This is a genomic window from Pseudomonas sp. BN606 (assembly GCF_029873115.1).
Classification (GTDB): Bacteria; Pseudomonadota; Gammaproteobacteria; order Pseudomonadales; family Pseudomonadaceae; genus Metapseudomonas.
Genome location: NZ_SSOF01000042.1, coordinates 109,363 through 165,553 on the forward strand (window position 1 = coordinate 109,363; position 56,191 = coordinate 165,553).

The 56,191-nt window shown below is 63.7% G+C and carries 55 protein-coding genes (2 of these 55 running past the window's edge); 27 read left to right on the forward strand and 28 right to left on the reverse strand.

Translation table 11 applies throughout. The features are described from left to right. A protein-coding gene (locus E8E75_RS05965) for a DUF3509 domain-containing protein (protein WP_120654700.1) crosses the window boundary here: on the reverse strand, positions 1-215 show its 5' portion. The gene continues 97 nt to the left of window position 1, outside the view; only the first 215 of its 312 coding nucleotides appear in the window; its start codon is at positions 213-215; its stop codon lies off the left edge, out of view. 248 nt (positions 216-463) lie between these two features. On the opposite strand from E8E75_RS05965, the gene E8E75_RS05970 reads away from it, so the two are divergent. From E8E75_RS05970 to E8E75_RS05985, 4 genes are all read left to right on the forward strand, one after another. Continuing rightward, positions 464-760, forward strand: a complete 297-nt coding sequence (locus E8E75_RS05970) for a DUF3649 domain-containing protein (protein WP_174235593.1) — start codon at positions 464-466, stop codon at positions 758-760. Continuing rightward, the gene (locus E8E75_RS05975; protein WP_153918559.1) at positions 757-2,280 is read left to right on the forward strand and encodes a PepSY-associated TM helix domain-containing protein; all 1,524 of its coding nucleotides are present in this window, start codon (positions 757-759) and stop codon (positions 2,278-2,280) included. The genes E8E75_RS05970 and E8E75_RS05975 overlap by 4 nt, the downstream gene beginning before the upstream one ends. Beyond that, positions 2,280-2,603 (forward strand): DUF3325 domain-containing protein, encoded by a 324-nt coding sequence (locus E8E75_RS05980; RefSeq protein WP_153918561.1) that lies wholly within the window; start codon positions 2,280-2,282, stop codon positions 2,601-2,603. Before E8E75_RS05975 ends, E8E75_RS05980 begins: the two co-directional genes overlap by 1 nt. Before the next feature lie 87 nt (positions 2,604-2,690). Beyond that, on the forward strand, positions 2,691-3,200 hold the full coding sequence (locus E8E75_RS05985; protein WP_153918563.1) for a DUF3016 domain-containing protein: 510 nt from the start codon (positions 2,691-2,693) through the stop codon (positions 3,198-3,200). Between the two features lie 121 nt (positions 3,201-3,321). On the opposite strand, the gene E8E75_RS05990 is transcribed toward E8E75_RS05985, so the two are convergent. The 3 genes from E8E75_RS05990 to E8E75_RS06000 all read right to left on the reverse strand — a co-directional run bounded on the left by E8E75_RS05990 (position 3,322) and on the right by E8E75_RS06000 (position 7,549). Beyond that, entirely contained in the window at positions 3,322-5,868 is a 2,547-nt protein-coding gene (locus E8E75_RS05990; protein ID WP_153918566.1) for a TonB-dependent receptor, read from the reverse strand. Positions 5,869-6,063: 195 nt separating this feature from the next. Next, positions 6,064-7,026 carry a FecR family protein gene (locus E8E75_RS05995; protein WP_153918569.1) on the reverse strand — a complete coding sequence of 321 codons (963 nt, stop codon included), beginning with the start codon at positions 7,024-7,026 and terminating at the stop codon, positions 6,064-6,066. 1 nt (position 7,027) lies between these two features. Beyond that, complete coding sequence (locus E8E75_RS06000; protein ID WP_256660920.1) at positions 7,028-7,549, reverse strand: sigma-70 family RNA polymerase sigma factor; 522 nt, start codon at positions 7,547-7,549, stop codon at positions 7,028-7,030. A 165-nt stretch (positions 7,550-7,714) separates the two neighbouring features. Between E8E75_RS06000 and E8E75_RS06005 the strand changes: the two genes are divergently transcribed. After that, on the forward strand, positions 7,715-8,122 hold the full coding sequence (locus E8E75_RS06005; RefSeq protein ID WP_120654707.1) for a PA2779 family protein: 408 nt from the start codon (positions 7,715-7,717) through the stop codon (positions 8,120-8,122). Beyond that, positions 8,122-9,087 carry a PA2778 family cysteine peptidase gene (locus E8E75_RS06010; protein WP_120654708.1) on the forward strand — a complete coding sequence of 322 codons (966 nt, stop codon included), beginning with the start codon at positions 8,122-8,124 and terminating at the stop codon, positions 9,085-9,087. Before E8E75_RS06005 ends, E8E75_RS06010 begins: the two co-directional genes overlap by 1 nt. A 148-nt stretch (positions 9,088-9,235) precedes the next feature. Here E8E75_RS06010 and E8E75_RS06015 read toward each other — a convergent pair whose 3' ends face one another. Further along, positions 9,236-9,994, reverse strand: a complete 759-nt coding sequence (locus E8E75_RS06015) for an SDR family oxidoreductase (RefSeq protein ID WP_120654709.1) — start codon at positions 9,992-9,994, stop codon at positions 9,236-9,238. Between the two features lie 104 nt (positions 9,995-10,098). Here E8E75_RS06015 and E8E75_RS06020 point away from each other — a divergent pair, with 104 nt between their 5' ends. From E8E75_RS06020 to E8E75_RS06060, 9 genes are all read left to right on the forward strand, one after another. After that, positions 10,099-10,830, forward strand: a complete 732-nt coding sequence (locus E8E75_RS06020) for a HugZ family protein (RefSeq protein ID WP_120654710.1) — start codon at positions 10,099-10,101, stop codon at positions 10,828-10,830. Between the two features lie 66 nt (positions 10,831-10,896). Further along, positions 10,897-11,349 (forward strand): FxsA family protein, encoded by a 453-nt coding sequence (locus E8E75_RS06025; protein ID WP_120654711.1) that lies wholly within the window; start codon positions 10,897-10,899, stop codon positions 11,347-11,349. Between the two features lie 194 nt (positions 11,350-11,543). Beyond that, positions 11,544-11,837 carry a co-chaperone GroES gene (locus E8E75_RS06030; protein ID WP_028628402.1) on the forward strand — a complete coding sequence of 98 codons (294 nt, stop codon included), beginning with the start codon at positions 11,544-11,546 and terminating at the stop codon, positions 11,835-11,837. Between the two features lie 48 nt (positions 11,838-11,885). After that, a complete protein-coding gene (groL, locus tag E8E75_RS06035) occupies positions 11,886-13,526 on the forward strand; it encodes a chaperonin GroEL (RefSeq protein WP_120654712.1) in 1,641 nt (546 codons plus the stop codon). A 189-nt stretch (positions 13,527-13,715) separates the two neighbouring features. After that, on the forward strand, positions 13,716-14,399 hold the full coding sequence (locus E8E75_RS06040) for a response regulator transcription factor (protein WP_120654713.1): 684 nt from the start codon (positions 13,716-13,718) through the stop codon (positions 14,397-14,399). Beyond that, on the forward strand, positions 14,389-15,678 hold the full coding sequence (locus E8E75_RS06045) for a HAMP domain-containing sensor histidine kinase (RefSeq protein ID WP_120654714.1): 1,290 nt from the start codon (positions 14,389-14,391) through the stop codon (positions 15,676-15,678). Before E8E75_RS06040 ends, E8E75_RS06045 begins: the two co-directional genes overlap by 11 nt. Before the next feature lie 80 nt (positions 15,679-15,758). Beyond that, on the forward strand, positions 15,759-16,454 hold the full coding sequence (locus E8E75_RS06050; protein ID WP_120654715.1) for a class I SAM-dependent methyltransferase: 696 nt from the start codon (positions 15,759-15,761) through the stop codon (positions 16,452-16,454). Next, positions 16,444-17,145 carry a lipopolysaccharide kinase InaA family protein gene (locus E8E75_RS06055; RefSeq protein ID WP_120654716.1) on the forward strand — a complete coding sequence of 234 codons (702 nt, stop codon included), beginning with the start codon at positions 16,444-16,446 and terminating at the stop codon, positions 17,143-17,145. Before E8E75_RS06050 ends, E8E75_RS06055 begins: the two co-directional genes overlap by 11 nt. Then, complete coding sequence (locus E8E75_RS06060; protein WP_120654717.1) at positions 17,142-17,366, forward strand: hypothetical protein; 225 nt, start codon at positions 17,142-17,144, stop codon at positions 17,364-17,366. Before E8E75_RS06055 ends, E8E75_RS06060 begins: the two co-directional genes overlap by 4 nt. Positions 17,367-17,554: 188 nt before the next feature. On the opposite strand, the gene E8E75_RS06065 is transcribed toward E8E75_RS06060, so the two are convergent. From E8E75_RS06065 to E8E75_RS06095, 7 genes are all read right to left on the reverse strand, one after another. Then, positions 17,555-20,608, reverse strand: a complete 3,054-nt coding sequence (locus E8E75_RS06065) for a multidrug efflux RND transporter permease subunit (protein ID WP_120654718.1) — start codon at positions 20,606-20,608, stop codon at positions 17,555-17,557. A gap of 26 nt (positions 20,609-20,634) precedes the next feature. Then, positions 20,635-21,786, reverse strand: coding sequence for an efflux RND transporter periplasmic adaptor subunit (locus E8E75_RS06070; protein WP_120654719.1), 1,152 nt, complete (start codon positions 21,784-21,786; stop codon positions 20,635-20,637). A gap of 240 nt (positions 21,787-22,026) precedes the next feature. After that, positions 22,027-23,658, reverse strand: coding sequence for a methyl-accepting chemotaxis protein (locus E8E75_RS06075; protein ID WP_120654720.1), 1,632 nt, complete (start codon positions 23,656-23,658; stop codon positions 22,027-22,029). 289 nt (positions 23,659-23,947) lie between these two features. Next, positions 23,948-25,045 carry a DUF1513 domain-containing protein gene (locus E8E75_RS06080; protein ID WP_120654721.1) on the reverse strand — a complete coding sequence of 366 codons (1,098 nt, stop codon included), beginning with the start codon at positions 25,043-25,045 and terminating at the stop codon, positions 23,948-23,950. Between the two features lies 1 nt (position 25,046). Next, positions 25,047-26,111: an imelysin family protein gene (locus E8E75_RS06085; RefSeq protein ID WP_120654722.1), complete on the reverse strand. Its 1,065-nt coding sequence runs from the start codon at positions 26,109-26,111 to the stop codon at positions 25,047-25,049. A gap of 10 nt (positions 26,112-26,121) precedes the next feature. Next, positions 26,122-27,549, reverse strand: coding sequence for a di-heme oxidoredictase family protein (locus E8E75_RS06090; RefSeq protein ID WP_153918573.1), 1,428 nt, complete (start codon positions 27,547-27,549; stop codon positions 26,122-26,124). Positions 27,550-27,839: 290 nt separating this feature from the next. Continuing rightward, the gene (locus E8E75_RS06095) at positions 27,840-29,177 is read right to left on the reverse strand and encodes an imelysin family protein (RefSeq protein ID WP_153918575.1); all 1,338 of its coding nucleotides are present in this window, start codon (positions 29,175-29,177) and stop codon (positions 27,840-27,842) included. 202 nt (positions 29,178-29,379) lie between these two features. Between E8E75_RS06095 and E8E75_RS06100 the strand changes: the two genes are divergently transcribed. Both E8E75_RS06100 and E8E75_RS06105 read left to right on the forward strand, forming a co-directional pair. Then, complete coding sequence (locus E8E75_RS06100; RefSeq protein ID WP_120654726.1) at positions 29,380-29,952, forward strand: LemA family protein; 573 nt, start codon at positions 29,380-29,382, stop codon at positions 29,950-29,952. A 1-nt stretch (position 29,953) separates the two neighbouring features. Further along, positions 29,954-30,859, forward strand: a complete 906-nt coding sequence (locus E8E75_RS06105; protein WP_153918577.1) for a GIDE domain-containing protein — start codon at positions 29,954-29,956, stop codon at positions 30,857-30,859. A gap of 173 nt (positions 30,860-31,032) precedes the next feature. On the opposite strand, the gene E8E75_RS06110 is transcribed toward E8E75_RS06105, so the two are convergent. From E8E75_RS06110 to E8E75_RS06125, 4 genes are all read right to left on the reverse strand, one after another. Further along, complete coding sequence (locus E8E75_RS06110) at positions 31,033-33,099, reverse strand: GGDEF domain-containing phosphodiesterase (protein WP_120654728.1); 2,067 nt, start codon at positions 33,097-33,099, stop codon at positions 31,033-31,035. 287 nt (positions 33,100-33,386) lie between these two features. After that, a complete protein-coding gene (gene sodB, locus E8E75_RS06115) occupies positions 33,387-33,968 on the reverse strand; it encodes a superoxide dismutase [Fe] (RefSeq protein ID WP_120654729.1) in 582 nt (193 codons plus the stop codon). Between the two features lie 209 nt (positions 33,969-34,177). Continuing rightward, entirely contained in the window at positions 34,178-34,780 is a 603-nt protein-coding gene (locus E8E75_RS06120; protein ID WP_153918579.1) for a LysE/ArgO family amino acid transporter, read from the reverse strand. Between the two features lie 5 nt (positions 34,781-34,785). Continuing rightward, complete coding sequence (locus E8E75_RS06125; RefSeq protein WP_120654731.1) at positions 34,786-35,193, reverse strand: ACT domain-containing protein; 408 nt, start codon at positions 35,191-35,193, stop codon at positions 34,786-34,788. Between the two features lie 100 nt (positions 35,194-35,293). Here E8E75_RS06125 and E8E75_RS06130 point away from each other — a divergent pair, with 100 nt between their 5' ends. Then, entirely contained in the window at positions 35,294-36,184 is an 891-nt protein-coding gene (locus E8E75_RS06130; RefSeq protein WP_153918581.1) for a LysR family transcriptional regulator ArgP, read from the forward strand. Positions 36,185-36,316: 132 nt separating this feature from the next. After that, positions 36,317-37,306, forward strand: coding sequence for an NAD-dependent epimerase/dehydratase family protein (locus E8E75_RS06135; RefSeq protein WP_120654733.1), 990 nt, complete (start codon positions 36,317-36,319; stop codon positions 37,304-37,306). Here the strand turns inward: E8E75_RS06135 and E8E75_RS06140 are convergent. Beyond that, positions 37,303-37,581 (reverse strand): hypothetical protein, encoded by a 279-nt coding sequence (locus tag E8E75_RS06140; RefSeq protein WP_153918583.1) that lies wholly within the window; start codon positions 37,579-37,581, stop codon positions 37,303-37,305. The genes E8E75_RS06135 and E8E75_RS06140 overlap by 4 nt on opposite strands. Positions 37,582-37,871: 290 nt before the next feature. Between E8E75_RS06140 and E8E75_RS06145 the strand changes: the two genes are divergently transcribed. Beyond that, positions 37,872-38,720 carry an ATPase gene (locus E8E75_RS06145; protein ID WP_280358306.1) on the forward strand — a complete coding sequence of 283 codons (849 nt, stop codon included), beginning with the start codon at positions 37,872-37,874 and terminating at the stop codon, positions 38,718-38,720. Positions 38,721-39,206: 486 nt separating this feature from the next. Here the strand turns inward: E8E75_RS06145 and E8E75_RS06150 are convergent, their stop codons facing one another. From E8E75_RS06150 to E8E75_RS06190, 9 genes are all read right to left on the reverse strand, one after another. Beyond that, positions 39,207-40,514 (reverse strand): OprD family outer membrane porin, encoded by a 1,308-nt coding sequence (locus E8E75_RS06150; protein WP_153918586.1) that lies wholly within the window; start codon positions 40,512-40,514, stop codon positions 39,207-39,209. 187 nt (positions 40,515-40,701) lie between these two features. After that, positions 40,702-41,481, reverse strand: a complete 780-nt coding sequence (locus tag E8E75_RS06155; protein WP_280358308.1) for an IclR family transcriptional regulator — start codon at positions 41,479-41,481, stop codon at positions 40,702-40,704. A 79-nt stretch (positions 41,482-41,560) separates the two neighbouring features. Then, positions 41,561-43,042 carry an amidase gene (locus E8E75_RS06160; RefSeq protein WP_120654737.1) on the reverse strand — a complete coding sequence of 494 codons (1,482 nt, stop codon included), beginning with the start codon at positions 43,040-43,042 and terminating at the stop codon, positions 41,561-41,563. Then, a complete protein-coding gene (locus E8E75_RS06165) occupies positions 43,043-44,368 on the reverse strand; it encodes a citrate-proton symporter (RefSeq protein ID WP_120654738.1) in 1,326 nt (441 codons plus the stop codon). Between the two features lie 27 nt (positions 44,369-44,395). Beyond that, positions 44,396-45,607: a M20 aminoacylase family protein gene (locus E8E75_RS06170; RefSeq protein WP_120654739.1), complete on the reverse strand. Its 1,212-nt coding sequence runs from the start codon at positions 45,605-45,607 to the stop codon at positions 44,396-44,398. 228 nt (positions 45,608-45,835) lie between these two features. Then, the gene (locus E8E75_RS06175) at positions 45,836-46,168 is read right to left on the reverse strand and encodes an amidase (RefSeq protein ID WP_120654740.1); all 333 of its coding nucleotides are present in this window, start codon (positions 46,166-46,168) and stop codon (positions 45,836-45,838) included. Then, positions 46,165-47,277 carry a serine hydrolase gene (locus tag E8E75_RS06180; protein ID WP_120654741.1) on the reverse strand — a complete coding sequence of 371 codons (1,113 nt, stop codon included), beginning with the start codon at positions 47,275-47,277 and terminating at the stop codon, positions 46,165-46,167. Before E8E75_RS06180 ends, E8E75_RS06175 begins: the two co-directional genes overlap by 4 nt. A 106-nt stretch (positions 47,278-47,383) precedes the next feature. After that, complete coding sequence (locus E8E75_RS06185; RefSeq protein ID WP_120654742.1) at positions 47,384-48,169, reverse strand: MBL fold metallo-hydrolase; 786 nt, start codon at positions 48,167-48,169, stop codon at positions 47,384-47,386. Between the two features lie 244 nt (positions 48,170-48,413). After that, positions 48,414-49,298 (reverse strand): acyl-CoA dehydrogenase family protein, encoded by an 885-nt coding sequence (locus E8E75_RS06190; protein WP_120654743.1) that lies wholly within the window; start codon positions 49,296-49,298, stop codon positions 48,414-48,416. Positions 49,299-49,434: 136 nt separating this feature from the next. Between E8E75_RS06190 and olsB the strand changes: the two genes are divergently transcribed. Further along, on the forward strand, positions 49,435-50,205 hold the full coding sequence (gene olsB / locus E8E75_RS06195) for an L-ornithine N(alpha)-acyltransferase (protein ID WP_028628694.1): 771 nt from the start codon (positions 49,435-49,437) through the stop codon (positions 50,203-50,205). 8 nt (positions 50,206-50,213) lie between these two features. Continuing rightward, positions 50,214-50,987, forward strand: coding sequence for a lysophospholipid acyltransferase family protein (locus tag E8E75_RS06200; protein ID WP_178123467.1), 774 nt, complete (start codon positions 50,214-50,216; stop codon positions 50,985-50,987). Between the two features lie 7 nt (positions 50,988-50,994). Here the strand turns inward: E8E75_RS06200 and E8E75_RS06205 are convergent, their stop codons facing one another. After that, complete coding sequence (locus E8E75_RS06205) at positions 50,995-51,876, reverse strand: universal stress protein (protein ID WP_153918588.1); 882 nt, start codon at positions 51,874-51,876, stop codon at positions 50,995-50,997. 69 nt (positions 51,877-51,945) lie between these two features. Further along, entirely contained in the window at positions 51,946-52,527 is a 582-nt protein-coding gene (locus E8E75_RS06210; RefSeq protein WP_153918590.1) for an ACP phosphodiesterase, read from the reverse strand. A gap of 123 nt (positions 52,528-52,650) precedes the next feature. Between E8E75_RS06210 and E8E75_RS06215 the strand changes: the two genes are divergently transcribed. From E8E75_RS06215 to E8E75_RS06235, 5 genes are all read left to right on the forward strand, one after another. Continuing rightward, a complete protein-coding gene (locus E8E75_RS06215; RefSeq protein WP_120654746.1) occupies positions 52,651-52,959 on the forward strand; it encodes a helix-turn-helix transcriptional regulator in 309 nt (102 codons plus the stop codon). A 45-nt stretch (positions 52,960-53,004) separates the two neighbouring features. Continuing rightward, a complete protein-coding gene (locus tag E8E75_RS06220) occupies positions 53,005-54,168 on the forward strand; it encodes an MFS transporter (RefSeq protein ID WP_120654747.1) in 1,164 nt (387 codons plus the stop codon). A gap of 15 nt (positions 54,169-54,183) precedes the next feature. After that, complete coding sequence (locus E8E75_RS06225) at positions 54,184-55,233, forward strand: alkene reductase (RefSeq protein WP_120654748.1); 1,050 nt, start codon at positions 54,184-54,186, stop codon at positions 55,231-55,233. A gap of 276 nt (positions 55,234-55,509) precedes the next feature. Then, the gene (locus E8E75_RS06230; protein ID WP_120654749.1) at positions 55,510-56,091 is read left to right on the forward strand and encodes a YceI family protein; all 582 of its coding nucleotides are present in this window, start codon (positions 55,510-55,512) and stop codon (positions 56,089-56,091) included. Then, positions 56,091-56,191, forward strand: the 5' end (the start) of a protein-coding gene (locus E8E75_RS06235; RefSeq protein WP_120654750.1) for a phosphatidylserine/phosphatidylglycerophosphate/cardiolipin synthase family protein. 1,054 nt of this gene lie beyond the right edge of the window; the window shows 101 of its 1,155 coding nt (coding positions 1-101); the start codon lies at positions 56,091-56,093; the stop codon falls past the right edge of the window. Before E8E75_RS06230 ends, E8E75_RS06235 begins: the two co-directional genes overlap by 1 nt.

Consider the following 56,191-nt stretch of genomic DNA (forward strand, 5'->3'; position numbering starts at 1 on the left):
CCGCTCTCGATGGCTATCCCCAGGCGAATGCTTTCGATCACGCGATTGAGGCGTACCACGTCATTACGCTGTGCCGCACTGATCAAACGCCGCGCCACCACGCCGCGTTCATTGGTGAGGGTCAGCATGATGCTGCCGTCCGGGCTCACGAGGCTGAGGTTGACCCGGTATTCGGCCTGGAATGCGTCGGTGAGGATCTGGAAGGGGTTGTACATGGCCTGTCACCTGGTTGATGGAGCGATGTGTCGATGGACGCCAGGAGAACTGCAAAGTTCGAACCGCAATGACCGACGGACCGACCAGCTGTCGCGTATAGCCTGATCCGGGTCGCTCCTTGATGGATGATAGTGTTTCTCTGTTGCAAATATGATGCGTATGTAAATAATTCGCAGTATATTTCTGAAGATGCCTCTTGCCCTGCTGGAACAATCCCGCCGGGAGCGTCCTTGATCAAGGAACTAACGTGAGCAAAGCCAAGACCTCCACGCGCTGGGACGTGACCGCAAGGATGCTGGCGGCGATTCTCGGTGGCTACGCGGCGGCCTATGCGGCCACGGCGTTCCTGTCCGTTTATCTACCGCTGGTGCGCAGCGACCGGGTGGTGTTCGCCAGTCTGTCCTGCTTCGCCGTCTACACCTTCGCCATCATCTACGCCTTTGCCGCGCGTTCGGCCGTGCGCGCCTGGTTCATGCTGGTCGGAGCGACCGTCCTGATGGCGCTGGCCGCCTACCTGCCCAGCGATTTCGGAGTACGTCCATGAGCCTGCGCCAATCCATGGCGGGACTGCACACCTGGGGCGGACTGCTACCGTCTTGGCTGCTGTTCGTCATCTTCTTCGCCGGCAGCATCGCTTGCTTCGACAAGGAACTGGAGCGCTGGATGCGCCCGGCCCTGCATGAGCCATCCAGCCACAGCATGACCGTGGACCAGGTGCGTGAAGCGATGCTCGCCAAGGCGCCGGATGCCCATGCCATCTGGATTCGCCCGCCGAGCGAGCGCGAGCCCTTCTACTGGGCCGGTTACGAGCCGGCCGACGAAAGCGAGTTCGTGCGTTTCGCCCTCGACCCGGCCACCGGCGAGGCGATGCCGGAAACCGTCGGTGGGCTGTTCTTCTTCACGCTGCACTACGACCTCAACGCCGGCATGATCGGTATGTACATCGTGGCCATCGCCGCCATGTTCATGCTGGTGGCATTGATCAGCGGCATCATCATCCACCGGCGCATCTTCAAGGATTTCTTCACGTTGCGTCCGGACGCCAACGGCCAACGGGCCTGGCTGGACGCGCACAACCTGTTCGGCGTGGTGGGGCTGCCGTTCCACCTGCTCATTGCCTACACGGGCCTGGCCATCTTCGTGACCTTCTACATGCCCGCCGGCATCCAGCTGGCGTACAAGGGCAATGCCGAAGAGTTCTTCAACGACACCATGGGCGCGTACCACCGCGAGGATGTGAAGCGCCCGGCGCTTGCGCCCAAGTCCCTCGATGCGTTGCTGGCCGATGCGCATCGTCGCTGGGGTGGCACCGAGACCGGCTGGATCAGCGTGCATCATCCGGGAGACGAAGCTGCAGTAGTGGATATCCGCCGCTACGATCGTTCCGGCATTGTCGACTTCCAGTGGACCCTGTCCTACGACGCGGCAAGCGGTGAGCTGCTCCACGAACAGAAGCCCTACAGCCCCGGCTACCAGAGCTATGCCTGGCTGACCAACCTGCACATGGCGCAGTTCGGTGGGCAGATTGTCCGTGCCCTCTATCTGCTGCTCGGCCTGATGGGCTGCGCGATGCTGGTGGCTGGCCTGCAGGTCTGGCTGCGCAAGCGCGAGGCGCGTGGCGGCTACGGCATCGGTCTGGTGCGGGCGCTGAATGGCGCAGTGGTCGGCGGCCTGCCGATCGCCAGCCTGGGCTTGCTCTATGGCAATCGCCTTTTGCCGGCCGGTCTGGCCGAGCGCGCCAGTGTGGAAACCTGGGTCTTCGTCGGTGTCTGGCTGCTGGTGGCAGTCTGGGCCGTACTGCGCCGCGATAGCGGCAAGGTCGCCCGCGACGCGCTGGTCGCCGTGGCAGCGCTGGCCCTCGGCTTGCCGCTGCTTAACGCGCTTGTCACTCCTCAGGGCAGCCTGTTGGCGACTCTGGCGCGCGGTGATTGGGACATGGCGGGCATCGACCTGGTGCTGATTGCGGCTGGTACCCTTTGCGGCTTCCTGGCCTGGCGCCGTTCGCAACCGCAGACGGCGAAGGCCCCGCGCGTCCGCCGCCGCCTGGTAGAGGAAAGCGCCTGATGCTGCTCCTGAGTTTCGCCTTCTGCTACCTGGCCATGACCGGATTGGCCCTGGCCATGTCCCGACAACACAAGCTGCTCTTCAGTGTCGCCCTGAGTGAATTCCGTACCCGACTGCTGCGGGTCGGCGCGGCGCTCGCCATGCTGGTTGGCCTGTCCCTGGCCATCGTCGAACTGGGTGGCGAAATCGGCATCGTGATCTGGCTCTGCCAACTGATGCTGTCCGGCCTGTTGCTGGTTGCGCTGCTGGCCTGGCAGGCCCGCTGGGTCCTGCCGCTAGTGGCCCTGCTGCCGTTGGGCGCTGGCCTGCTGCGCCTGTTCTGAACCGTCCGACTGGAGCCGCATCCCGTTCGCAATTGCGGACGTAAACTGGTCCTTGCGGTGCCTCGCTTCGCCGTCAGGAGGTGTTCCATGCGACCCACGCTGCCCCCCGTCGTGCTGGCCCTGGTGATCCTTTCCCCGACCGTGCTCGCCTCCACCACCGAGGTCAGCTTCAGCCAGCCCGACAAGTACAGTGATGCGCGCCTGAACCGGGATTACGGTCGGGGTGCGGATGACTTCGTGCTGAAGGATCTCAAGGCGCATATCGAGAAGCTCGGCAAGCGCTACCTGCAATCTGGCCAGACCCTCAAGATGGATATCCGCGATATCGACCTCGCCGGCCAGTTCGAGCCCTGGCGGGTCAATTTCCAGGACGTGCGCTTCATGCGCGAAGTGACCTGGCCCAGGATCAAGCTGCACTACAGACTGGAACAGGACGGCAAGACCCTGGTTAGTCGCGATGTCACGGTGATCGACCAGTCCTACCTGCAACACGGCAACTACTACTTCAGCAACGACCGCCTGCGCTACGAGAAGACCATGCTGGATGACTGGTTCCGCTGGAACATCGCGCCTAAGGACAAGACAGTGTCGTACTGAACGGCCATTGGGGCGGACCTGTGGCCCGCTTGGCAAATGAATTCGCCCCTACAGGATTGCGCTGAAGGTGAGCCGGGAGTCACCCCTCTCCCTCTGGGAGAGGGGCTGGGGGTGAGGGCTGTCAGTACTCCACGCTGTAGCTCAGGCTGTAGGTACGACCACGGCCGTGGTAGTCGAACAGGTCGGCCGGGATGTTGGCGCTGTAGAACACCTGCGCGCGCTGGCCCCAGACGGTGGTGTAGTCCTTGTCCAGCAGGTTCTGGATGCCGAAGTTGAGCGTACCCACCGGCAGGACCTGGCTGCCCAGCAGGTCGAAGGTCGCGTAGCCGTCGATCTTGTGGTCGTTGCCGTCGAACTGGCCATTGGCGAGGACATTACCGTCGTCGGAGAGGTTGAAGGTGCGCACACCTTGCAGGCGCAGGCTGGTGTCGTCGTCACGCCAGCCGACGAAAGCGGTCAGTTTGGAGGGACTGGCCGCGGTCACGTCCTGCTTTTGCCAGCGGTCGTCGATCTTCTGCTGGGAACGGATCGCGAGGGCGCTGGTGCCGATCTGCCAGTTATCGTTCAGCCAGTAGTTGGCCTGGCCTTCCAGGCCAAAGTTGCGCTTCTTGTTGTCCAGCTGCTCCACCAGCAGGGTGGTGCGGTTATAGGTGATGCTCTTGTCGGACCACGCATAGAAGGCCGCCAACTGGGCGTCCAAGCTACCGTCGTAGTGGCGCCAGCCGAGTTCCACCTGCTTGGTCTTGATGCCGTCGAGGGCAGAGTCCTTCACGTTCACGCCCTTCTGCAGCACCCAGCGGCCGTTGACCGGCGCGGCGGAGTAGGTGCCCTGGCCGTAGTACTTGGCCGGGTCGGGCAGTTCGAAGCCTTCGGAGTAGTTGGTCCAGACTTGCTGCGCCTTGTTCAGCTTGTACACGGCTCCGAAGTTGTAGAGGTCGACCTGGTAGTCCTTCTCGCCGCCGGGAATGGCGTCGGCACTGGTGCCGTTGCCCTTGCTGATCTGGATCTGCTGGGCCGCTGCAACGAAGTCGCCGACGTCGTTGTTGGTGCGCTGGCGACGCACACCACCGGACAGGGTCAGGGCGTCGGTCGCGCGCCAGCTGCCCTGGGCGAATAGCGAATTGCTGTCTGTATCGATCCCCGGGTAGCGGCCGACCTTGGCGTATTCGTCAGCTACCAGGCCGCCGGTCTGGGCAGCTGTGCTGAGGTCGAACAGAGCCTGGTCGGAGTCGAAGCTTTCGCGCTCGACATCGGCGCCGTAAGTCAGGGTGAAGCGGTCCCACTCTTTCACCAGCACGGCCTTAAGCCCGTAGTAGTTGGTGTCCTGTTGGGAGGCGGAGTAGTAGGAGCGGGACGGGTTGATCGCGCCAGTGCCGGTGAAGGTGATGCTCGGATAGGGCTGGAAGGCCATCTCTTCGCTGCGGTAGTAGGCCTGCAGGTAGAGATCGTGGCCCAGCACTTCGGGGGCATGGTAGGTGGCGTTGAACTGGGTGCGTTCGGTGCGCGGCTCGCGGTCGAAGTTGGCGCCGCCTTCGATCTCGAAGGGCTCCAGTCCACGCAGGCCACGGAAGTTGCGACCGAGGTCTACGCCCTTGTCGCCGTCGTAGCCGGAGTCGTACCACTGGGCACCCAGGCTCAGGCTATGCCCATTGGCAAAGGCAAAGTCGAGGCTGCCCATGACATCCACCGACTGGTTGTACTGCAGGTCGGTCTGGGTGATGTCGAGCATCACCTGGTCGCCGTTGCCGTCATAGGCGGCGCCGTTCTTCTGGTACGCCACCGCGGCGCGGCCCTTGATCTGTTCGCTGCCGCCGCTGACGGACTGGGCCACACGCCAATCGTGTTCCTGGCTGGTTTCGAAGCCGCTGCGCAGGCCCACTTCACTGTTGAATCGGGCTGCGCCAGCGTCACCTTTCTTGGTGACGATGTTGATGATGCCGCCGGTGGCGCCGCCACCGTACACAGCACTGGCACCGGAAAGGACCTCGATGCGTTCGATGTTGAACGGATCGATGGAGTCGAATTGGCGGCTGATGCCACGGGAGCTGTTCAGGGAAACGCCGTCGATCATCACCAGGGCGCTACGGCCGCGCATGTTCTGGCCGTAATTGGTGCGGCCCTGTGGACCTATGTCGAGGCCAGGGATCAACTGACCGAGGGCTTCCTTGAAGGGCACGCCGGCCTTGGTCTGCTCCTGTAGCTGCGGCGCGTCGATGATCCAGACGGTGCCTGGCAGTTCGCTGATGCTGGTGGGCGCGCGGGAGCCGACCACCACCTGGCGATCCACTTCGATGGCCGCGCCGGACGATTGCAGGCTGTAGCCACCGTCCTGGGCCACGGCGTGCAGGCCGCTGCCGGCCAACAACTGGTTCAGGCCTTCTTCGACGCCGTACTGGCCGCGCAGACCCTGGGTCTGGCGGCCAGCGGTCAGCTCGGGGCTGAACGACAGCAGCACGCCGGCTTCACGGCCGAACTGGTTGAGTGCCGCCTCTAGCGGGCCGGCTGGAATGTCGAAGGCTCGGCGCTGGCTTTCGGCGCCAATTTCCAGGGCGGCAGCAATGACCTTGGCGGGCAGGGCAGCGGTCAGGCATAGGCTGAGCAGCAGGGGTTGCATGGCGCGGACCAGCGGTTTTCGGGCGAAGTGGCGAAGGCGGGGCGGGCACTGCATGGGGGCGTCTCGTTCGTGAATTGGGAAGGTCTCTGCCTGCCTTGTCACGCGAGGTCGGAAAAAAGGCTCAGCTTTCGCAAAAAATCTGGCTATCGATGGAGGCCGTAGGTTGGGCTGAGGTACGAAGCCCAACGTCAGAGTCGTGCCGTAGGCTGGGCCTCGCTTCGCACTGTGCCAACCTACGGATACTCCCCTTCAACCGGTGGCGCGCGGATGCACCTTGACCCAGTAGCGGGTCAGGCTATGCACCTCCACTGGCAGCGCCTTGGGCAGCATGGCGAGGATGCGCTCGGTGTTATCCAGCGGATAGCTGCCGGAAATCAGCAGCCCGGCCACTTGCGGGGCGCAGCTGAGGTGGCCATGGCGGTAGCGGCCGAGTTCGGCGAGAAAATCGTCCAGGCGCATATGACTCGCCACCAGCATGCCCCGGGTCCAGGCCAGGCTGTCCTCGCTGACGCTGTCGGGTGTGTCGATGCGGGTGGGGCTGAGATTCGTCTGCTGACCGGGCAGCAGCGACTGGCGCTGGCCGTCGGCGAGCAGGTCGGCGCTTCCGGCGAACAGGCTGACCCGGCTACTGCGATCGAGGACGCGCACATTGAAGCGACCGCCACGGCTCTCTATCAGGCCTTGCGGGGTATGGATACGCAGGGGGCGGGAATCGGCGACACCTTCGACGAGGATTTCCCCTTGGCGCATCTCGATCAGTCGTTGCCCGGCATCAAAGCGGATATCCACAGCGCTTGCGGTGTTCAGTTCCAGGCGCGAACCGTCGGCCAGGCGCAGCGCACGACGCTCGCCGACGCTGGTGGATTCGTCGCTGCGCAGGACCAGCAGCGGCTCGCTGTTACGCAGGCTGATGGCGCCGCCACCGACCATGGCGCAGAGCATCAGCAGTTTCAGGGCCTCGCGGCGGCTACGGTGGGCCGGAGCGCCGAGGGCTGCCAGCGCCGCGGGGGATTCCAGGCCGCGCAGGCCCACGTTGACCGCCTCGATGCGTTGCCAGGCACGCTCGTGCTCGGCATTGGCGCTGCGCCAATCCTGCCAGGCCTGGCGACGTTGTTCGCTGACCTCGCCACCCTGCAATTCCACCAGCCATTCCACCGCCTGCTCGGCGATGGCCGGGGCGATTCGGTTGCGATCCACGCTGAGCAGGTTCATCTCAAAGGCTCTCCGCGAAATAGCAGCGCTGCGCCGCCTTGACCATGTGGCGCTTGACGGTAGAGAGAGAAATATTGAGTTGGGCAGCGATTTCCACGTAAGTCATGCCGTCCACCTGGGCCAGCAGAAAGACCTTCTTCGCCACCGCCGGCAAGCCGTCCAGCAGGCGGTCAAGCTCCACCAGGGTTTCCAGGATGATGGCGCGCTCCTCTTCGCTCGGCGCGGCCGCTTCCGGCTGCGCGCTCAATGCTTCGAGGTAGGCACGTTCGATGTCCTGGCGCCGGTAATGGTTGGCCAGCACGCGCTTGGCCACCGTGGTGAGGAAGGCGCGAGGTTCGAGGATCACCGGCTTTTCCCGCGCCAGCAGCACGCGCAGGAAGGTGTCTTGCGCAAGATCTGCGGCGTTCTGCGGGCAGCCCAGGCGACGGCGCAGCCAGCCTGTCAACCAGCCGTGGTGGTCGCTGTAGAGCTTCTGCAAAGATTCGACCGGCGGAGGCGGAAGGGCGTCGGCTCCGTGATTCAAGAGCTGGACTCGGAGGCAAATGGGAATGTTTCGCATTCTATATCTGCTGGCCGGAGTTCAGCAATAATCAGTCTGTGGTGAAGAATCTTCTGCTATTGCTGTGGGAAAGCTGGAACCGGCAAACACGTACCGTGGTCAACTGGCAACAAAACCTGGAGAACCATTATGCTTTCACGTCCCTGCAACCGCCGCCTTGCTTCTTTGCTGATTGCCAGCCAGTTCGTTTTCCTTGCGCAGATGCCCTTGGCCCAGGCGGCCATGATTGGCACTCCACAAGCCATGCAGGAACAGCAGGCGCCGCAGCAGCAGCCGGTGGACCAGGCACAACTGCGCGCCATGCTCGATGACGAGAAGGTGCAGCAGAAGCTCGAATCCCTCGGCGTGCCGCGTGAGCAGGTGGAGGCCCGTATCGCCAGCCTGACGCCGGCCGAACTGCAACAGTTCAATCAGCGCCTTGAGCAGGAACCGGCTGGGGGCTGGGTGGGCATCATCGTGCTGTTCCTGGTGATCTTCATCATCACCGACATGCTCTGCGCCACTGACATCTTCAGCTTCATCAAGTGCATCAACTGATGCGGCTCTGGCTCGCTGTCCTGACGCTGGCCTTGGCGGGCTGCGCCGGGCAGCAACCCTTGCTATCGCCCCAGAGCGACCGCCTGCCACAGCGCACGGAGCTGGCCCAGACGCCGTTCTATCCACAGGAGATCTACCAGTGCGGCCCGGCCGCGCTGGCCACGGTGCTGGTGCAGCGTGGGGTGAAAACCTCACCCGAGGAGCTGACGCCCAAGGTCTACCTGCCTTCCCGGCAAGGCAGCCTGAAGCTGGAACTGGTGGCCGCCGCGCGCCAGTACGGGATGCTGGTTTATCCACTGGAGCCCAACCTGGATGCGCTGCTGGCCCAGGTGGCAGCCGGCAACCCGGTGCTGGTGATGCAGAACCTCGGCCTGGACTGGTTGCCGCGCTGGCACTTCGCCGTGGTGGTCGGGTTTGATCGAAGCAAAGACGAACTGGTGCTGCGGTCTGGCACCGAGAAGCGCTGGGTGACCGACCTGCGCAGCTTCGATCGCACCTGGCAGCGTGCCGAGCGCTGGGCCGTAGTGACCTTGCCGGCGGATCAACTCCCCGCAGAAGCTCGCCTGGAACCCTGGATCAAGGCCGCCAGCGACCTGGAGCAAACCGCCCAGCGCCCAGTCGCGGAGCGTGCATTCCGTACAGCTGCCGAACATTGGCCGACGGAGCCGTTGCCTCTATTCGCGCTGGCCAATGCGCGTTATGCCGACGGTGATCGTGAAGGCGCCGAGCAGGCCTTGCGCGAGAGCCTGAAGCGCAAGCCTGATTACGCGTTGGGCTGGTTCAATCTGTCTGAGGTGCTCAACGAGAAGGGCTGCGCTGCCCAGGCTGCACAAGCCCGAGCCTGCGCTCGCCAATTGGCGCCGGGGGATGCGCGTCTGTCGGCGCCGCTGGGAACAGCGTCAAGCGGAAAAGGGCAGTGCAGCGCGCTGCCGGTGTGTGGGGAAGGAGCGGCGGGTCGCGAGTGAACTCGTTCCCGCAGGGCACGAATCTGTGCGCGCTAGTTCTGCGCGAGTGGACGCAAACAAGGCTTCGCGAGCAAAGCTCGCTCCTACACCTGATGTCCTGCAATAAAAAAAGCCCCGCAAATGCGGGGCTTTTTCATGGTGCGAGGTATTACAGGCGCAGGCCGCCGTCCAGCTCCAGGACACGACCGGTGTAGTAGTCGTTCTCCAGGATGTAGGCGACCGAGTGGGCGATTTCCAGCGGTTTGCCCAGGCGACGCAGGGGGATCCCCGAGGTCATCTTTTCCAGGGCTTCCGGCTTCATGCTGGCGACCATGTCGGTCTCGATGAAGCCCGGAGCCACGCCTGCCACACGGATGCCGTAGCGAGCCAGTTCCTTCGCCCAGACCACGGTGTCCGCAGCTACACCGGCTTTGGCGGCGGAGTAGTTGGCCTGGCCCATGTTGCCGGCGCGGGAAATGGAGGAAATGTTGATGATCGCGCCTTCGTTCTCCAGTTCGATCATCTTGGCGGCGACTTCACGGGTGCAGAGGAAGACACCGGTCAGGTTGACGTCGATCACAGCCTGCCACTGAGCCAGGCTCATCTTGGTCATTTCGCCGTCCTTGACCTTGATGGTCAGGCCATCGCGAAGAATACCGGCGTTGTTCACCAGGCCGTTGATGGCGCCAAAGTCTTCGGCCACCTGGGCGACCATGTGGGTCACTTGCTCTTCGTTGGCCACGTTGCAGAGGTAGGCACGGGCATCACCACCGGCGGCCTTGCAGGCAGCCACGGCTTCATCCAGTTTTTCCTGGTTCAGGTCGACCAGGGCGAGCTTCGCGCCCTTGGCGGCCAGATACTCACCCATGGCGCGGCCAAGGCCCTGGCAACCACCGGTAATGATGATGACCTTGTCTTTGAGTTGCATGAGAATCCCCTCGAATAACTGTCGCTTTGTCCCCGCTTGCGCCGTTAAACCGCTATTCTGGGCGCTCGTCCGTTTTCGACGGATTCTTTGCGAGGAGTCATAAGGTGAGCGTGAAAGCCGCAAAGCATGCACGAGAAATGCTGCTCAAGGAATACCAGGGGGTGCTGTCCACCCATTCCAAGACCATGCCTGGCTTCCCTTTCGGATCAGTGGTGCCTTACTGCCTGGACGCCGAAGGCCGGCCACTGATCCTCATCAGCCGTATCGCTCAGCACACTCACAACCTGCAAAAAGACGCCAAGTGCTCGCTGCTGGTGGGCGAGCGCGGCGCCGCGGATGTCCAGGCCGCCGGGCGCCTGACCCTGCTGGCCGAGGCACGGCAAATCAGTGACGAAGCCGAAGTGGAAGCCGCATCAACCCGCTACTACCGCTACTTCCCGCAGGCCGCGGACTATCACCGCACCCACGATTTCGACTTCTGGCGCCTCGAACCGGTGCGCGCCCGCTTCATCGGTGGATTTGGCGCCATCCATTGGGTGGATCAACTGGTGCTGGCCAATGCGTTTGCTGGCGAAGCCGAGATCAGCATGCTGGAACATATGAACAGCGATCACGCCAATGCCATCGCTCACTATGTGGAACTGGCCGGTTTGCCGTCCCAACCTGCGGCGGAGATGGTTGGGATCGACTCTGAAGGATTCCACCTACGCATCGGTCAGACGCTTCATTGGCTGCCCTTCCCAACATCCTGTAACAACCCTGGCGCTGTCCGTCAGGCCCTGGTACAGCTGGCTCGCGCCGAATCCTGGCCGACCAGTGATGAGGCCGTAGCTTGAATTGGGAGGAGGGCGGCTTCATCTAACGGATTATCGGAAACCGTTCTTCCGCCAAGGAAACCCCAGATGCGCGCTTTTCTCTTTCTGTTCCTGCTCTTTCCGCTGATCGAGCTGGCCGTCCTGATCCAGGTCGGCAGCGCGATCGGCGTCCTGCCCACCCTGCTGCTGGTGATTGGCACCGCCGTGCTCGGCAGCGTGCTGCTGCGGGTAGCCGGTGTCGCCACTGCCTGGCGCGCCCGCGAGCGCCTGGCCCGGGGCGAGGTGCCGGAGCAGGAAGTGCTTGAAGGCCTGCTGATCGCCGTCGGTGGCGGCCTGCTGCTGCTGCCGGGCTTCATCAGCGACATCTTCGGCCTGCTCTGCCTGATCCCCTTCACTCGTCGCCTGTTCATTCGCAGCCTGCGCCAGCGCGCTGCGGCCCAGGCGATTCGCCAGCGCGCCTTCGCCGACGACCTTGCCGCCCGCAGCGGCCAAACCCGTCCGCGCGTGATCGAAGGTGAGTACGAGCGCCGCGACCAATAAAGTGCATTTTTTTTGCGCCTCGCCCTTGAAATGCCTTCGCGCGCCCCTATGTATCGGTCACCGCAAGGTTCCTGCTGATCTGCAGGTCTGAATTAAGCGGCGCCCCGTCGCGCTGCAACCGGCTCCGCCGGACATTACCAACCCACCGGTGCTCGCGCCGGTCGAAGTAACAACACTATTGGGAGAGATCGACAATGAAGCTTCGTCCTCTGCATGACCGCGTCGTCATCCGTCGCAGCGAAGAAGAGACCAAAACCGCTGGCGGCATCGTGCTGCCGGGCTCGGCTGCCGAAAAGCCGAACCGTGGCGAAGTCGTCGCTGTAGGTACCGGTCGCCTGCTGGACAACGGCGAAGTGCGTCCTCTGGCCGTCAAGGTCGGTGACCAGGTGGTATTTGGCCCGTACTCGGGCAGCAACACCATCAAGGTCGATGGCGAAGAACTGCTGGTGATGGGCGAGAGCGAAATCCTCGCCGTCGTCGAAGCCTGAGTCTCGCGAATCTCCGCCTACACACTAAAGAATTGAGGATCAATCAACATGGCTGCTAAAGAAGTCAAATTCGGCGATTCCGCCCGCAAGAAAATGCTGGTTGGCGTAAACGTACTGGCCGACGCCGTCAAAGCTACCCTGGGCCCGAAAGGCCGTAACGTGGTTCTGGACAAATCCTTCGGCGCTCCGACCATCACCAAGGATGGCGTTTCCGTTGCCAAGGAAATCGAGCTGAAAGACAAGTTCGAAAACATGGGCGCCCAGCTGGTGAAGGACGTTGCCTCCAAGGCCAACGACGCTGCCGGTGACGGCACCACCACTGCTACCGTTCTGGCTCAGGCCATCGTCAACGAAGGCCTGAAGGCCGTTGCTGCCGGCATGAACCCGATGGACCTGAAGCGCGGCATCGACAAGGCCACCATCGCCATCGTTGCCCAGCTGAAAGAGCTGGCCAAGCCTTGCGCCGACACCAAGGCCATCGCCCAGGTAGGCACCATCTCCGCCAACTCCGACGACTCCATCGGCAACATCATTGCCGAAGCCATGGAGAAAGTGGGCAAGGAAGGCGTGATCACCGTTGAAGAAGGCTCGGGCCTGGAAAACGAACTGTCCGTCGTAGAAGGCATGCAGTTCGACCGCGGCTACCTGTCCCCCTACTTCATCAACAAGCCGGACACCATGGTCGCCGAGCTCGACGGCCCGCTGATCCTGCTGGTGGACAAGAAGATTTCCAACATCCGCGAAATGCTGCCGGTCCTGGAAGCAGTTGCCAAAGCCGGCCGCCCGCTGCTGATCGTCGCTGAAGACGTTGAAGGCGAAGCCCTGGCCACCCTGGTTGTGAACAACATGCGTGGCATCGTCAAAGTCGCAGCCGTCAAGGCTCCGGGCTTCGGCGACCGCCGCAAGGCCATGCTGCAGGATATCGCCATCCTGACCGGCGGCACCGTGATTTCCGAAGAAGTCGGTCTGTCCCTGGAAAGCGCTTCCCTGGAGCACCTGGGTAACGCCAAGCGCGTTGTCCTGAGCAAGGAAAACACCACCATCATCGACGGCGCTGGCGCCCAGGCTGACATCGAAGCCCGCGTTGCCCAGATCCGCAAGCAAGTCGAGGAAACCACCTCCGACTACGACAAGGAAAAACTGCAAGAGCGTCTGGCCAAGCTGGCCGGCGGTGTTGCCGTAATCAAGGTCGGTGCGGCTACTGAAGTCGAGATGAAAGAGAAGAAGGCCCGCGTTGAAGACGCCCTGCACGCTACCCGTGCTGCCGTCGAAGAAGGCGTGGTTCCTGGCGGTGGCGTAGCCCTGGTTCGCGCCCTGCAGGCCATCGAAGGCCTGAAGGGCGACAACGAAGACCAGAACGTCGGTATCGCGCTGCTGCGTCGCGCTGTAGAAGCCCCGCTGCGCCAGATCGTGGCGAACGCTGGTGACGAGCCGAGCGTCGTGGTTGACAAGGTCAAGCAAGGTTCCGGCAACTACGGCTTCAACGCTGCTACCGGCGTTTACGGCGACATGATCGAAATGGGCATCCTGGACCCGGCCAAGGTCACCCGTTCCGCTCTGCAAGCTGCTGCCTCCATCGGCGGCCTGATGGTCACCACCGAGGCCATGGTTGCCGAAGTGGCCGACGACAAGGGCGCCCCGGCCATGCCGGACATGGGCGGCATGGGCGGCATGGGCGGCATGATGTAAGCCACCCGGCCATCCGGTCCGAAGAAGCCCCGCCTCGCGCGGGGCTTTTTCTTGCCCGCGAAAATGTGCGGAAGCGCCGCACGTGGGTATGATCGGTCGTTGCGCGCTGACGGAAACTTCCTGCGGATTCCCGGTTAGGGCGTGCTCTGGCCGGCAAGTGGCCATCAGTGGATGAATGGAGTTGAGCCAATGCGGATCCTGCTAGTCGAAGATAACAACGACATTCTGGGCAACATGGTCGACTTCCTCGAACTCAAGGGTTACTCCGTCGACTGTGCACGGGATGGCCTATCCGGGCTGCACCTGGCCAGTAGTGAGCATTACGACCTGATCGTGCTCGATGTCATGCTGCCGGGGCTGGATGGTTACAACCTCTGTCGTCGGCTGCGTGAAGAGGCTCGACGTGATACTCCGGTCATCATGCTCACCGCCCGCGATGCCCTGGACGACCGCTTGCAAGGCTTCAAGTCCGGCGCCGACGACTATCTGCTCAAGCCCTTCGCCCTCTCTGAACTGGCTGCGCGTATCGAGGCCGTGCTGCGTCGTTCCCAGGGCGGCGGCAGGCGCAGCCTGCAGGTGGGCGACCTCAGCTATGACCTGGATACATTGGAAGTCAGTCGCGCGGGCAAGACCCTCCGGCTCAATCCCATCGGTCTCAAGCTGCTCGCAGTGTTGATGCAGAAGAGCCCGCACCTGGTGCGCCGGGAAGCCCTGGAAGAGGCCCTGTGGGGAGATGACTGCCCTGATAGCGACAGCCTGCGCAGCCATATCCACCAGCTGCGCCAGGTGATCGACAAACCCTTCGGCAAACCCCTGCTGCACACCATGCATGGCCTGGGCTACCGCCTGGCGGAGTCGGCTGATGGAGTTTAAGCAGAGCCTCGCACGGCGGATTCTCATCGCCTTCGTGCTGATGACCGCCTTGGTGGGAGGCACCTTCTCTATCGGCATCATCGAAGTCGTACACCTGATCGAAGAGCAACTGATTTCCCGTGACTTGAACAACGAGCTCCACCGTGTCCTCACCCAAAACATCTTCCAGGGCAAGCCGCCTGCGCTGGATAGCGATACCCGCTTCTACAGCAGCGACAATGCCGGGCCCTATGCGATTCCCGAGACCCTGACCGATCTGGAACCAGGGTTTCACGAGGTCTTCGAGGGCGATAGTTCCTACCATGCGCTGGTCCGCGAAATCGAGGGCCGCCGCTATGTGATGCTGCAGGACCAGAGCGAGTTCGAGGCCCGCGAGCAGGTGCTTTACCGGGTGGTGATGGTCGGCTTCGTGCTCAGCGTGATTCTGGCGCTGATGCTGGGCTGGGTGCTGGCGCGCAAGGTCATCGAACCGGTGGTGCGCCTGGCCGGGCAGGTCCGCCATCGCGACCAGCTGCTGGGCATGGCCCCCCCGCTGGCGCCGGACTATGCCGCTGACGAAGTGGGACAGCTGGCCCAGGCCTTCGACGACACCCTGGGACGGCTGCATGAGGTGCTCAATCGCGAGCGCCTGTTCACCAGCGACGTCAGTCACGAGTTACGGACCCCGCTGATGGTGCTGGCAACCTCCTGTGAGCTGTTGGCGGAGAATCCCCATGTCGATGCTCGTGGCCGTGCCCATGTGCAGCGTATTGCCCGGGCTACCGAGGAAATGCGCGACCTGGTCCAGACTTTCCTGATGCTGGCGCGGTCACAGCGCGATGAAGCCAGCGTGGCGCCCCAGGCGAGCCTGACCAGTGTCGCCGGTGATCTCGCCAACCAGTGGCGCGAAGCCATCGAGCAGAAGGGCCTGCGTTTCGAGTACCAGCCCGGAGTGCCACACGAGCGCGCCTACAACGCCTCATTGCTGCGCTCGGTGCTGGGCAACCTGCTCCGTAACGCGCTGCACTACACCGATACCGGCAGCATCCGCCTGGTGCTGAAAGATTGCGGCTTCGTGGTGGAGGACAGTGGCGTTGGCATTCCCGAAGAGGAGCGAGAAGCGATGTTTCGTCCTTTCGTGCGTGGTCCGGCGAAGCGCGGCGATGGTCTTGGGCTGGGGCTCTCCCTGGTGCAGCGAATCTGTGACAACCAGGGCTGGACGGTCAGCCTGAGTGCCGTCGAGCCTACTGGTTGCCGCTTTGAGGTGGATCTCGGCGGGCGAAGCGCTCTCGTCGATTGACGTTTTTTTCACCTGCGCTTGACCACTTCTTGACCAGGGGCTGGCTAATTTAAGGGCCATCTTCAAGCTGGAGGTGGTCCATGACCCGCCCGATCAACCTCGAATTCTCCGACAAGTACGACCGCAAGCACGCCGAGGCATATCACCGTAAGCATCAGGCCGGCCTGTGGCGTCGCCTGTCCAACTGGCGAGACCTGCAGCTGGCGCGCAAGGCGCTGGCCCTGGCCGACGATCCCGGCCTGGTGCTGGACCTTCCTTGCGGCGCCGGACGCTTCTGGCCGTTGCTGGCGGAAAAGCCGAATCGGGTGATTATCGGTGCCGACAACTCCGAGCAGATGCTGCGCGTGGCCAGCGAGGTCCAACCGGTCGAAGTGGTCAGGCGCGTGCGCCTGCTGCAGACCTCGGCCTTTTCCATCCAGTTGCCCGAGAGCTCGGTGGACAGCATTTTCTGCATGCGCCTGATGCACCACATCGGTGACCCTGCACATCGCATGACGTTGCTTCGGGAGTGCCGGCGGGTCACCCGTGACAGCCTGATCCTTTCCCTATGGGTCGATGGCAACTACAAGGCCTGGCGTCGCCAGCGCCTGGAAAACCGACGCCAGGCCCGCCACAGCGAGCAGGGATACCAGAATCGTTTCGTCCTGCCGGTGGCCACTGCCGAAGCGGAGTTTCGCGAGGCGGGTTTCGACATTCAGGAGCGGCTGGACTTCCTGCCCTTCTACGCGATGTGGCGGGTCTACGTGCTGCGCAAGGTCGCCAGCCATGGCCAGTGAGCTGGTCGGGGCGGCGGGCTCCCGGTCGGATGAGCCGTTCCTGCGTGTCTGGTCGCTGCGTGGTGAATGGGTTGAGGAGCCCAATCGACGTCGCGGTGGTGAAAGCGGCGTACAGCGAGTTGTCCTGGGGGACGGTCGGCAGTGGTATGTGAAGCGTCAGGTCGAGCACCTCTACCGCAGTCTGCGCCATCCCTTTGGTCGTCCGACGGTGCTGCGCGAGCGCGAGGCACTGTTGGCCGTCGAGCGGCTGGGCGTGCGCGTCCCTAGGGTCGTATTCGGGGGTGTTCACCGCTGCCCGCTACAAGGGTGGCAAGGGCTGCTGGTGACCGAAGCGCTGGAAGGCTTCATCGAGTTCGAACGCTGGTACGCCGCCCAGGTGGGCGAAGGCGCCAAACACCTCGTATTGCAACAATTGGCGGCTACCCTGGCCCGCTTGCATCGGGGTGGGTGGCAGCACGGTTGCCTCTATGCCAAACATGTTTTCGTCCGTCCGGCGGGAGAGGGTGGCCTGCCCGAAGTTGCCCTGTTGGATCTGGAAAAAGCCCGGCGCCGACTGTCGAGCAAGCGGGCAGCTCTGCGCGACTTGTGGCAGTTTAAGCGCCACTCGTCGCTGAGCGAAGCGGATTGGCAGGTGCTGATCTACGGTTATGAAGCAGCGTTTGGCAGCGCTATCAAGGGTTTGCGATCATGAAATTAGAAGTCACGCGAGCTTTGTTTCTCGTCGGCGCTTTGGGAGTAGCCTCCCTGGCGGTGGCTGCCTGGCATGAGCCTTCGCCCTCCGTGGTCAGCGTCAACGGCCTCGGCTACTGCCCGTTACCGCCCAATGCGCGGTTGAAGGCGCAAGTGCAGCCGGACCAGAACCTGCTGCTGTTCATGTTCGGATTGTCCCAGGGATTGCGCGCCCAGGAATGAGATCCGAAAACCCCGCGAGAGCGCTTGTTTTGCGCACCTTGGGTAGGGTGCGCCGCGCGCACCAATGGCGTTACCGGTTTACTTCAAACCCCACGCAGGCACAGAGCCGGCGCGCATGGCGCACCCTATGATGAGGCCGGCAAAGAAAAGCCCCGCAATCGCGGGGCTTTTCTTTATCGCGTCCGGGCTCAGTGGCTCACCGCCGGCTGGCCCTCGGGCACCAGGTCCTTCTTCGCCAGCAGCGTATAGATGCAGGGCAGGACGAAGAGGGTGAACAGCGTGCCGATGGACATGCCGGTGGCGATCACAAGGCCGATGTCGAAGCGGCTGACCGCACCGGCGCCGGTGGCGAAGATCAGGGGCACCATGCCGAACACCATTGCTGCCGTGGTCATCAGTACCGGTCGCAGGCGAATGGCTGCGGCTTCTTCGACCGCTTCGCGGACAGAGAGGCCCTTATCGCGGCGTAGCTGGTTGGCGAACTCTACGATCAGGATGCCGTGCTTGCTGATCAGGCCGATCAGCGTCACCAGGCCCACCTGGGTGTAGATGTTCATGCTGGACACGCCCAGGAACAGCGGGATAAGTGCGCCACAGATGGACAGCGGTACCGTGACCAGGATCACCAGCGGGTCGCGGAAGCTCTCGAACTGGGCTGCCAGCACCAGGAAGATGATCGCCAGGGCCAGCGCGAAGGTGACGTAGAGCGCGCTGCCTTCCTGTACGTACTGGCGCGACGCACCTGCGTAATCGAAGCCATAACCGCGCGGCGCTTCTTCGCGGGCGATCTGTGCCACCGTGTCGATAGCCTCACCCATGCTCACCGTCGGGAAACCTTCGATGATCGCCGAGTTGAGCTGCTGGAACTGCTTCAGGCGGGTCGGCCGGGCGCTGTCATGCACGCTGATCAGGGTCGACAGGGGCACCATGGCACCGCTCTCGCTCTTCACGTAGTAGTTGCTCAACCAGCCCGGATTGTCGCGGTAGGCGCGCTCCACCTGGGCGATGACCTTGTAGCTGCGGCCGTCGATGGTGAAGCGGTTGATTTCACCCTCGCCCAGCAGGATCGCCAGGGTCGACCCCAGATCCTCCATGGACACGCCCATCTGCGCAGCCTTCGCCCGATCGATGTCCACCACCACTTCGGGCTTGTCGAATGCCAGGTCGACGTTGAGGAAAGCGAACTTGCCGGACTCCATGGCACGCGCCTTGATCCGCTCGGTCACCTGTAGCAGCGACTCGTAGTCGTTGGGGGTGTTGACCACGAACTGGAACGGCAGGCCTTCACCCGTACCCGGCAGCGACGGCAGGTTGAAGCCGAAGATCTGCAGGCCGGGAATCTCGTTCAGCTTGCCTTGGACCTCGTGGAGCAGTTCCATCTGAGTGCGCTCGCGCTCGTCCCAGGGCTTGAGCAGGAAGCCGCCGATACCCGACTGCACGCCGTCGAAGCCGTTGATCTGGAACGAGGAGTAGTACTCGGGGAACTCCTTGAAGATCTTCACGAAAGCCTGGGTGTAGGCGTTCAGGTAGTCCAGGTTGGTCGGTTGCGGGGCCTTGGCCATGATGAAGACGATGCCCTGGTCTTCGTCCGGGGCCAGTTCGCTCTTGGTGAACTTCAGCAATACCGGGATCAGGCAGAGCACGATGACAGCGAATACCACGACTACCGGGCGCGTATTCAGGGTGCCATGCAGGGCCTTCTGATAGCGCTGTTTAAGGCGGTCGAAGATCATGTCCAGTTTGTGCGCCAGGCCTGACGGGTTCTCGTCGTGGCGCAGCAGCTTGGAACACATCATGGGCGACAGGGTCAGGGCGACGATGCCGGAGATGATCACTGCGCCCGCAAGTGTCAGGGCGAACTCGCGGAACAGCGCGCCGGTCAGGCCTTCCAGGAAACCGATGGGGGCATAGACCGCTGCCAGGGTAATGGTCATGGAGATCACCGGCACGGCAATTTCACGGGCGCCCTCGATGGCCGCATCGAATGGCGTCTTGCCTTCTTCGATATGCCGGTGGATGTTTTCCACCACCACGATGGCGTCGTCCACCACCAGGCCGATGGCGAGAACCATGGCCAGCAGGGTCAGCAGATTGATGGAGTAACCCATCAACTGCATGAAGAAGAGCACGCCGATCATCGACAGCGGGATGGTTATCACCGGGATCAGCACCGAGCGGAAGGCGCCGAGGAACAGGAACACGACCACGATCACGATCAGCACTGCTTCACCCAGGGTCTTCACCACCTCGTCAATGGAGGCCTGGATGAATCGGGTGGCGTCGTAGGCAATGGATGCCTTGAGGTTCGGCGGAAGCTGGGACTCCAACTCCGGCATGATCGCGCGCACGTGCTTGATCACGTCCAGTGGGTTGGCGCTGGGGGTGCCCTTGATGCCGATGTAGACCGACGGAATGCCGTCGAAGGAGCTGATGGAGTCGTAGTTCTCCGCGCCCATTTCCACCCGTGCCACGTCGCGCACCAGCACGCGGCTGTCACCCACGGTCTTCACCGGGATGGCGCCGAAGGCGTCGGGGGACTTGAGGTCGGTGGTGGCATTGATGCTGGTGACTACGTACTGGCCCTTCACCTCGCCAGCGGCGGAGAGGAAGTTGTACTTGCGCACCGCGTCGTTGATGTCGTTGGCGGTGATGCCGTAGGCCGCCATCCGCACCGGGTCCAGCCACAGGCGCATGGCGAAGACCTGGTTGCCGAGGATTTCCGCCTCGGCCATGCCCGGCAGGGTCGCCAGCTTGGGCTGGATCACCCGCGAGAGGTAGTCGGTAATCTGCGGGTTGGACAGCTCATCGCTGTAGAAACTGATGTACATCAGCGCCGAAGCGTCTGCCGCTTCCTTGGACAGCACCGGGTCTTCGGCGTCCTGTGGCAGCTGGTTCTTCACCTCGTTGGCCTTGGCCAGGAGTTCGGTGAAGAGGCGGTCCGAGTTGGCGCCGATGCGTGCATAGATCTGGATGACCGACATGTTCTGCTGGCTCGACGACGTCATGTAGTCGATGCCCTCGGCACTGGCCAGGCTCTGTTGCAACGGTTGGGTAATGTAGCCCTGGATGGTCTCGGCGTTGGCGCCAGGGTAGGCGGTGGTTACCGTGATCAGGGCGTTTTCCATCTGCGGGTACTGGCGGATCACCAGCTTGCTGAAGGCCTGGAAGCCCAGCAGCACGATCAGCAGGCTGACCACGGTCGCCAGTACCGGGCGACGGATGAAAGGATCTGTGAAAGCCATGTTCCGTTCCTTCGCGCGTATGCCGCTTATTGGGCGCGGGCTTGTTTGTCCGGGGGGCTGGACAGGGTCTGGTCGGGCGCGATGGCGACGTGGGAGCCGTTATCCAGCTTGAGCTGGCCGGACGTCACCACCTGCTCGCCAGCCTGGAGGCCCTTGAGAATCACGACCTTGCCATCGCGATGTTCGCCGGTTTCAACGAAGCGGCGCTCCACCACCAACTGAGGCTGACCGTCCTGGTCTTTCTCGGTCTGGCCCTCGGCATTCTTCTTCTCGTCGATCACATACACGGAGTTGCCGTAGAGGGTGTAGGTGATCGCGCTTTCCGAAACCACCACGCGCTCCTGGTCGCCCGGCAGCAGCACTTCGAGGTTGGCGAACATGCCCGGCAGCAACTTGCCGTCGGGGTTCTGCAGCATCGCGCGCACCTGCAGGTTGCGGGTGGCTTCCTCGACCTTGGGGTTGAGCGCGGCGATGTCGCCTTCGAAGGATTCGCCAGGGAACGCGGCGACGCTGATGCGCACCTTCTGTCCGACTTTCAGCAGCGGAGCGGATTGCTCCGGCAGGAAGAAGTCGACGAACAGGGTGTTCAGGTCCTGCAGGGTGGCGATGATGGTGCCCGAGGAGAGGAAATCGCCGACGTCGACCTGGCGGATGCCGATGGTGCCGGCGAAGGGCGCGACGATGCGCTTCTTGTCCATCAGGGCTTTGAGCTGGGCAACCTTGCCAGTGGCGGCCTGGAGTTCCGAAGACAGGCGGTCGAACTCGCTCTTGGAGATGTTCTGCCGGCTGACCAGGCTGCGGCCGCGTTCGAACTCGACGCGGGCCAGGGACAGTTCGGCTTCCGCGGTGGCCAGGCTGGCGCGTTCGACGTCGCTGTCCATCTGGATCAGCGGTTGGCCCAGCTTGATCTTCTCGCCGGAAAGGAAGAGCACGTCCTGGACGGTACCGCTGGCTTCCACGGTGAGGTCGACGCCCTGGAAGGCTTTCAGCGAGCCGATGGCGGGCAGGCGGCTTTGCCAGGGCTGCTCGACGGCCTGCTCGGCAGAGACGCTGATGGGAGGCTGGGGCGCAGAAAACTGCTGGATCTGCTGGTAGATCGAGAAGCCTTTATAGGCGGCAAGGGCGGTCACCACGAGGGCAACCACGCCCAGCATGATGAGCATGCGGCGGAGCAACATATTCCGGTTCCTTGGCAGGGAAAAAGTGGCCTGGGAATAGGCGAGGCAAGCACCTTAGTACCAGAGTTAGACCAAGTCAAAGACAAGAAATTGCAGAACGTTGCGTTCACGCAGTTTGCTGCTTATGCGCCGTGAGAATCGCTGGAGATCGAATCAGATCGATGAATTTCCTACGGAAGGATTCGGACCTTTCTGATCGTGGGACAAGGCCCGGCAGCACTTCCCTGTGCTGCATTCGGTTCAGGCTTGGAGGCGTCCCGTAAGCTGGTTGAGGTCGCCGGAAAGTCCATGCAGGTGCTGGCTGGCGCCCTGGGTGCGCCGCACATTTTCCTCGTTGGTGGTGGCGATGGCGGTTATCTCGGTGAGGTTGCGCGAGATGTCCTCGGCCACCGAGGTCTGTTCTTCCGCGGCGGTAGCGATCTGCCGGTTCATGTCGCGGATGGCTTCGACCGAATCGGTGATGCGTTGCAGCATGGCGCCGGCCTCGGTGACCTGGGCAACGCTTTCCTCGCTGCGGTTCTGGCCGTTCTCAATGGCGCGGACAGCGTTGAGGGCGCCGGTCTGAACCGTGTCGATGATCTGATGGATCTCGGCGGTGGACTCGGCAGTGCGCTGTGCCAGGGTACGTACCTCGTCGGCGACGACCGCGAAGCCACGGCCCTGGTCACCCGCACGGGCCGCCTCGATAGCGGCGTTCAGCGCCAGCAGGTTGGTCTGTTCGGCGATGCCACGAATCACTTCCAGCACCTTGCCGATGCGGCCGCTGTCGCTTTCCAGGCGACGGATCACTTCGGCAGTGTTGGCGATCTCGCTGCGCATGCCGGTGATGCTGTGGATGGTCGCCTGCATCACCGCGCCACCCTGCTGCGCCGAATGGTCGGCCTGATCGGCCGCACCGGCGGCCTCGGCGGCGTGGCGAGCCACCTCCTGGGCCGTGGCGGACATCTCGTGCATGGCTGTGGCCACCTGGTCGGTGCGTGAGAACTGCTCACGGGTACCTTCGGCCATCAGGCTGGCGATGGCGCTGAGTTCGCCGCTGGCGCTGTCCAGTTGCGCGGTGCTCTGCTTGAGGCGGTTGAAGGTATCGGCGAGGAAGTCGCGCAGGGTGTTGGCGGCTACGGCCAGCCGGCCCAGTTCATCCGCGCGGCGGGTATCGACGCGCTGGCCGAAGTTGCCCTGGCTGAGTTGGGCGATGTGCTCGATCAACGAGCTGATGGGCGCGATCAGGTTGCGGTTGAGCAACCAGAGGCTGAACAGGCCGATGCCGATGCTCGACAACAGCATGACCGCCAGGCCGAGGTTTACGGTGTTGTCGGCGCCGGCGCTGATGGCTTCGGATTGCTGGGTGCCACGGGCATGCAGTTCAGCCACCAGTGCGCTCATCTGCTCGCTGGCGGCGCGGTCGATGCCCTTGACCGCGTTGTCGCCGGCCGCCGGATCAGCGCCGGAGGCGACGAACACGTCACGGCCCTTGCGGTAGGCGATGCCGAGGTTGCGGTGTTCGTTGCGCAGGTTCTCCACCTTTGCCCGCAGGGCGCTGTCGTCGAGGTCGCGGGCCTTGTCGAGCAGCTTGCCGAGTACGGCCTGGACCTTGGCTTCCTGGCCTTCGAACTGGCTCCAGTACTTGTTCAGGTTCTCCTGGTCCTTGCCGCGCAAGAGCACGTTCTTCCACTCCTGGACCTGCACCTTGAATTCGAGGTTGGCCTCATCCACCAGACTTGAAGCTTCCAGCGTGCCGTCCACCAGCCCGCGATAGGACTGGATGCCGCCGGAGAGGAAGTGGAAACAGGCCAGGGCGATCAGCAGGAGTAGAAGCAGGCTGCCGCCGAGCAGGGTGAGGATCTGGCCGCGCAGGGAGCGTCGCAGAGACATGATGTTGCGCCTCGTGGAGAAAGGAAGGGATGGTGGCTCTCTACCTGACGAATGTTGCAGTTGTGTGAGCGCCAGGAAGGCGCGTTGGGGGTACGTCAGGCAGGCATACACATAGTCGGCACGGCGCGGTGCCGCTGAAGGGCTGCGACAGGGAATTTGTGGGGTACGGAAGTGCCAGGAAGCCAGGAGTGGCGGGGCTTTCACTGGTGCCGGACGAAGGCCGGGCCTCTGTAGGAGCGAGCTTGCTCGCGAAAGAGTGCGCGCGGACTGTTCGCGAGCAAGCGCGCTCCTACACGGCCAAGTGCAGGTGGTTGTCCCAGAAGCTTGCCGGCAGCTGCAGCGGGGTGGCGGTGAACTGGTCGCTGCGGCAGTCGTAGACACGGCAGCGACCTTGGCCCGAGGTGACGACGAAACCGTCTTTCACGGCCCCGACACCGGCGCAATCCGGCAGCGGTGCGTCGAGGCGCACGGCGCCGCTATCCAGGTCCCAGATGAAGAATCGGTTGCCTCTCGGTGCAGTGAGGGCCACCAGGCGCAGCTCGTCATGAATGGCGACGCTGGCGGTGTACTGGACCATCGCCAGGCGTTGCTCGTCCTCCAGCGGGAAGGGCTGGAAGGGTTGGCCTGGGCGCTTGATCGCGACCAGGTCGGCGCGATCGGTGGCATCTCCCATGTACTGCTGGCCGGCGACGATGGTGCCATCGGCACCAATGGCCAGGTGACGGACGCTGTTCATCTGCTGTGGCAGGGTTTCCTTCGACAGCAGGCCGCCGTCGCGGCGCATCAGCACCAGGCTCGGTTCCATGGCGTCGAGGTTCATCTCCACACGGCTTTCGGCCTCGGTACGGATTCCGCCGTTGGCCACTACCAGGGTTTCACCGTCGGGCATCCAGGAAACCTGATGCGGACCGAGGCCGTGGGTGGAAATTTCGCCCTCGTGGGTTAACTGGCCCGACTGGTAGCGGTAGCGGCCGAGCATGCCCCGGCCCGGGTCGGTGGTGTCGTTCTCGGTGGCGTAGAGCCATTCACCGTCGCGATGCCAGACGCCGTGACCGTAGAAGTGGCGGTCCTTCTGCGAGGTCAGCGTCTGCAGCAGGCGACCGTCGCGCAGGTCCACCAGGTAGCTCTCGGTGCCCGGACGACGGGCAACGAAAAGCGCCACCGGTTCACTGGGATGCTCGACGATGTCGTGGCAACGCTGGGCGACACGGGTAGCGAACACCTGGGTGCCATCCAGGCGGAAGCCCACGGCGTAATGCTGGCCGTCGGCGTCGTCGCGGGCGGAGAGCAGCAGGGGCGATTCGCCCTTGCGGCTCAGGGTCCAGCCGCCGATGCCAACGGCACCGAGTAGCAGGCTGGCGAGGGTGAGGACCTGGCGCCGGAGCATTTCAGTCACCGTCGTTGGCGTTGAAGCCGAGCTGTACATTCAGGGCCTTGGCCAGCTCGCCGGAGTGGAGGCGCTGTACGCGGTCGAGGCTGTCGTAGAAGTCATTGAGCTGCTTGAGGCCGTCTTCGCTGGCCAGCAATTCGCTGAGCGGCTGCTTGACGGCGGCCAGCTTGCCGCGCGCTTCGCTGTAGCCAGCGTCGATCTTCTCGGCCAAGGCCTTCTGGTCGTCACCCAGCAGGCTGCGGATGCCATGTTTGTCCTTGCCCAGCCAGAGGGCTTCGGCGCTGGCCAGGCTAGCGCTCAGGCTTTCCAGGGAAGAGTCGCTGCGCCAGCCGTCGGCCTGCATCGGCTGCGGAAGGCTCTTGGTCTGGCGACCCATAGGTGTGCCGAGTTTCTTCTTCAGGGTGTCCAGGGCGGTGACCTGGACGCGCAGCAGCTCGGAGATGGCCTCGTGGGAATCCGCGTAGCGCTGGTTGGGGAACTTGCTCAACTGGTCGAGCATGCCGTCCTTGCTGTTCCAGCGGGTGAGGATCTCCTCGGCCAGGGTCTTCTGACGCTCGCCGATGGCTTGCAGCAGCGGGCAGTAGCGTGCTTTCTGGGCGCCGTCGGCCATGTCCAGGTTGCTGTCGAAGAGGATGTATTCGTAGGCCGAAAGGCCCTGGACCACCACGCTGGCCTTGGCCAGGGAGGTGGCGTCGAGGTTGGGCTGGGCCTTGATCAGCTGTTCCACCTGGCGGCCGACCAGATTCTTCTTGTCCGGCCAGAACTGCACCTGCCAGGCGCGGTTGCCTTCGGCCAGCGGGCCCACCATCAACGGCTGAAGTTCAGCCCAGGCTTTTTGCGCGGCAAGGAAGTCGGCGCGGGCCTTGGCCAGATCCTCCTTGCCGGAGCAGAAGGCCAGGGCGCTTGCGGCGAGTTGGCGGTCCGCATCGACCCAACGGCTGTAGGTTGGCAGGATCACGTCCTTGGCCAGGGCCGAGGCGGTCTGCGCCTGGGGGTCCTGCGGGGCGCAGGCGCCCAGGGCCAGGGCGGCGAGGCTGGTGAACAGCAGTTTGGGACGGAACATGCAGGGCTCCTTATAGAGAATTCAGGAAAGCCAGCAGCGCGGCACGCTGTCCGGCATCGTATTTCAGGACCTTCTGCTTCGCCGCTTCCGCTTCGCCTCCGTGCCAGAGAATGGCCTCCAGCAGGTTGCGTGCGCGGCCGTCGTGCAGGAACTGGGTGTGGCCGCTCACGGTTTCGGTCAGCCCGATGCCCCAGAGCGGCGGGGTGCGCCAGTCGCGGCCAGTGGCCTGGAACTCAGCGCGGCCGTCGGCCAGGCCCTCGCCCATGTCGTGGAGCAGCAGGTCGCTGTATGGACGGATCACCTGGTTGGCCAGCTCGGGTTCGGCGGCATCGGCCGCAGTGGTGAAACTTGGGGTATGACAGGACTGGCAGCCAGCCCGGTGGAACAGGCCCTTGCCTTCCAGTACTTGCGCACTATCCACGTCGCGGCGGGCCGGTACGGCCAGGTTGCGGGTGTAGAACAATACGAGGGACAGGATGTTATCGCTGACTTCCGGCTCTCCACCATTCACCGTGGTCTTGCAGGCGGTCTGTGCTGCCGTGCAATCGTCCTTCGACAGGGCGTTGGTGGTAAGGCCCATATCACCAGAGAAAGCGTGAAAATTCTGTTGATTCAGATTCGGCTGCCCGGCCTTCCAGCCGAAGCGACCGAGCACCGTCTTGCCGGCGACATCGTCCCAGACCTGGTTGGCGCGGCCGCGGACACCATTACCATCGGTGTCGTCCGGGTCCGCATTGGCGAGAATCGCCGCTTCGGGGATCGCCTCGAGCAGGCCCAGGCCGATCATCGGCGGGGCGACGCGTGCGGAGAACAACGTATCGGGATGCATCGCGCCATAACCGAGTTGGGTGATTTCCAGGCGCGGCTTGCGCAGCTCTAAAGTCGTGCCGTCGGCAAAGGTCACTGGAACGGTGTCGTAGCTGACCCGCACTTTGCCCTCGGGCTCGAGGCCGGGAATCGATACGTCCTGCAGCTGGCCGCCGTAAACGGGTTCCGGCACCACGCCCAGACGTTCGAGCTGCCTTGCGTGTTCGGCCGAGGCGTCAGCCGGAATCGACAGGCGTACCAGCATCGACACGGCGTTGCTTGCACCTGGTTCCGGCGGATGGCCGCGACCGTCTTTCACGTGGCAGTTCTGGCAGGCATTGGTATTGAACAGGGGGCCGAGGCCGTCACGCGCCGTGGTGGTGGAGGGCGCGATAACCCAGGGGTTGCGGAAAAAGCTGTTACCCACGCTGAAGTCCAGCCTGCGCGAGGGCGTCAGGTTGCCCGAGGGCATGGAAAAGGCGTTGTGGTCGAACTGGCGGACCGAAGCAGCTCCGCCGGAAAGGTGCTCGCCGGGTTCGGCCTGGGTGAACCGCGGCGCGTCGTCACAGGCACTGAGGCCAAGGGCCAGCAGCAGGGGCGACAGGCGGCGAAAGGCCGGTGGAGCGAGCATTGGCGGGGTCCGGTCGGCAAATAAACAGGCCGGCAAGCTTATCAGGACTGGGGGCTCTGAATAAGAGGGATTTGCGTTTGTCTTGCATTCTTGGCCGGAGTCCGTAGACATCCTTGTGGGGGCGATTTCAATCGCCAAGCAGGACGAAGTCCTGCCCCGAAGCCGCGCAGGGGCGGCTGCGCCACCCTTGGCGAATGAATTCGCCCCTACAAGGAAACGCACGGAACTTCAGGCACAAAAAAGCGGATGCGGCACTGGGCCGCATCCGCTTCCTGCTACCGCTGTGTCGATCAGAACTGGTGATCGGCGTTGTCCGGCTTCAGGTCGGTGATGCCGAGTTTGCCAGCGGCATCCTCGATGGCACCGGTCTGTTTGACAAGAGAGGCGATGGCGTCACGCACCAGTTGCTGGCCGGCGGTATTGTCGGCGGCAATCAGCTGGTCGAAATGCACGCCCTTGTTGGCGCTGTCCACCAGGGCTTGCAGCTTGCCTTCGGTGGCTTCCAGGTCGGCCTTCAGGGTGGTGTCGGTCTGAGCATCAGCCTTGGCCACCAGGGAGGACAGGCTCGGGCCGGTCAGGGTGGTGCCGTCGACCTTCTTGTACTCGCCCAAGTAGACGTTACGGATGCCCTTGCCGTTGTAGAAGTGAGAGTTGTGGGTGTTGTCGCTGAAGCAATCGTGCTCGTCTTCGGTGGAGTTGGCTTCCAGGGCGACCTTCATGCGCTCGCCGGCCAGCTCGCCGAGAGACAGGCTGCCCATGCCGAACAGCATCTTGCGCAAGCCGGATTCGGCCGGTTCGGCTTCCAGCTTGGCGCGGTAGTTGTCGGCAACGCCCGGTTTCCACTGGCCAACCATGTACTCGAGGTCGGAAACCAGCAGGTCGGTCACGGCCTTCAGGTACTGGCGGCGACGCTCGCTATGACCGCCGGTGGAGCCCTCGCCGACCACGTAGTCGGTGGCGGGACGGTTGCCGGCGCCCGGGCCGGTGCCGTTCAGGTCCTGACCCCAGAGGAGGAATTCGATGGCGTGGTAGCCGGTGGCGACGTTGGCTTCGGAGCCGCCCAGTTCGTTCAGGCTGGCCAGTTTCTCACCGGTGATTTCGGTGACGTCGATCTTTTCTTCGCCGACCTGGATGGTGGTATTGGCGATGATGTTGGCGGTGGCGCCAGGGTTACCCAGGGCGTGCTGGTAGTCGCCGGCGACGTAGTCGATCAGGCCTTCGTCCAGCGGCCAGGCGTTCAGTTGGCCTTCCCAGTCGTCGACCACCGGGTTGCCGAAGCGAAACACTTCGGTCTGCATGTAGGGCGCGCGGGCGGCCAGCCAGGCTTCACGGGCTGCCTTCAGGGTGTCGACGTCGGGCTTGGCGAGGAATGCGTCAACGGCTTTCTGCAGGTTTGCGCCGGTGGCGTGGGCGTCGGTGAAGACGGCCAGGGCGAGGTCTGCATAGTGAGCAACGACTTTCTTGGCCTCGGCCTCATCGACCTTGGCAGTTGCAGCCGGGGCCGCGGCAGTGCTGGCAGCCGGTGCGGTGGCTTGCGGTGCTGCAGCTTCTTTCTTGTCGTCACCGCAACCGGTGAGGGCAATGGCGACGGCGAGCAGGCTGGCGGCAGCCAGGGGCTTACGAATCATGGGCGAGGTCCTTTGCTTCTGGGTGATGGCAATCTGAAGTTGCGCAAATGAAAACCGCAACATAATGCGAAAGATTTTCATTTTTGGAAAGGATGTTGTCGGGCGTTTTGCAACAGCTGTGTACGGGGTCTCCGCGTCCCTGTACGAATGCCATTAGAATCGCCCGGTTCCCCATGACCCGCAGCCTGAAGGAGAAGCCTGCATGAGTCTGACCAGCGTTGCCCTGATCGTGGTCCTGCTTCTGGTCGCCGCCTACGCGGTGATCCTCTACAACGCGCTGGTGCGGCTCAAGCACGGGGTAGGCAAGGCCTGGTCGAACATCGAAGTGCTCCTCAAGCAGCGGCATGACGAACTGCCCAAGCTGGTGGAGACCTGCAAGCAGTACATGCAGCACGAGCGCACCACCCTCGAGCGGGTGATCGCAGCGCGCAATGCCGTGGCCAGTGCCCGCGAGAAGGGTGACATCGGCGCGCTCGGCCAGGCCGAGAGCGGTCTGCGCGCCGGCCTCGGGCAGCTCTTCGCGCTGGCGGAGAGCTACCCGCAACTCAAGGCCAACGAGAGCTTCCAGTTCCTCCAGCAGCGCATCAGCGGCCTGGAGAACGGCATCGCCGACCGCCGTGAGCTGTACAACGAGGCGGTGAACCTGAACAACGTGCGCATCGAGCAGTTCCCGGATGTGATCATCGCCGGCCTGTTCGGCTTCAAGGCTGCCGAGCTGCTGGAGTTCAGCGACGCCGAGAAAGCCGACGTCGATCTCAAGAGCCTGTTCAGCTGACATGGCAGTGGATGTAGCCGGGCTGGCCATCAGCCTGGGATTCAGCTTGGGCGCCTTTGCCGGTGGTGGCTGGTGGTGCCTGCGCCGTCTGGCCCAGGCGCGGCTGCTGCTGGATACCCCGACCTCGAAGATCCGCTCAGCGGCCCAGGGATACGTGGAGCTCTACGGCATGCTCCATCCCAATGGAGACGGCCAACTGGTGGCGCCACTGACGGGCAAGCCCTGCCTCTGGTGGCGCTATCGCATCGAGGAGTACAGCGAGCGAGGCAAGAGCAAGAGCTGGCGAGTGGTGGACAGTGGCGTCAGCGACGCCTGGCTGCGCCTGGCCGACTCCACTGGCGAATGCCTGATCGATCCGCGCGGTGCCGAAGTGCGCCCGTCGACCCGCGAAGTCTGGAAAGGCCATCAGCGTCATCCTCGTGGTGCCCGCGTTTCTGGCGGCCTGAGTGGCTGGTTGTCTGGCGGCGAGTACCGCTATACCGAGGAGCGTCTGCATGCCGACGAGCCGCTGTACGCCATCGGTGACTTCCGCACCAGTGGCGGTGGTCGGCAGGGTCTGGACCCGATCTCGGCCCAGGGGGCGGTGATCCGCGAATGGAAAGGCGATTTCACCGGCCTGCTGCAACGCTTCGACAGCAACGGCGATGGCCAGCTGGACGAAGCGGAGTGGTCGCGCGTGCGCCTGGCCGCCAGCCTCGAAGCCGAAGACCGTCATCGCCAGACCAGCGCGGCGCCTGCCGTGAATCAGATGCGTCGTCCGGTGGAGTCGCACCCTTTCCTGCTCTCCAGTCATGGTGAAGATGTGCTCGCCCGGCAGTTCCGTTGGCAGGCACTGCTTGGCGCAGTGCTCTGCGTCGGCGGTGCGGTGGCGGCCGTCTACCTGCTGAAGGTGACTGGGCTCCTGTAGATCCAATCACGCTTCATCGATCCACCATTGGCGCTCAATGTGGGGGCGCCATCCACCCTGCGGGGTCACTGCGCGACCCTTGGCGAATGAATTCACTCCCACAAACGAATCCTGAGCTTTGCACGGTAAGCACCCTCTCCCTTCAGGGAAAGGGTAGGGGGAGAGGGTTGACGTCAGAGTGTGGCGGGATTGGACGCAGCGTTGGACAGGCGACGGGCCTGCTTGAGGTAGAGGGTGAGTTCGCGGGCGGGCAGGGGCTTGCTGTAGAGATAGCCCTGACCCTCGTTGCAGCCCTGGGCGATGATGTAGGCCTCCTGCTCGGTGGTTTCCACACCTTCTGCGATCACCTGCATGCCCAGGTTGCGCGCCAATTGGATGATGGCGCGGACGATGGTGGCGTCGTCTTCGTCTTCCAGCACGTCCTGCACGAAGCTCTTGTCGATCTTGATCTTGTCCAGCGGCAGGCTCTTCAGGTAGCTCAGCGAGGAGTAGCCAGTCCCGAAGTCGTCGATCGCGATCAGCGCGCCGGAGCGGCGCAGGCTCAGCAGGTGCTGGGCGGCAGTGGAGATGTCTTCCATCAGGCCGGTTTCGGTGACTTCCATCTCCAGGCTGCGTTGTGGCAGGCGATAGACCTGCAGCAGGTTGTTCACCACCCGTGGCAGCTCCGCATGGTGCAGCTGCACGGTAGAAAGGTTGATGGCCATGCGCAGTTCGCTGAAGCCCTGGTCGTGCCATTCGCGAAGCTGGCGGCAGGCCTGGTCCAGCACCCACTCGCCGATGGGAATGATCGTGCCGTTCTGCTCGGCCAGCGGGATGAACAGGTCCGGCGGCACGAAACCGTGCTGCGGGTGTTGCCAGCGCAGCAGCGCTTCGACGCCCACTACACGGTGGTCGCGGTAATCCACCTGGGGTTGGTAGACCAGGTGCATCTCGCCTCGGTTGAGGGCTTCGCGTAGATCCTTCTCCAGTTCGCGGCGGCGCCGCATTTCGCTGTCGACGCTGGCGATGTAGAACTGGTAACGGTTGCGCGAGCGGCTCTTGGCCAGGGTCATGGTCTGCTCGGCTTTCTGCAGCAGCTTCTCCGTGCTGTCGCCATCCTCCGGGAAGAGGGTGATGCCGATGGTGGCGCGCAGGCGTACTTCCTGCTGTTCCAGGGAGAAGGCCACTTCGAGATCGTCCAACACGCTCTGGGCCAGTTCGGCGGCTTCGTAGGGCTGCTCGATATCGGCCTGGACCAGGGCGAACTGGTCGCCCCCCAGGCGTGCCAGGGCGCCCAGTCGGCCGCTGTGGCTGCGCAGGCGGTCGGCCAGGGCAATCAGCAACTGGTCGCCGGTCTGGTAGCTGAACTGTTCGTTGACGCCCTTGAAGTCGTCCAGGCCGACGCAGAGCACCGCCACGCGGCGCTGCAGACGGCCGGCGTCTTCGAGAATCTGGTCGAGTTGTTGCTGCAGTTGCTGGCGGTTGGGCAGACCGGTGAGGAAGTCGTACTGGGCCATGCGCAGCAGGCTGTTCTCGGCTTCTCGGCGCAGGTGGGTATTGCGTTCGATGGAGGCCAGCAGGTCGTTGGCCGTGTTTATCCACAGGCCCAGTTCGTTCTTCTCGTTGCCCTTGAGCATGGGCAGCTTGTGCTCGCTGGGGCGGTCAGGGTTGATGCTGGAGAGGTGCTCGATGATCTTCGACAGCGGCTTGGTCAGCAGCCAGTGGTAAACGAGGTAGAGCACCAGGCCCATGGCCAGGGCGCGGAGTACACCGGAGATGAAGATGATCACCGAGCTGGTGACGAAGTCTTCGCCGTATGGGGCTGTATCTAGGGTGATGCTGAGGTCGCCGTAGTACTCGCTGTAGGGACTGCGGCCGACCAGTTGGGTGGTGAAGGTCTGTTCCTTGCCGAGGATGGGGTCGGTCAGCCAGCGGGTCGACAGCTCCATCAGCGGCCGGTCCTTCTCCGCCAGCATCGGCTCGTTGGGGTGGCCGATGGAGGCGTGGCGCACTGATTCGTGCTGGAACAGGCCTTCGATCACCTGCATGCCCATCTCGCGATCCAGGCTATAGACGGCCTGGGTCGAGGGGTCGCGGAACATGCCAAGGATCCGGTTGGCGTCGTTGGAAACCGCCTGCCGCGTCTTGTAGACATCGAACACGATCTGCGCGCAGCTCAGCACCACACCGACAACCAGTGCGGACAGCAGCACCACACGCAGCAGCTTCAGCGACAAGCTGTGTTTGAGATCCAGCTTCAAATGGAGATTCCTTGTTCGATGCCGCCAGGCGTCAGACGGGTGTGAGTATTGGCAAACAGGCCTTGGCCGTCAAAGGGCCAGTATGTGTATGCCACTATTCAAAGCATCGATCCACTCTCGGGACCGCCGCTTTCGATTCCCCCTCTCCTTTATGTCGGTGCGAACCGGTCCGACCTTGAGGGGGTGTCCGACAATTTTTCCCTTGTACCGCAACAAGACGACGAATGACGCGCAAAAATGAAGAAACCCGGCGAATGGCCGGGTTTCTCTTACCGCTGGAGCGGGTCTCAGGCTGCGTAGTTCTTGGCTACGAAGTCCCAGTTGACCAGGTTCCAGAAGGCCTCTACGTACTTCGGACGCAGGTTGCGGTAGTCGATGTAGTAGGCGTGTTCCCAAACGTCGCAGGTCAGCAGCGGGGTGTCGCCGCTGGTCAGCGGAACGCCGGCACCAATGGTGCTGGCCAGGGCCAGGGAGCCGTCAGCTTTCTTCACCAGCCAGGCCCAGCCGGAGCCGAAGGTGCCGATGGCGGTCTTGGTGAACTCTTCCTTGAACTTGTCGAAGGAACCGAAGGCGGCGTTGATGGCGTCAGCCAGGGCGCCGGTGGGCTGGCCACCGCCGTTCGGGCTCAGGCAGTTCCAGTAGAAGGTGTGGTTCCAGATCTGGGCCGCGTTGTTGAAGATGCCGCCGGAAGAAGTCTTGATGATCTCTTCCAGGCTCTTGCCTTCGAACTCGGTGCCCGGAACCAGGTTGTTCAGGTTTACCACGTAGGCGTTGTGGTGCTTGCCGTGGTGGAATTCCAGGGTTTCGGCGGACAGGTGCGGCTCAAGGGCGTTCTTTTCGTAAGGCAGCGGCGGCAATTCGAAAGCCATGTCTATCTCCTTCATCATCAGGTCGGGATTTTTGCGCCAGGCGCGGGGCCGTTCACGGTCGGCCGAAAAAGCGGCTGCGAGTTTGTACTCTTTATTGCCGCGAAGTCCGGATCATAGCATCGGGCATGGGGCTTAACCACGCAGCAACTGTGTGGTTAAGCCCTGCCGCCAGGGCTCTGGCACGGTTATCTCATCTGGACCCGACGCACTCAGATTCCGTTCACCAAATGAGCCGCCATGCCGAACATCATTACCGCCACTGCCAGATCGAGCAGGCGCCAGGTGGTTGGACGCGCCAGCCAGGGGGCGAGCCAGGCGGCGCCAAGGGCGAGGGCGAAGAACCATACCAGCGAGGCACTGGCAGCGCCCAAGGCGTAGGCGCCGGGGACAGCCTGTTGCGCACCGAGGGAGCCGATCAGCAGGACCGTGTCCAGGTAGACGTGGGGGTTGAGCAGGGTGACCGCCAGGGCCGCCAGCAGTACCGCGCGGCGCGATCGCGGTCCGGTTTCAGCGGACTGGTCGAGGATGCCGGGCTTAACTGCGCGACGCAGCGCCTGAATGCCGTACCAGAGCAGGAAGGCCACGCCACCCCAGCGGGCGATGGCCAGCAGCACGGGGTTCTGTGCCAGCAGGGTGGCCAGGCCGAAGACGCCGGCGCTGACCAGCAACGCATCGCACAGCACGCAGAGTGCGGCCACCGGCAGGTGGTGTTCGCGGCGCAGACTCTGGGCAAGGACGAAGGCGTTCTGTGCGCCAATGGCGATGATCAGGCCCGCCGCCACCAGTATTCCGTTCAGATAGCTCTGCCACATGTTGCTCACTCCGCCTGGGCGTTGGCCGCCAGGGCCCGCAGGGTAGAAAGGGCGCGTTCGGCGTCGGCGCTGGCAACGAACAGGTGATCGTGGAAATAGCCCGCTACGACGTTGCAGCTGATGCTGGCTTGGGCCAGGGCGCCAGCGAAGGTCGCGGTCAGGCCTACTGCACTCAGGGAGGAATGCACTTCCAGGGTGATCCAGGCCGCGCTGTAGTCGTAGGCCAGGCCCAGGCGATCGGCCTCGCTGCGTTCAAGGATCACGGTCAGTCCTTCGCGCTCGCGGAAACTGCCCAGCGGCACGCTGCCTTGCAGGCGGGCGGCGTCTTCGAGGGTGCAGAACACGTACTGGCCGGGGTTGAGTTGCGGCGACATGTTGCGGATCAGAATGGAGAGTGCAGTTTCGCCGGCCATGGTGCTTCCTTCGCTACGACGGGTTGGGATGTGGCGAGTCTGCGGCGCGAAGATGTATAAGGAAAACGAATCTTGCTGATCTCTCATTAGGAAAACTGATTTGTTCGACTACAAGTTGCTGGCCGCCTTGGCGGCCGTGGTGGAACAGGGTGGTTTCGAGCGCGCGGCCCAGTTGCTGGGGCTGTCGCAGTCCGCCGTATCGCAGCGCATCAAGCTGCTGGAGGCGCGGGTCGGTCAGCCGGTGCTGGTACGCGCGACGCCGCCAGCGCCCACTGAAGTGGGCACGCGCCTGCTCAACCATGTGCAGCAGGTGCGCCTGCTGGAACGCGACCTGCAACGCCAGGTGCCGGCACTCGAGCAGGGCGACATGCCGGAACGCCTGCGAATTGCCCTGAATGCCGACAGCCTGGCCACTTGGTGGGCCGCCGCCGTGGGGCAGTTCTGCGCCGAACAGCGGGTACTGATGGAACTGGTGGTGGAGGACCAGGAAGTGGGCCTGAAGCGCATGCGTGCTGGTGAGGTAGCGGCCTGTGTCTGCGCTGCTGAACGCCCAGTGGCCGGCGCCCGCAGTCTGCCGCTTGGTGCGATGCGTTACCGTGCCCTGGCCAGCCCCGCGTTCATCGAGCGGAATTTCCCCAAGGGCGTCACGCCGGGGGCATTGGCCCGCTCACCGGCAATCGTGTTCGGCCCGGATGATCTGCTGCAGCACCGTTACCTGGCAGCGTTGGGAGTCGAAGGCGGCTTCGTCCATCACCTTTGTCCCTCCTCGGAAGGCTTCGTGCGCTTGACGGAAGGCGGCCTGGGCTGGGGGCTGGTGCCCGAGCAGCAGGTGGGGGCGCAGCTGGCGCGGGGCGAGTTGCGGGAATTGATTGCCGACCAGCCCATCGACGTGCCGCTCTATTGGCATCACTGGCGACATGGCGGCGAACTGCTGGGCCTGCTCACCGATCATCTGGCTGCGGCAGCCAGTCGCTGGCTGGTGCCGCAGTGACGTTGCCGGCCCGGCGGGAACGATGATCGGGGATAACGTTCAGAGTCGTTCTATTGGCTCGCGACGCCACACCTGGCAGGCATCAGGGCTGCTAGAGTCGCGGGCATCACGAGGCATGGCAGGGGACCATCGATGAAGATTCTGGTGACAGGGGCGAGTGGGTTCATCGGCGGACGTTTCGCTCGTTTCGCGCTGGAGCAGGGGCTCGACGTGCGGGTGAACGGACGCCGGCCGGAGGGCGTGGAGCATTTGGTCAAGCGCGGTGCCGAATTCGTCCAGGGCGACTTGTCGGACACGGACCTGGTGCTGCGCCTGTGCGACGACGTCGAAGCGGTGGTGCATTGCGCAGGCGCGGTCGGCGTCTGGGGCAAGTACGAGCACTTTCACCAGGCCAACGTACAGGTCACCGAAAACGTGGTCGAAGCCTGCCTGAAGCAGCGAGTGAAGCGTCTGGTGCACCTGTCCTCGCCTTCGATCTACTTCGATGGCCGTTCCCATGTCGGTATTCGTGAAGAACAGGTGCCCAAGCGCTTCTCCGATCATTACGGCGCCACCAAGTACCTGGCCGAGCAGAAAGTGTTCGCCGCCGAAGAGTTCGGCCTGGAAGTGATCGCCTTCCGTCCGCGCTTCGTCACTGGCGCGGGGGATACCAGCATCTTTCCGCGCCTTATCGCCATGCAGCGCAAAGGCCGTCTGAAGATCATCGGCAACGGCTTGAACAAGGTCGACTTCACCAGCGTGCAGAACCTCAACGACGCCCTGCTCAGCGGCCTTCTGGCTGCCGGGCCGGCGCTTGGACAGGTCTACAACATCAGCAATGGCCAACCGGTGCCGATCTGGGATGTCATCAACTATGTGCTGCGCAAGCTGGGCGTCCCCCAGGTGACCCGGCACGTTCCCTATGGCTTGGCCTACAGTGCCGCGCTCGTGAACGAGTCGGTCTGCAGGATTCTGCCGGGGCGGCCGGAACCCTCGCTTTATCGACTGGCCGTGGCGGTGATGGCCAAGGACTTCTCCCTGGATATCAGCCGCGCGCGGCAGTACCTGGACTACGATCCGCGGGTGAACGTCTGGACGGCGCTGGATGAGTTCTGTGCGTGGTGGGGCGCTCAGCAGCCCTAACCGCGCAAGGGACCGGCGTACTGGGTGTACTTGCGAACCAGTTCTTCTTCGCTCAGCACCGGCGGTTTGAGGCGAATGCCGGTCAGGATACTGAGGTGCTCGCCCAGCTCGCGGGTCGTGTCGCGCTGAGATTCGGCGCACGCATTGAGCATGGACAGGATGGCGTCGGGCTGGCTGAGGCGGATATCCACAGCCTGTTCGTCTCGAAGCTGGCGCCGCAGGGTTTGCATGCAGTCCAGCACAGCCTTGGTCAATTCCACTCCTTCTTCCCCCATGGTCGAAGTGTGCTCCTGCCCTTCATGGCGACGAGCGAGAAGCCTGGCGGAGCCTTTGGCTCCGGATGGCGATTTCCTGGCATGGCCCCGTGCCGGGGCTGGCAACTGGCTAGCAAGCCCCGTACCAGGCTGTAAGCCCCGGAACTGCTGGGCCCTGGCGTGGTCAATCGAGTGTCGCTGCCCCTGAGCAGTGCAACCCGCACCGCCGTGGCGCGACGCTGAAGACCGCCGTGCGAACCGGTATACTCCCGGCCATTCGCGGTTCTGCGTTTCTCTCCAAAGGTCCCCCAATGCGCAACGACGCTCTTGACGAAGTGGATGATGTCCCCAGCCTGACTACCGATGCCCGTGATCGCGACGAGTTCGGTCATCACCCGGTGGCTGAGCCCGTGCATCGCCACAACAATGGTTATTCAGCCGCTGCTCCCGTGGGCAAGGGAGCCAGCACCGGGCCGCTCTGGGCCCTGGTGGTTGCCCTGGTCGTCGCCCTCTGTGGCCTCGGCTGGTGGAGCTTCCAGCAGATCAGCCTGATGGAGCAGCAACTGGTGGCGACGCAGGAAAGCTTTGCCCGTATCAGTGAAGAGGCAGCCGGCCGCATCCAGGACATCTCCGGTAAGGTGGTCGCCACCGAATCCAGCGTGACCAGCGGCAGTGAGTCCATGAAGCTGCAGATCAAGCAGCTGCAGGCCAAGGTAGTCGAACTGACCAAGCAGCAGCAGGCCGCTGGCGCTCAGCTTGGCAGCCAGGGCAAGCGAGTCGATCAGCTCGCGGCTGACGTCAAGGCTGCGCAGAGTGCGGCGACCCAGGTGGGCAGCCAACTGGGCAGCAAGCTCGACGGCCTGGCGAGCGAGCAAAGCAGGCTCAAGGCCGCCCAAGGCGATATGGCCCAGCTGGACAGCCGTCTGAAGGGCCTGGGCAGTGATGTCGAGGCGCTGAAGAAGCAGGGCAATCCGAACCAGGCGATCAAGGGCCTGGAGCAGGACCTGCTGGTGCTGCGTAGCGAAATGGACAACCGTCCGGCACCGTCCCAGGGTGCCAGCACCGCCGAGTTCGATGCTTTCCGCGCGCAAATGACCCGCAATATCAGCACCCTGCAAAGCCAGGTGCAGAACCTGCAGCAGCAGCTGAACATGCGCTGATCCAAGCTGCTTGAGAAAAGCCCCCGTGCCTTGTGGTTCGGGGGCTTTTTTATGGGTGATTCGAGGTTTCGGGAAGGTTTCGCATGTTATTGGCAATCTGGAGCCTGGGAGTCCAGCTCATTGCCGAGCGGGCTCTGGCTTACTGTTTCGCCTTCCCGGGCGACTCCCTTTTGCAGTCGCCCAAAAGGAAGCAAGTACGCTTGCCCCTGCATCCGGCCCGGCTTCGCCGGGTGCCGTCGCTCCATCATTGCGCCGGGCCCCTCTCGCCTCTCGCGGCATCGATGCCGCTCGTTCCCTCTGCAACGATTCCGCTCGGCCTTCTGAAGGGGCGGAATGGTTGCTTAGTTCCAGGTCGCGGGCTGCTTCAGGATTGTTAGGTCGTCGCCGGCGCGAGTCACCCCTCTAGGTTTGGGAGAGGGGGCGGGGGAGGGAGGCCCGGACACGCGCATAAATTTTCAATTCAAAGTGAAGATCGCGTCTCCAGCCTTAAAACCTGAATACGTAATTCAGATAAAACCGCTCGGCATTGTGGGTAATGATCCCTGCCGGGCCGCGGGAAGCGGTGGTGCGCTCGATGCCGTCCGGTTGGCCCTTGGTGTGGAACTCGTTGTGCAGCCAGACCAGGCTCAAGCCTTTCAGGACGCCCGTGAAACTGTACTGCAGCAAACTCTGGAATTCCCGGCGGGAAAACCCGTCGTAACCGGCTGCGTGATCGGAAAAGGCATAGTGAACATCCAGCCTGAGTTGTGGAAGACCAATTGAACTGAAGTTGGTGCCGCCCACAAGTTTGAACATTTCCTCATCTTCCACGCCGAAGAAATAGAACAACTTTGCGCTGCTGTTCCAGGCGCCGTGATCCTTGCTGAAGAACAAACGGTCGAAGTCGTCACCTCGAACTTTGTTGTAGGTCATGCCGGCGTAATAGTTCGTCGTACGGTATTTCGCGGAAAGATCGATATAGCGCGCGTCATGGGAGGTTTCTGCTTCGTAGAGTCCGGGTACGCCCTGGTAGTCGAACAGATCGCCGGCATCCTGCTGCATGCCCTGGGTGGCGTAGAGATCGATGAAGCGGCCGGCACCCAGGTCGAAGCTGTGCTCCAGCTTGATGGAGGCGGCGCGCAAGTAGTTATCGGACTCGGAGTATTCGGCCAGCAAGTTGCTGCCGAAGGGCATCCGGTAGGCAAGGGCGAACAGCTGCAGTTGGTCGATCTTCTCGCCGCGGAAATTGCTCAGGTCGTCGCCCCAGCCATTCTCGTTACGCGGACTGAACTGGTTCACCCGGCTGTAGCGCAGGTTCAGGCTGCCTATGCGGTAGTCCGCATCGAGGCCCGTGGTACCGGCGGGGAGGATACGGGTGGCGTCATCGAAATACTGGGCATAGCGGCGGACCTTCTTGCCGCCGCCCACCACCAGTTCGCCTGCGTCTCCCTGCAGGCGGCCGCGCAGGTAGGCCTCCAGGGGCTTGGCAAGACCATGAGGTGACTGCACCGAGTCGTCGGGTTCGAGGTTGCTGATGCTGTTGGCGTCGTCGCCGATGCGCAGGTCATCGGCCAGGCCGTAGCTGTAGTCCACGCCCAGCACGTCCCGGTACCAGCCGGAATTGAAACTGAACTGAGTGCCCTGGACCCATTCGTCGCGGGTGGGGCCGACACCGTCGCCGTTGTTTTCCTTCCAGTAGAACTGGCTGTAGCGAAGTGACGTGATGCTGTCATTGATAAAGCCATCGGCACTTGCACTTCCTGCCAGTAAGAGTCCGGCAATCCCTGCCAGATACTCGCAGCGAACTCTGCACATCTCATCACCTTTATTCTTGTGTTATGACGAAAAGACCGATTTCCGGGTCGTGGTCTATTGTCGATTCACGCGAATAAAGGGCAATTCAATTGGGTTCCGCGCTGTGGAATCACAACTTCAAGAGTGAATGAAAAGTATCCGTCAGAGTTGTCGACGGATACTTTTCATCAAGACGGCGGTCGAGTGTTCAGCCGAGACTGTGCTGCAACTGGCTGACGGTGCTGGCCAGTCTTCCGAGATGGCGTTCCCTTAAGCTCTCGACGCTGCCGGTATCCCGTGGCCAGTGCAGCGCGATGCTGCCGACCAGGCGGCCGCGGCTGAGTATCGGCAGCGCCACGGCGCGGATCAGGAAGGGCAGCCGTATCGAGTATTCCCACGAGCCCTCGGTGCGCTCGCCAAAGCCGCGGTTGTGGGTCTGTTCGTGGGCCTGCAGCAGGTCATCACCGCTGAGCCGGTGGTGCTGCGCCAGGCGCTGTACCTCGGAACTGTCCAACTCGCCGAGGCAGGCCTTGCCCATGGCCGAATGGAACAGGCTGGCCCGCAACCCTATGACCAGACGATTGCCCGGATATCGCTTGCGCAGCACCTCCGGAATGGAGCTTTCCATCACATGCAGCTCGTCGCCGTCAAAGTACGACAGGTCGGCCACCAGCCCGGTGCTCTCGCTCAGGTCCAGCAGCAGCGGCGCAGCCTGCTCGACAAGGAGCCGGCTGAACCGCTGGGCGGGATTGCCGAACAGGCGGCGGGAGCATAGGCGATAGCGGCGGTCGCACAGTCCCCGGTAGAGCCAGCCCTGCTCCTGCAGGGTGTGCAACAGTCGCGAGACGGTCGCCTTCGGCAGTCCCGTGAGGTAGTGGAGTTCTTCCAGCCCGAGTTCCTGGTGTTCGCCCAATAGCTCGACTATCGCCAGCGCGCGTTCCACCGACCTGACCGTGCCACCATCGTCTTTACCCTGAGTCTCCGCCACCTGCCGCGCCTCCCGGATTTGCGTTCCGAAAACGCTGCAAGATCGGGACCCGAAGGCGCCAGAGATGCCGCCCATTGGCTTAATCAGCCTCTTTGAGCAACGGTGGCGGACAATTGCGTACCCATTGCGTGAGCTGCTCGTGGGCATGGGCCAGTTGCAGCACAGCCAGGTCAGCTTGCGCCGGGCCCATGATTTGCAGACCCATGGGCAGGCCGGCGGGGTTGAAACCAATCGGTACGCTCATGGCCGGGATACCCGCCAGGGTGGCGCCGATCACCACCTCCATCCAGCGGTGATAGGTGTCCATCTCGTGGCCTGCTATGGCCTTCGGCCAGTGCAGCGTTGCATCGAAAGGAAACACCTGTGCACTGGGGAGCAGCAGGAAGTCGTAACGCTCGAAGAGTTTTTCCACGGCCCGGTACCAGTCGCTGCGGTCCACTGAGGCCTGAAAGACGTCGGCGGCGCTGAGGCCAAGGCCGCTTTCCACTTCCCAGACTGCCTCGGGCTTGAGTCGGGCGCGCCGGGCAGGGTCGGTGTAGGCGGCGCCCAGGCTGCCGCCCACCAGCCATTGCCGGTGCACCAACCAGCAGCGCCAGAGCCGGTCCATGTCGAACGCAGGCTGACAGTCCTCGACCTGGCAGCCGAGGTCGCGGAAATCCGTCAGGGCGCTCTCACACAGAGCCAACAGGCCAGGTTCCATGGGCAGGCGACCGCTCAGGTCGCCCAGCCAACCAATGCGTGCACCGGCGAAATCGCGCTGCAGCGGCCCGATCAGGTCGGCGGTACTGGAAAGGGCCAGCGGCGTAGCACGATGAGGGCCGGCCTGGGTGCGCAACAGTGCCGCCACATCGGCCACGCTTCGGCCCATGGGGCCTTCCGTACCCAGTTGCTGGGCAAACAGCTCGGGTGTGGGGCCGAAGGGCACGCGCCCCTGGGACGGGCGCAGGCCGTAGACGTTGTTGAAGGCCGCCGGGTTGCGCAGCGAGCCCATCATGTCGCTGCCGTCGGCCACCGGCAGCAGGCGCAGCGCCAGGGCGGCTGCCGCTCCGCCGCTACTGCCGCCAGCGCAGAGGCTGGGGTCGTAGGCGTTGCCGGTCGTGCCGAAGACGCTGTTGTAACTCTGCGAGCCGAGGCCGAACTCCGGGACGTTGCTCTTGCCGATGAAGACTGCACCGGCAGCGCGTACCCGCGAGACGGCGATGGCGTCGTGCTGGGCGATCTGCCCGGCGAACAGCGGAGAACCCATGCTGGTCGGCAGCCCGGCACAGGCAGCCAGGTCCTTCACCGCCTGTGGCATGCCGTGCATCCAGCCCAGCCATTGGCCCCGGGCCAACTGGCGGTCGCGTTCATCGGCCTCGGCCAGCAGTTCCTCTGCCGGGCGCAGTGCAACCAGTGCATTGACCCTGGGATTGAAGCGGTCGATCTGTTCCAGGTAGGCCTGCATCACCTCACGGCAGGACAGCTGGCGCGAGCGGATGGCCTCTGACAGAGGCAGCGCATCCAGTGCGACGATTTCCTGCTGCAGGGTGGCATGGGGAAGATTGGTTTCGAAACGAGTCATTCACAGGCTCCGGGCAGTGGCGAGCAGGTCGCGGCGTTGGCGGCGCTCCAGGGCGGCGGGGGCGCCTTCGCGCAGATAGCAGGTGGCGATGAGGCCGACGAAGGAGGCGAAGAGCACGTAGTAGGCAGGCGCTACCGGCGTGCCGCCCACCTGGGTCAGCCAGGTGACGATGAACGGGGCGAAGCCACCGAACAGCATGACGGCGACGTTGTAGGCGAACGCCAGGCCGGTGGAGCGCACGCGGGTGGGGAACTGTTCGGCGACGGCTGTGGGTGCAGGGCCGTAGAACACGCCGATCATCGAGCAGAGCAGCAGTTGCATCACCAGCAGGCGTTCCAGGCTGGGGGCCTGGGCGACCCAGGAGAACAGCGGATAGACCAGGAGGAAGAAGGCCAGGGTGCCGCCGAACAGTACCGGGCGCCGGCCGATGCGATCAGACAAGGCACCGGATAGCGGAATGATGATGGTCATCAGCGCCACGGCCAGCATCTGCACCATGAACACCTGGTCCAGCGGCAGGCCCAGTTGTTTGTGGGCGAAGGTGGGCATGTTCACCAGCACCACATAGAAGGCCACGGTACCGCTGATGGTGCCGCCCATGGTCGCCAGCACTGCGCGGCGATGTTCGCGCACTACTCGCAGCAGGCTGAAGGATTCGCCTTTGTGTTCTTCCTGGGCATAGATGAAGGCTTCTGTTTCCTCCATGTGGCGACGCATCCACAGCCCCACCGGACCGATCAGCAGACCGAGGATGAACGGAATCCGCCAGCCCCAGCTGTCCAGCGCTTCGGGGGACAGGCTGTGGGTCACCAGGGCGCCCATGCCCGCCCCAGCGAACACCGCCAGGCACTGGCCGAAGAGTTGCCAGGCGCCATAGAGGCCACGGCGGTTGGCGGGTGCGCTTTCCACCAGGAAGGCCGTGGCGCTGGCGTACTCGCCGCCGGTGGCGAAGCCTTGCAGCATGCGCGCGATGACGATCAGCAGGGGGGCACCGATACCGATGGCGGCGTAGTCCGGGGCGAAGGCGATCAGGGCGATGGACAGGGTCATCAGCAGGATGATCAGTTGCATGGCCGCCTTGCGTCCCTTGCGATCCGCGTACATGCCCAGCAGCACGCCGCCTACCGGGCGCATGAAGAAGCCGACGCCGAAGGTGGCCAGGGCCATCAGCAGCGAGGCGTACTCGCTGTCGGAGGGGAAGAACAAGCGGGCGATGATGCTGGACAGGAAGCCGTAGACGATGAAGTCGTACCACTCGAGCGCATTGCCGATGACGGCGGCGGTCACCTGACGGGCGCGCGAGGTTCCGCTTTGGGAAGCGTGCATGGGGAATCTCCGGAATCTGGTGTTGGGCTAGGCGGCAGTGGCAGAAGCCTGGGAAGGCGCGGCGGGGTCCTGGAACCAGGTTTCCGTCAGCGCGGCCCAGTACGCGGCGCCGCGCACCAGGATTTCGTCGTTGAAGTCGTATCCGGGGTTGTGAACCATCGGCCGCCCGGCACCGCTGCCGTTGCCGATGAAGAGGTAGCTGCCGGGGCAGCGCTGGAGCATCCAGGCGAAGTCTTCGCTGCCCATCACGGTGGGGGCTTCGAACACCTGGTCGGCGCCGGCTAGCTCCACGCCTATTTGCCGGGCGAAGGCGGTTTCCGCTGGGCTGTTGATCAGCACCGGGTAGGCCGGACGGTGCTCGATGCTGGCGCGGCAGCCGAGGCTTTCGGCCTGGCTGTGGATGATCCCTTTCACGCGCGCCAGCACCTGCTCGCGCACGTGGGCATCGAGGGCGCGCAGGCTGAGGCGCAGCAGCGCCTGCTGCGGAATTACGTTGGCCGCTTCGCCTGCCTGTAGGGCACCGACGGTAACCACCGCCGCTTGTTGCGGATCGACATTGCGACCAACCACTGTCTGCAGCGCCATCACAGTGCTGGAGGCGGCTACCAGTGGGTCGACGGAGAGGTGCGGCATGGAGCCGTGGCCACCGACGCCTTCGATGACCACTTCCAGCAGGTCCTGGGAGGCCATCAGCGGACCTGCGTGGAAGCACAGGTGGCCGGCCTCCAGGCCCGGCATGTTGTGCATGCCGAACAGTGCCTCGCACGGGAAACGTTCCAGCAGGCCATCTTCGAGCATGGCTTCGGCGCCACCCTGGCCTTCCTCGGCCGGCTGGAAGATCAGGTTCAGGGTGCCCTGGAAGTTGCGGGTCGCGGCCAGGTAGCGTGCCGCCCCGAGCAGCATGACCGTGTGCCCGTCGTGGCCGCAGGCATGCATGCGGCCGGCGTGGCAGCTGCTGTAGGCCAGACCGGTGTTCTCGATGATGGGCAGCGCGTCCATGTCGGCACGCAGGCCAAGCGTGCGGTTGGAGGCGCCATTGCGCAGCACGCCGACTACGCCGGTGCGGCCGACGCCGCTGTGTACTTCATAGCCCCACTCCGTCAGCAGGCGGGCGACCAGGGCGGACGTGCGCTGCTCTTCGAAGCCGAGTTCGGGATGGGCGTGGATGTCCTGGCGCAGCGCTTTCAAGTCGGCGTCTACGTCATCGAGCCAGGCCTGGATGTGTGCGTAACGGGTCATTGTTCTTGTTCTCCTCGTTGGGGCGGCTACCGCCTTTTGCGGCTGGCCCTCAGCTAACCGCGAGGACGAAATGAGAACAATCGAAGGTGGTTCCACAGGGTGGAACAGGGGGGGGGGGGCGAGGGCCGCGTTGGGCTTCGCTCCGCTCAGCCGCAACCTACGGGGACGTCGGGGCGTTCCGTAGGTTGGTTTGAGTCCACGACGCCCAACGGGCGAGGAACGAATGCCTCAGAGAGCACTGTTCGCGTTGGACATCAAGCGGCATCCCTGATGCGGGCTGACCCAGGCGGCAGTGCTGCTGCGCCCGAGGCCGCTGGCGGTCACGCGCTTGTGCTCAGCGTCGTCGAGAAAACCGCTGGTGGGTACGTACTGCTTCACGTAGCCCTGGCAGTAATCGGCGTCGTTGCCCATCACGTAGCGGCAGGAGCAGTACTCCTTGGCGGTGTAGGCGCTGATGATGTCGGGGAAGGCCGCAAGGTGCTGGCGATTTTGCCAGGCCAGCGCGGCCAGCAGGATGAGCGCCAGCACCAGCAGGCTGAGAACGGGACGACGGGCGATCACGGCTGCACCTCCGGGGCGAATGCGGCCAGGGCCAGCTTGAGGAAGTCGTTGTGGTGGTAGCTGCCGTCGCGGTCATCGGCGTAGCGCACGATCACCAGTTTCTGGCTGGGCAGCACGTACAGCGCCTGCCCCCAGTGGCCCAGGGCGGCGAAGGCATCTTCCGGGGCGTCCGGCCAGGGTTTGGCGCTGCCTTCGAGCTGGACGTTGAGCCACCAATGGCCGCCGGGTACGGCCTCTCCGGGCTTGGCCGGATCGGTACGGTACTCGGCGAAGGGCTTGCGGTTGAAGGCGACCCAGTCCGCTGGCAGGAGCTGGCGTTCACCCCAGCGGCCGCCGCGCTGCATCAACAGGCCGACACGCGCCAGGTCGCGGGCTGTCAGGTAGCTGTAGGAAGACCCGACGTAGGTTCCAGCAGCGTCGGTTTCCCAGATTGCCGAGCGAATTCCCAGGGGCTCGAACAGCGCAGTCCAGGGGTACTCCGCGTAGGCCTTTTCCCCGACCATGCCGCGCAGCGTGGCGGACAGCACGTTGGTGTCGCCGCTGGAGTAGCGGAAGCGCTTGCCGGGCACCGCATCCAGTGGGTGCGCGGCGGCGAACGCGGCCATGTCGTCCCGGCCACGGGTATAGAGCATGGCCACCACCGAGGATTTCAGCGGTGCGTACTCGTAGTCCTCCTGCCAGGCGAGCCCGGAGGCCCAATGCAGCAAATGGTCGAGGCGGACACCGGGATGGCCTGCAAAGGCCGGGTAGTAACGTGAGACTGGCTCGTCCAACTTGAAGCGACCCTCGCCATAGGCGACGCCGAGGACGGAGGCCAGCAGGCTCTTGCTCACCGACCAGGTGAGGTGTGGGGTGTCTACGCGGGTGGGACCTGCGTAGTGCTCGTAGATGAGCTCGCCATCTCGGATCACCACCACGGCATCGGTGCGCACGCCCTTGCGGCTGGCGTCGTCACGCTGCGGGAAGGCATAGGATTCGAGCGCCTTCACGGCGGCACTACTGGGCGCAGGGGCTTGTTGCCAGTCGGTGGCGGGCCAGGTTTCAGCCTGGGCCAGACCGGTGAGCAAGCCGAGCGCCATGGCCAGCGGTCGTAGAACGGGGATGGGCATTGTTCGGCCTCTTCTGGTTTCGAAGGGCGAAGCTAGCACGGGCCTTGTGACGGTAAAAAGCGCCGAACGCGCCGGCTGCTGTGGCTATTCGGCGCGATAAGTCAGTTCAGCGTGGCAGGCGGTAGTCGTCCGGACCGAGCAGGTCGAGGCCACATTCCAGGTTCTCGATCCAGTAGAGGAAGGCACTGATCATTTCCTGGCCAACGAAGGGACGGCCGTGCTGCGGGACGATCATCTCCACGTCCATGCCGCGCACCATGTCGGCCCAGAGACGGCAGACCTTGTTGCTGGCCATGTAGCGACGGTGGAAGCCTTCCATGTTCGGCACGTGATTGACGAAGTCGCGCACCGGCGTGGCGTCGTCAACCATGGAGGCGCCCATGTCGCCGGAGAAGAGGATACGGCTGACCGGGTCATAGAGCTGGAAGTTGCCCACCGAGTGGAGGAAGTGTGCCGGCACGGCCTTGAGCTGGCAGCGACCCAGATTGATGGACTGGCCGCGATCGGGCAGGGCGATGATGCGGTCGTAGGTGGAGATGCCGTGGCTGATGGCCAGGTAGTTGGCGGTCAGGTGAGGCAGGAAACGAGCCCAGAGCTTGGAGCAGATCACTCGCGCACGGGTGTGCAGCAGCCATTTGTCGAGGGACGCGATGATGTCCGGGTCCTGGTGGGAGGCGAAGATGTAGGTCAGGTCCTGCACCGGCATGTGCTTGGACAATTCCAGCGACAGCGGCGTGTAGGTCAGGTCGCCGCCCGGGTCCAGCAGCAGGTACTGCTCGTGGTCAGTGATCAGGAACTGGTTGGACTGCACGCCGTCGCCGCTGACCAGATCGTCGAACATCAGGCATTGGTGGGAGCCGTTGTCGAACAGCACGATGGGGTCGCGACGCATGTAAACCTCGATAGGAAAAGCGACGCGCAGATGTAAGGCATTTCTGAAGGACGAGTGCTGACCTGAGTCAATTCAGGCTGAGGCGGGCTTTGCTGTGGGGCGATTTCAATCGCGAATGAATTCGCTCCCACAGGGACACAATCGGAACGTCTTCTGTGGGAGCGGTTTCAACCGCGATGCAGGCCGAAGGTCAGCCATTGATCATGGCCCCATTCGTGAATGACTTCGCTTCTACAGGACCGCGTCAGAGCCCCAGGGCTGCACGGGCTTTCTCCAGCCGCTTGGCCCTTGGTCCACTGGCAATTTCCAGCACGCCCTGGTCGCGCTGCCAGAGGTTGGCCCATTCCGCCGGACCGCTGGCGAAGGCGGCGTCCAACTCTGGCTTGAGTGCCTTGAACTCGGCGAAGAGGGCGGCCAGCAGCAGGTGCATCGTCGGGGTGGTAGCGCACTGGCGGGAGACTTCGGCGGCGCCACTGAGCAGGCTCAGCAGGCGCAGTTGCAGGAGCTGCGGCCAGGCGCTGTCGCGTCCCACGCCATAGAGCCAGGCGACCATCGCAGCGAGGATGTGGAGGTCTTCGATGCTGCGGAAGGGTTTCACGTATGCGTCCCAGCCATCGCCTGCCAGGCGCTCGCAATGGCTGCCTTCCAGGTGCAGGCGGGCATGGGGGACGTCGGGCATCAGCGGCAACGGCTTGAGCTGTTCGACGTGCACGCCGGGAGCGCCATTGCGAACCACCACCAGCGCCAGGCGCGGTGACTCACCTTCGGCCTCCTCACGGGCCGCCACCAGCAACCAGTCGGCGGCGTCGCCAGCGGTGACGAAGTCCTTGCGGCCACTGAGGCTGAGACCCGCCAGGCGCGTCTGCATGTCCGCCGGGCGCACGCTGCGGTTCTCGGTGACGCACAGCGCGCCCAGGCTCAGCGGCGCCGATGGCCAGAGCAGGCGAAGGGCGCCCTGGTAACCCGCCAGGAAAGCCAGGCCGGGGGTAGGCGCCAACTTGCCGCCGAGGACGGCGAGTTCGAAGGGCGTGACCTCGCCCAATCGGTCCAGCAGAGCGCCGTACCAGTCGTCCAGCGGATGGCCGGACGTTAGGCGGGCGGAAGCTTCGAGCAGGCGTTGCCAGGGCATTAGGGATTCCTCGAGGGCTGTCATACAAGCATCACTGGACCGTCATGGTCGTGACACCGGGTCTACCTAGCCTGAGCTTGCACAACAAGATCGTCCGGCTGCAACCGGGATCGAGCCGGCCTACGGAGGCTTATTCATGACCCAGATCGCCATGACCCGCGACAGTGTCGCACCCAACGGGAAAAGCCCTCGCCGCCTGCAGGCCGAGCGCCTGGAAGGCATCGCTGCGCTGCGTGAGGCACAGGCCCTGCGTTTCCGCGTATTCAGCGCCGAGTTCGACGCCAAGCTGCAAGGTGCCGAATTCGGTCTCGACATGGATGACTACGATCCGCACTGCGAGCACATCGGCGTGCGGGATCTGGACAGCGGTGAGCTGGTCGCCACCACCCGCCTGCTCGACCACCAGGCCGCCCGCGACCTGGGTCGCTTCTACAGCGAAGAGGAGTTCAGCCTCCACGGACTCGGTGAACTGCAGGGCCCGGTGCTGGAAATTGGTCGTACCTGCGTCGACCCGGCCTACCGTAATGGCGCGACCATCGCCGTGCTTTGGGGTGAGCTGGCCGAGGTGTTGAACCAGGGCGGCTACCGCTACCTGATGGGCTGCGCCAGCATTCCGATGCAGGACGGCGGCATCCAGGCCCAGGCCATCATGCAGCGTCTGCGCGAGCGTTATCTGTGCACCGAATACCTGCGCGCCGAGCCCAAGAACCCGCTACCCATCCTGGAGTTGCCGGGCAACGTGATTACCGAGATGCCGCCGCTGCTCAAGGCATACATGCGCCTGGGGGCGAAGGTCTGCGGCGAGCCCTGCTGGGACCCGGACTTCCAGGTGGCCGACGTGTTCATCCTGCTCAAGCGCGACGAGCTCTGCCCGCGTTACGCCCGCCACTTCAAGGCAGCGGTCTGAGGCCGGGCATGCTGAAGTCCGTACGTTTCTACGCGCGCGTTGTCCGGCTGATGGCGGTGATTGGCCTCGGCCTGTCACTGGCTGCCTGGGTTTCCGTATTGGAGCGCCTGGGGCGTGCCGAGCTCATGGCCACCCGGCAGCGCCTGACCCGCTGGTTCCTCAACTGCCTGGCCGGTGCCTTGCCGTTTCGCGTACACGTCAGCGGAAGCGTGCCGGATCAGCCGATGCTCTGGGTGAGCAATCACGTGTCCTGGACCGATATTCCACTGCTCGGCGCCGTCGCGCCGTTGTCGTTCCTCTCCAAAGCCGAGGTGCGTACCTGGCCGGTTGCCGGCTGGCTGGCGCACAAGGCCGGCACGCTGTTCATCCGCCGCGGCTCGGGGGATAGCGGATTGGTTGGCCAGCAACTCGCCCGTCATCTGGGCGATGGGCGCAACCTGTTGATCTTCCCGGAGGGCACTACTACCGACGGTAGCCTCCTGAAGACTTTCCACAGTCGCCTGCTGACCAGCGCGGTCGAGACCGGTGTGCCGGTGCAACCGGTGGCCATCCGTTACCTGCGTAATGGCGAGCGTGACAATGTTGCCCCCTTCATCGGCGAGGACGACCTGCTTTCGCATCTGGTCCGCCTGTTGCGCAGTGATCTGGCAGAGGTGGAAATCCGGTTGCTCGAACCAGTGTCGAGCCAGGGGCTGACCCGCACGGTGCTGAGTCAGAAAGCGAAGAGCGCCGTGCAACTGGCGCTCTTCGGCAAGGAGGAAGACGAGGCATTGGCCGCCTGATAGGTGGTCAGGCCTTGTCTTTGTCCGGCCAGCGGATTGGCGGCACCGCGAGGATGTCGCAGGCCAGCTCGCGTATGGCGGCATCGGCGACACTGCCAATCAGTATCCGCTTCATACCCGTCAATCCACGCGTGCCCATGACCAGCAGGTCGATGGAGTCGCGTTCCAGTACGCGACGCAGCGCGGTCATAGGTTGGCCTTCCTCGATCAGGCGCTGGTCGACGTGTGCGCCCAGTTCCTCTCGGCGCAGGAACTCATCCAGCGCGGCTGTGGCTCGGCGGCGTTCGTCGGCACTGTAGTCGCCCGGTATCGCCCCGGCGCCGGCAGAGGCCGCCAGCATCATCGCGCCACCCAGCGGGTCGAAGGCATGCAGCGCCTTGGTGCCAGTCTTCGGCAGCAGGCCCAGTTCTACGGCGGCACGCACCGCCTGGGCGGAAGCCGGGGAGCAGTCCAGGGCCAGGAGGGGCATCCGGTAGTCGTCTTCCGCCACTTTGTTCACTAGCAGGATGGGTACATGGCTGGTGCGCAGCAGACGTTCCAGGGTGGTACCCGCGAAGATGTCGCGCAGCGGGTTCTTGCGGTGGCTGCCGACAACCAGCAGGTCGATGTCGGCCCAGCGGGTGCAGTCGGTGATGTGCTTGGCCGGATCACCCACTTCCACCCAGATTTCGGGTGCGCGGCCAGCCAGTTCGGTGAAGAGATCCAGCTGCTCGTTCAGGTAGCGGCGGACCTGCTCCACTTCCAACTCGATGCGCAATTGCGGCTGGTCTTCATCGACTACGTGAAGGATGAACCAGGGGCAGTTGAACTGATGGGCCAGCCGGGCTGCTCGCCGCAGGGCACGGTCGGAACGGTTGGAAAGGTCGGTCGCGAGCATCAGGGCTTTCATCGGACGCCTCCTTTAGCGGATTCCTAAGCTTATTCCACTGCAGGTGTAGGAAATTTCCCTTGATGCAGGTCAAGCGATGTTTGGCTGGCCGCCGGCGAACTGCTGGAGCTGTGGATAGAACTGCCGAAAATCCTCGCTCAGGGGGTGGTACAGCTGTTCCAGCTCGGCCATGGCGCCGGCCAGCGCTTCGGGACGCGAAAGGCGACGGGATATGCCGGCAACGACCAGTTCCAGCGTCTCGAACTCCCGATAGCTGCCCAACCAATCCTGGGCCGCCATGCGTGGCGCGATGAGGGCCAGGCGGCCAGGCAGTTCGGGCTCGTTGCCCAGGACCTGGTAGACGTGGCGGGTGAAGACGTCCAGCGGTTCGGTGGCGTAGAGCTTCCAGTCCCGAGCCAGGCAGTGGTCGAAGAAGACATCCAGCAGGATGCCGGCGAATCGCCGTCGCTCGTTGGGAAAGCGCAATCTGGCCTGGGTGATCAGGGGATGGCTGTCGGTGAAGACATCGATGCGCCGGTGCAGGCGGATTGCGGCTTCGATCTCCGCCGGCCAGCGTCCGGCCAGCGGCCCTTTGACGAAGTCACCGTAAAGGCTGCCGAGCAGTTGTGCAGGCTGCGAGCCGCCGAGATGGAGGTGGGCGAGGTAGTTCATTGGCTGAGCTTAACCCAGGGGCGGTTTTATCATGGCGGTCGATGATGACTATCGTCACAAACGATCTGCGTATCGATTTTGATCGATATAAAGTTCGCTCCATCTCGATATGAGAACCCGGCCATGAGCACACAGATTGACCTCGACGAAATCATCAAGGCACTCGCCCATCCCGTGCGACGGGAGATGCTGCAGTGGCTCAAGGAACCGGAAAAGTATTTCGTCGAGCAGGACCACCCGTTCGAAATCGGCGTCTGCGCCGGCAAGTTCGACCAGCGTTGCGGACTGTCCCAGTCCACCGTCTCGACGCACCTGGCGACCTTGCAGCGCGCCGGGCTGGTGACCAGCCGCAAGGTGGGCCAATGGAACTTCTTCAAACGCAATGAAGCCGTCATCGCTGAATTTCTTCGCCAGATGAGCGACGAGCTGTAACTGCAGCACCTGCCACAACCCGAAAATCTTCCCAGGAGCAGGCCAATGCCTACTGCGCTTCTCGTCCTCGCCTTGTCCGCATTTGCGATAGGCACAACCGAATTCGTCATCATGGGCCTGCTGCCCGAGGTAGCTGCCGACCTTGGCGTGTCCATTCCCGGCGCCGGCTGGCTGGTCACCGGCTATGCCCTGGGCGTGGCCATCGGCGCACCGTTCATGGCGCTGGTCACCTCGAAGCTGCCACGCAAGCGCGCTCTGCTGGTCCTGATGGGCGTGTTCATCATTGGTAACCTGCTTTGCGCCATCGCCGCCAACTACGGCCTGCTGATGTTGGCTCGAGTCGTCACCGCACTCTGCCATGGCGCCTTCTTCGGTATCGGTTCTGTGGTGGCGGCGAGCCTGGTGCCGGCCAACCGCAAGGCCTCCGCCGTCGCCCTGATGTTCACTGGCCTGACCCTGGCCAACGTGCTTGGCGTTCCTCTGGGCACCGCCCTGGGCCAGGCCGCCGGTTGGCGCTCGACCTTCTGGGCCGTGACCCTGATCGGCATCGCCGCTCTGATCGGCCTGTGGCGGGTGCTGCCGCGCCAGGACGATGAAGAAGCCACCGACATCCGTGCCGAGTTCGCCGCCCTGCGTGGTGCCGGGCTGTGGCTGGCTCTGTCCACCACCGTGCTGTTCTCCGCCGCGGTGTTCTGCATCTTTACCTACGTCGCGCCGTTGCTTGGCGAGGTGACCGGTATTTCGCCCCGAGGTGTGACCTGGAGCCTGTTGCTGATCGGGCTTGGTCTGACGCTGGGCAACGTGATCGGTGGCCGCCTGGCCGACTGGAAGCTGGCGCAGACCCTGATGGGGGTATTCGTCGCGCTGGCTGTTGCCTCCAGTGCCCTGACCTGGACCAGCGCTGCGCTGATCCCCACGGAAATCACGCTGTTCCTCTGGGCGACGGCCGCCTTCGCCGCGGTGCCGGCCCTACAGGTCAACGTTGTGAACTTCGGCAGTGCCGCGCCGAACCTGGTTTCCACCCTGAACATCGGTGCCTTCAACGTGGGCAATGCCCTTGGTGCCTGGGTCGGAGGCCTGGTCATCAGCCAGGGTTACGGCCTCACCACAGTTCCCCTGGCCGCTGCCGTACTGGCGATCCTCGCCCTGATAGCGACCCTGCTCACCTTCAGCAACCGTACTCCCGAGCTGCAAGCGGCTCTCGACTGACCCGAGGTAAACGACATGCCCACGCTTTTCGACCCCATCAAGATCGGCGATCTGGAACTTTCCAACCGCATCATCATGGCGCCGCTGACCCGCTGCCGCGCCGACGAGGGCCGCGTGCCCAATGCGCTGATGGCGGAGTACTACACCCAGCGCGCGTCCGCCGGGCTGATCATCAGCGAAGCCACCTCCGTCACGCCCCTGGGTGTCGGCTACCCGGACACCCCCGGCATCTGGTCCGACGAGCAGGTGAAGGGTTGGAGCAACGTCACCAAGGCCGTCCACGCCAACGGCGGCAAGATCGTCCTGCAGCTGTGGCACGTAGGCCGCATCTCCGACCCCAGCTACCTGGGTGGCGACGCGCCCGTGGCGCCCAGCGCCATCGCGGCCAAGGGGCACGTCAGCCTGCTGCGCCCGCTGCGTGACTATCCGGTGCCGCGTGCCCTGGAAACCGAAGAGATCGCCGACATCGTCGAGGCCTATCGAGTCGGCGCGGAGAACGCCCAGGCTGCTGGTTTCGATGGCGTGGAAATCCACGCTGCCAACGGCTACCTGCTGGATCAGTTCCTCCAGGACGGCACCAACAAGCGCACTGACCAGTACGGCGGCTCCATCGAAAACCGCGCGCGTCTTCTGCTGGAAGTGACTGATGCCGCGATCAAGGTGTGGGGCGCTGGCCGCGTAGGCGTGCATCTGGCTCCGCGTGCCGATTCCCACGACATGGGGGATTCCGACCTGGCGGCTACCTTCGGCTATGTCGCCCGTGAACTGGGCAAGCGTGGCGTCGCCTTCATCTGTGCCCGCGAGAAGGAGGGCGAAGACAGCCTGTCACCGCAACTGAAGGAAGCCTTCGGCGGCGTGTTCATCGCCAACGAGCGCTTCACCCGGGACAGCGCCAGTGCCTGGCTGGAAAGTGGCAAGGCCGATGCCGTGGCCTTTGGCATTCCCTTCATCGCCAACCCCGACCTGCCTGAGCGTCTGCGCCTGGATGCGCCGTTGAACGAGCCGCGTCCGGAGCTCTTCTACGCCAAGGGTCCGGTGGGCTACATCGACTATCCGCGCCTGTAACAGCGCAACAGGCCTTGTAGGGGTGAATTCATTCGACAAGGGCCGCGCCGCGGCCCCGAGGTGGCTTTGCCTGCGTGCAGGCCTTCGGCCTGCCTGGGAAATGAATTCGCCCCTACAGTTATCTTGGCGAGATCAAATTTCCGATTCCTCTGGTAGCTTTGCTTCCATTGTCCGTCCGTCGGGATCGCCCCAGGGGGAACCCGGTGGCGATTCGTGTGACCAATGGAGTCCGGCCTGAGTCTCTGGGCCGTCAGCGACATGCCAAAGGAAGCCCGCATGCACAAATCGATACGCCCCCTCGTTGCCCTGCTCGCCGCTCTGGCGTTGCCCGTCCACGCGAGCTGGTACCTGGACAACGAGTCATCGCGGATCTCCTTTATCTCCACCAAGTCCGGCAGCATCTCCGAGGTACACCGCTTCCTCACCCTGCACGGCAAGATCGGCAAGGATGGCAAGGCCAACCTGCGCGTGGAGCTGGAGTCAGTGAGCACTGGCGTGCCGCTGCGCGACCAGCGCCTGCGGGATCAGTTCTTCGAAATCGCCAAGTACCCCGAGGCCGAGGTCAGCGCCCAACTTGACCTGCGTCCGATCACCGACCTGGCACCTGGTGCACAACTGGAGCTGGGCCTGCCGCTCACCGTGAAGATTCGCGAAAAGCAGCAGCAATACCGAGCGGAACTCCTGGCCACCCGCCTCGATGACCATCGCTTCCAGGTGGTGACCCTGGCGCCGCTGGTGCTCCAGGTGGAGGACTTCGGCCTGACCACGGCGCTGGATGGCCTGCGCAAGCTCGCCGGCCTGCCGGGCATCAGCCTGTCGGTGCCGGTGGGGGCCGTGCTGATCTTCACGGAGCGCTGATGGGGCAGATCTTCCCCTGGAAGTCCGGCAACCGCCTCGAGTTGCTGATTGACGGACCGCAGTTCTTCCCGATCATGCTCACCGCCATTGCACGGGCCGA

Coding starts and splice junctions, on each gene's coding strand:
- E8E75_RS05980 (WP_153918561.1), top strand. CDS start 2,280: ATGCTGCTCCTGAGTTTCGCCTTCTGCTACCTGGCCATGACCGGATTG.
- E8E75_RS06210 (WP_153918590.1), bottom strand. CDS start 52,527: ATGAACTACCTCGCCCACCTCCATCTCGGCGGCTCGCAGCCTGCACAA.
- E8E75_RS06125 (WP_120654731.1), bottom strand. CDS start 35,193: ATGGCCGGCGAAACTGCACTCTCCATTCTGATCCGCAACATGTCGCCG.
- E8E75_RS06140 (WP_153918583.1), bottom strand. CDS start 37,581: ATGGGGGAAGAAGGAGTGGAATTGACCAAGGCTGTGCTGGACTGCATG.
- E8E75_RS06075 (WP_120654720.1), bottom strand. CDS start 23,658: ATGTCTCTGCGACGCTCCCTGCGCGGCCAGATCCTCACCCTGCTCGGC.
- E8E75_RS06160 (WP_120654737.1), bottom strand. CDS start 43,042: ATGACTCGTTTCGAAACCAATCTTCCCCATGCCACCCTGCAGCAGGAA.
- E8E75_RS06045 (WP_120654714.1), top strand. CDS start 14,389: ATGGAGTTTAAGCAGAGCCTCGCACGGCGGATTCTCATCGCCTTCGTG.
- E8E75_RS06030 (WP_028628402.1), top strand. CDS start 11,544: ATGAAGCTTCGTCCTCTGCATGACCGCGTCGTCATCCGTCGCAGCGAA.
- E8E75_RS05985 (WP_153918563.1), top strand. CDS start 2,691: ATGCGACCCACGCTGCCCCCCGTCGTGCTGGCCCTGGTGATCCTTTCC.
- E8E75_RS06085 (WP_120654722.1), bottom strand. CDS start 26,111: ATGTTCCGTCCCAAACTGCTGTTCACCAGCCTCGCCGCCCTGGCCCTG.
- E8E75_RS06190 (WP_120654743.1), bottom strand. CDS start 49,298: ATGCCCTGGCAACGCCTGCTCGAAGCTTCCGCCCGCCTAACGTCCGGC.
- E8E75_RS06120 (WP_153918579.1), bottom strand. CDS start 34,780: ATGTGGCAGAGCTATCTGAACGGAATACTGGTGGCGGCGGGCCTGATC.
- E8E75_RS06100 (WP_120654726.1), top strand. CDS start 29,380: ATGAGTCTGACCAGCGTTGCCCTGATCGTGGTCCTGCTTCTGGTCGCC.
- E8E75_RS06060 (WP_120654717.1), top strand. CDS start 17,142: ATGAAATTAGAAGTCACGCGAGCTTTGTTTCTCGTCGGCGCTTTGGGA.
- E8E75_RS06135 (WP_120654733.1), top strand. CDS start 36,317: ATGAAGATTCTGGTGACAGGGGCGAGTGGGTTCATCGGCGGACGTTTC.
- E8E75_RS06080 (WP_120654721.1), bottom strand. CDS start 25,045: ATGCTCCGGCGCCAGGTCCTCACCCTCGCCAGCCTGCTACTCGGTGCC.
- E8E75_RS06005 (WP_120654707.1), top strand. CDS start 7,715: ATGCTTTCACGTCCCTGCAACCGCCGCCTTGCTTCTTTGCTGATTGCC.
- groL (WP_120654712.1), top strand. CDS start 11,886: ATGGCTGCTAAAGAAGTCAAATTCGGCGATTCCGCCCGCAAGAAAATG.
- E8E75_RS06230 (WP_120654749.1), top strand. CDS start 55,510: ATGCACAAATCGATACGCCCCCTCGTTGCCCTGCTCGCCGCTCTGGCG.
- E8E75_RS06070 (WP_120654719.1), bottom strand. CDS start 21,786: ATGTTGCTCCGCCGCATGCTCATCATGCTGGGCGTGGTTGCCCTCGTG.
- E8E75_RS06215 (WP_120654746.1), top strand. CDS start 52,651: ATGAGCACACAGATTGACCTCGACGAAATCATCAAGGCACTCGCCCAT.
- E8E75_RS06090 (WP_153918573.1), bottom strand. CDS start 27,549: ATGCTCGCTCCACCGGCCTTTCGCCGCCTGTCGCCCCTGCTGCTGGCC.
- E8E75_RS06015 (WP_120654709.1), bottom strand. CDS start 9,994: ATGCAACTCAAAGACAAGGTCATCATCATTACCGGTGGTTGCCAGGGC.
- olsB (WP_028628694.1), top strand. CDS start 49,435: ATGACCCAGATCGCCATGACCCGCGACAGTGTCGCACCCAACGGGAAA.
- E8E75_RS06010 (WP_120654708.1), top strand. CDS start 8,122: ATGCGGCTCTGGCTCGCTGTCCTGACGCTGGCCTTGGCGGGCTGCGCC.
- E8E75_RS06150 (WP_153918586.1), bottom strand. CDS start 40,514: ATGTGCAGAGTTCGCTGCGAGTATCTGGCAGGGATTGCCGGACTCTTA.
- E8E75_RS06220 (WP_120654747.1), top strand. CDS start 53,005: ATGCCTACTGCGCTTCTCGTCCTCGCCTTGTCCGCATTTGCGATAGGC.
- E8E75_RS05990 (WP_153918566.1), bottom strand. CDS start 5,868: ATGCAGTGCCCGCCCCGCCTTCGCCACTTCGCCCGAAAACCGCTGGTC.
- E8E75_RS06025 (WP_120654711.1), top strand. CDS start 10,897: ATGCGCGCTTTTCTCTTTCTGTTCCTGCTCTTTCCGCTGATCGAGCTG.
- E8E75_RS05975 (WP_153918559.1), top strand. CDS start 757: ATGAGCCTGCGCCAATCCATGGCGGGACTGCACACCTGGGGCGGACTG.
- E8E75_RS06185 (WP_120654742.1), bottom strand. CDS start 48,169: ATGCGTCGCGACCCCATCGTGCTGTTCGACAACGGCTCCCACCAATGC.
- sodB (WP_120654729.1), bottom strand. CDS start 33,968: ATGGCTTTCGAATTGCCGCCGCTGCCTTACGAAAAGAACGCCCTTGAG.
- E8E75_RS06200 (WP_178123467.1), top strand. CDS start 50,214: ATGCTGAAGTCCGTACGTTTCTACGCGCGCGTTGTCCGGCTGATGGCG.
- E8E75_RS06145 (WP_280358306.1), top strand. CDS start 37,872: ATGCGCAACGACGCTCTTGACGAAGTGGATGATGTCCCCAGCCTGACT.
- E8E75_RS05995 (WP_153918569.1), bottom strand. CDS start 7,026: ATGAACCTGCTCAGCGTGGATCGCAACCGAATCGCCCCGGCCATCGCC.
- E8E75_RS06095 (WP_153918575.1), bottom strand. CDS start 29,177: ATGATTCGTAAGCCCCTGGCTGCCGCCAGCCTGCTCGCCGTCGCCATT.
- E8E75_RS06170 (WP_120654739.1), bottom strand. CDS start 45,607: ATGACCCGTTACGCACACATCCAGGCCTGGCTCGATGACGTAGACGCC.
- E8E75_RS06225 (WP_120654748.1), top strand. CDS start 54,184: ATGCCCACGCTTTTCGACCCCATCAAGATCGGCGATCTGGAACTTTCC.
- E8E75_RS06105 (WP_153918577.1), top strand. CDS start 29,954: ATGGCAGTGGATGTAGCCGGGCTGGCCATCAGCCTGGGATTCAGCTTG.
- E8E75_RS06165 (WP_120654738.1), bottom strand. CDS start 44,368: ATGCACGCTTCCCAAAGCGGAACCTCGCGCGCCCGTCAGGTGACCGCC.
- E8E75_RS06055 (WP_120654716.1), top strand. CDS start 16,444: ATGGCCAGTGAGCTGGTCGGGGCGGCGGGCTCCCGGTCGGATGAGCCG.
- E8E75_RS06040 (WP_120654713.1), top strand. CDS start 13,716: ATGCGGATCCTGCTAGTCGAAGATAACAACGACATTCTGGGCAACATG.
- E8E75_RS06205 (WP_153918588.1), bottom strand. CDS start 51,876: ATGAAAGCCCTGATGCTCGCGACCGACCTTTCCAACCGTTCCGACCGT.
- E8E75_RS06180 (WP_120654741.1), bottom strand. CDS start 47,277: ATGCCCATCCCCGTTCTACGACCGCTGGCCATGGCGCTCGGCTTGCTC.
- E8E75_RS06065 (WP_120654718.1), bottom strand. CDS start 20,608: ATGGCTTTCACAGATCCTTTCATCCGTCGCCCGGTACTGGCGACCGTG.
- E8E75_RS06050 (WP_120654715.1), top strand. CDS start 15,759: ATGACCCGCCCGATCAACCTCGAATTCTCCGACAAGTACGACCGCAAG.